Origin of the sequence: Streptococcus cristatus (assembly GCF_008369405.1) — a bacterium.
Taxonomy (GTDB): Bacteria; Bacillota; Bacilli; order Lactobacillales; family Streptococcaceae; genus Streptococcus; species Streptococcus cristatus_G.
Genome location: NZ_VSJJ01000007.1, coordinates 57,672 through 115,342 on the forward strand (window position 1 = coordinate 57,672; position 57,671 = coordinate 115,342).

54 protein-coding genes, 2 pseudogenes and 1 riboswitch (2 of these 57 cut by a window edge) are annotated in these 57,671 nt (G+C 43.7%); of the genes and pseudogenes, 13 read left to right on the plus strand and 43 right to left on the minus strand.

From position 1 onward, the window contains the following. From FXF62_RS07125 to yycF, 18 genes and pseudogenes are all read right to left on the minus strand, one after another. On the minus strand, positions 1-529 hold the 5' portion of the coding sequence (locus FXF62_RS07125) for a branched-chain amino acid ABC transporter permease (RefSeq protein ID WP_149518218.1). The gene continues 425 nt to the left of window position 1, outside the view; only the first 529 of its 954 coding nucleotides appear in the window; its start codon is at positions 527-529; its stop codon lies beyond the left edge, outside the window. A gap of 3 nt (positions 530-532) precedes the next feature. Continuing rightward, on the minus strand, positions 533-1,402 hold the full coding sequence (locus FXF62_RS07130; protein WP_095666451.1) for a branched-chain amino acid ABC transporter permease: 870 nt from the start codon (positions 1,400-1,402) through the stop codon (positions 533-535). A 151-nt stretch (positions 1,403-1,553) separates the two neighbouring features. Beyond that, positions 1,554-2,714 (minus strand): ABC transporter substrate-binding protein, encoded by a 1,161-nt coding sequence (locus FXF62_RS07135; protein ID WP_149518219.1) that lies wholly within the window; start codon positions 2,712-2,714, stop codon positions 1,554-1,556. A gap of 99 nt (positions 2,715-2,813) precedes the next feature. After that, positions 2,814-3,083, minus strand: coding sequence for a DUF2129 domain-containing protein (locus tag FXF62_RS07140; RefSeq protein ID WP_149518220.1), 270 nt, complete (start codon positions 3,081-3,083; stop codon positions 2,814-2,816). Positions 3,084-3,170: 87 nt separating this feature from the next. Beyond that, complete coding sequence (locus FXF62_RS07145; protein WP_015605185.1) at positions 3,171-3,761, minus strand: ATP-dependent Clp protease proteolytic subunit; 591 nt, start codon at positions 3,759-3,761, stop codon at positions 3,171-3,173. 170 nt (positions 3,762-3,931) lie between these two features. Then, positions 3,932-4,561, minus strand: coding sequence for a uracil phosphoribosyltransferase (upp, locus tag FXF62_RS07150; protein ID WP_015605186.1), 630 nt, complete (start codon positions 4,559-4,561; stop codon positions 3,932-3,934). 156 nt (positions 4,562-4,717) lie between these two features. After that, positions 4,718-6,229: a signal recognition particle-docking protein FtsY gene (gene ftsY, locus FXF62_RS07160; RefSeq protein ID WP_149518221.1), complete on the minus strand. Its 1,512-nt coding sequence runs from the start codon at positions 6,227-6,229 to the stop codon at positions 4,718-4,720. A gap of 2 nt (positions 6,230-6,231) precedes the next feature. Then, entirely contained in the window at positions 6,232-7,050 is an 819-nt protein-coding gene (locus FXF62_RS07165; RefSeq protein WP_149518222.1) for a Cof-type HAD-IIB family hydrolase, read from the minus strand. Next, positions 7,050-7,841, minus strand: coding sequence for a Cof-type HAD-IIB family hydrolase (locus FXF62_RS07170; protein WP_015605189.1), 792 nt, complete (start codon positions 7,839-7,841; stop codon positions 7,050-7,052). Before FXF62_RS07170 ends, FXF62_RS07165 begins: the two co-directional genes overlap by 1 nt. A 332-nt stretch (positions 7,842-8,173) precedes the next feature. Continuing rightward, positions 8,174-8,401, minus strand: a pseudogene (locus FXF62_RS07175) (nucleoside deaminase); the annotation flags it as partial. Positions 8,402-8,405: 4 nt separating this feature from the next. After that, positions 8,406-9,701, minus strand: coding sequence for a hypothetical protein (locus FXF62_RS07180; protein WP_015605191.1), 1,296 nt, complete (start codon positions 9,699-9,701; stop codon positions 8,406-8,408). Further along, positions 9,688-10,372, minus strand: a pseudogene (locus FXF62_RS07185) (AI-2E family transporter); the annotation flags it as partial. The gene FXF62_RS07180 and the pseudogene FXF62_RS07185, both read right to left, overlap by 14 nt. A gap of 366 nt (positions 10,373-10,738) precedes the next feature. Beyond that, positions 10,739-14,275, minus strand: a complete 3,537-nt coding sequence (smc, locus tag FXF62_RS07190) for a chromosome segregation protein SMC (protein WP_149518223.1) — start codon at positions 14,273-14,275, stop codon at positions 10,739-10,741. Then, positions 14,275-14,964, minus strand: a complete 690-nt coding sequence (rnc, locus tag FXF62_RS07195) for a ribonuclease III (protein WP_149518224.1) — start codon at positions 14,962-14,964, stop codon at positions 14,275-14,277. Before rnc ends, smc begins: the two co-directional genes overlap by 1 nt. 148 nt (positions 14,965-15,112) lie before the next feature. Continuing rightward, a complete protein-coding gene (locus FXF62_RS07200; protein ID WP_149518225.1) occupies positions 15,113-15,469 on the minus strand; it encodes a YbaN family protein in 357 nt (118 codons plus the stop codon). A gap of 313 nt (positions 15,470-15,782) precedes the next feature. Further along, positions 15,783-16,583 carry an MBL fold metallo-hydrolase gene (locus FXF62_RS07210; RefSeq protein WP_149518226.1) on the minus strand — a complete coding sequence of 267 codons (801 nt, stop codon included), beginning with the start codon at positions 16,581-16,583 and terminating at the stop codon, positions 15,783-15,785. Next, positions 16,576-17,940: a cell wall metabolism sensor histidine kinase VicK gene (vicK, locus tag FXF62_RS07215; protein ID WP_149518227.1), complete on the minus strand. Its 1,365-nt coding sequence runs from the start codon at positions 17,938-17,940 to the stop codon at positions 16,576-16,578. The genes FXF62_RS07210 and vicK overlap by 8 nt, the downstream gene beginning before the upstream one ends. After that, the gene (yycF, locus tag FXF62_RS07220) at positions 17,933-18,634 is read right to left on the minus strand and encodes a response regulator YycF (RefSeq protein WP_149518228.1); all 702 of its coding nucleotides are present in this window, start codon (positions 18,632-18,634) and stop codon (positions 17,933-17,935) included. The genes vicK and yycF overlap by 8 nt, the downstream gene beginning before the upstream one ends. A gap of 262 nt (positions 18,635-18,896) precedes the next feature. Between yycF and FXF62_RS07230 the strand changes: the two genes are divergently transcribed. From FXF62_RS07230 to FXF62_RS07250, 5 genes are all read left to right on the plus strand, one after another. Beyond that, positions 18,897-19,979 (plus strand): M24 family metallopeptidase, encoded by a 1,083-nt coding sequence (locus FXF62_RS07230; RefSeq protein WP_149518230.1) that lies wholly within the window; start codon positions 18,897-18,899, stop codon positions 19,977-19,979. A gap of 422 nt (positions 19,980-20,401) precedes the next feature. Next, positions 20,402-21,448 carry a FecCD family ABC transporter permease gene (locus tag FXF62_RS07235; RefSeq protein ID WP_149518231.1) on the plus strand — a complete coding sequence of 349 codons (1,047 nt, stop codon included), beginning with the start codon at positions 20,402-20,404 and terminating at the stop codon, positions 21,446-21,448. A 1-nt stretch (position 21,449) separates the two neighbouring features. Beyond that, positions 21,450-22,205, plus strand: a complete 756-nt coding sequence (locus tag FXF62_RS07240) for an ABC transporter ATP-binding protein (protein ID WP_149518232.1) — start codon at positions 21,450-21,452, stop codon at positions 22,203-22,205. Positions 22,206-22,223: 18 nt separating this feature from the next. Continuing rightward, entirely contained in the window at positions 22,224-23,288 is a 1,065-nt protein-coding gene (locus FXF62_RS07245; RefSeq protein ID WP_149518233.1) for an ABC transporter substrate-binding protein, read from the plus strand. Continuing rightward, a complete protein-coding gene (locus tag FXF62_RS07250; RefSeq protein WP_149518234.1) occupies positions 23,269-23,961 on the plus strand; it encodes an alpha/beta hydrolase-fold protein in 693 nt (230 codons plus the stop codon). The genes FXF62_RS07245 and FXF62_RS07250 overlap by 20 nt, the downstream gene beginning before the upstream one ends. Before the next feature lie 108 nt (positions 23,962-24,069). Here the strand turns inward: FXF62_RS07250 and FXF62_RS07255 are convergent, their stop codons facing one another. The 6 genes from FXF62_RS07255 to FXF62_RS07280 form a co-directional block, all read right to left on the minus strand. After that, positions 24,070-24,573, minus strand: a complete 504-nt coding sequence (locus FXF62_RS07255; RefSeq protein WP_149518235.1) for a methylated-DNA--[protein]-cysteine S-methyltransferase — start codon at positions 24,571-24,573, stop codon at positions 24,070-24,072. 35 nt (positions 24,574-24,608) lie between these two features. Continuing rightward, entirely contained in the window at positions 24,609-25,466 is an 858-nt protein-coding gene (locus tag FXF62_RS07260) for a VOC family protein (RefSeq protein ID WP_149518236.1), read from the minus strand. Positions 25,467-25,692: 226 nt separating this feature from the next. Then, positions 25,693-26,145 carry an Rrf2 family transcriptional regulator gene (locus FXF62_RS07265; RefSeq protein WP_149518237.1) on the minus strand — a complete coding sequence of 151 codons (453 nt, stop codon included), beginning with the start codon at positions 26,143-26,145 and terminating at the stop codon, positions 25,693-25,695. A gap of 56 nt (positions 26,146-26,201) precedes the next feature. Beyond that, a complete protein-coding gene (locus tag FXF62_RS07270; protein WP_149518238.1) occupies positions 26,202-27,050 on the minus strand; it encodes a metallophosphoesterase family protein in 849 nt (282 codons plus the stop codon). 94 nt (positions 27,051-27,144) lie between these two features. Continuing rightward, a complete protein-coding gene (locus tag FXF62_RS07275) occupies positions 27,145-29,868 on the minus strand; it encodes an FtsX-like permease family protein (protein ID WP_149518239.1) in 2,724 nt (907 codons plus the stop codon). Between the two features lies 1 nt (position 29,869). Then, positions 29,870-30,571 (minus strand): ABC transporter ATP-binding protein, encoded by a 702-nt coding sequence (locus FXF62_RS07280; protein ID WP_149518240.1) that lies wholly within the window; start codon positions 30,569-30,571, stop codon positions 29,870-29,872. A gap of 139 nt (positions 30,572-30,710) precedes the next feature. Here FXF62_RS07280 and FXF62_RS07285 point away from each other — a divergent pair, with 139 nt between their 5' ends. Further along, positions 30,711-31,274 (plus strand): TetR/AcrR family transcriptional regulator, encoded by a 564-nt coding sequence (locus tag FXF62_RS07285; RefSeq protein WP_149518241.1) that lies wholly within the window; start codon positions 30,711-30,713, stop codon positions 31,272-31,274. A 130-nt stretch (positions 31,275-31,404) separates the two neighbouring features. On the opposite strand, the gene FXF62_RS07290 is transcribed toward FXF62_RS07285, so the two are convergent. After that, positions 31,405-32,334: a peptidase U32 family protein gene (locus FXF62_RS07290; protein ID WP_149518242.1), complete on the minus strand. Its 930-nt coding sequence runs from the start codon at positions 32,332-32,334 to the stop codon at positions 31,405-31,407. 129 nt (positions 32,335-32,463) lie between these two features. On the opposite strand from FXF62_RS07290, the gene FXF62_RS07295 reads away from it, so the two are divergent. After that, a complete protein-coding gene (locus FXF62_RS07295) occupies positions 32,464-32,751 on the plus strand; it encodes a DUF3270 family protein (protein WP_149518243.1) in 288 nt (95 codons plus the stop codon). Between the two features lie 51 nt (positions 32,752-32,802). Here the strand turns inward: FXF62_RS07295 and FXF62_RS07300 are convergent, their stop codons facing one another. The 9 genes from FXF62_RS07300 to FXF62_RS07340 all read right to left on the minus strand — a co-directional run bounded on the left by FXF62_RS07300 (position 32,803) and on the right by FXF62_RS07340 (position 40,063). Further along, positions 32,803-33,645, minus strand: a complete 843-nt coding sequence (locus FXF62_RS07300; protein WP_149518244.1) for a C39 family peptidase — start codon at positions 33,643-33,645, stop codon at positions 32,803-32,805. 200 nt (positions 33,646-33,845) lie between these two features. Continuing rightward, positions 33,846-34,277, minus strand: coding sequence for a YtxH domain-containing protein (locus FXF62_RS07305; RefSeq protein ID WP_005589465.1), 432 nt, complete (start codon positions 34,275-34,277; stop codon positions 33,846-33,848). 15 nt (positions 34,278-34,292) lie between these two features. After that, a complete protein-coding gene (locus FXF62_RS07310) occupies positions 34,293-34,688 on the minus strand; it encodes a DUF948 domain-containing protein (protein ID WP_149518245.1) in 396 nt (131 codons plus the stop codon). A 12-nt stretch (positions 34,689-34,700) separates the two neighbouring features. Next, positions 34,701-35,480, minus strand: a complete 780-nt coding sequence (gene lgt / locus FXF62_RS07315; RefSeq protein WP_111694506.1) for a prolipoprotein diacylglyceryl transferase — start codon at positions 35,478-35,480, stop codon at positions 34,701-34,703. Further along, positions 35,473-36,408, minus strand: a complete 936-nt coding sequence (hprK, locus tag FXF62_RS07320) for an HPr(Ser) kinase/phosphatase (RefSeq protein ID WP_015605214.1) — start codon at positions 36,406-36,408, stop codon at positions 35,473-35,475. The genes lgt and hprK overlap by 8 nt, the downstream gene beginning before the upstream one ends. A gap of 143 nt (positions 36,409-36,551) precedes the next feature. Further along, positions 36,552-37,040, minus strand: coding sequence for an NUDIX hydrolase (locus FXF62_RS07325; RefSeq protein ID WP_149518246.1), 489 nt, complete (start codon positions 37,038-37,040; stop codon positions 36,552-36,554). Between the two features lie 78 nt (positions 37,041-37,118). Continuing rightward, on the minus strand, positions 37,119-37,391 hold the full coding sequence (locus FXF62_RS07330) for a PspC domain-containing protein (RefSeq protein WP_149518247.1): 273 nt from the start codon (positions 37,389-37,391) through the stop codon (positions 37,119-37,121). 103 nt (positions 37,392-37,494) lie between these two features. Further along, the gene (locus tag FXF62_RS07335; protein WP_149518248.1) at positions 37,495-37,944 is read right to left on the minus strand and encodes a SprT family protein; all 450 of its coding nucleotides are present in this window, start codon (positions 37,942-37,944) and stop codon (positions 37,495-37,497) included. Next, the gene (locus FXF62_RS07340; protein WP_149518249.1) at positions 37,931-40,063 is read right to left on the minus strand and encodes a Tex family protein; all 2,133 of its coding nucleotides are present in this window, start codon (positions 40,061-40,063) and stop codon (positions 37,931-37,933) included. The genes FXF62_RS07335 and FXF62_RS07340 overlap by 14 nt, the downstream gene beginning before the upstream one ends. A 171-nt stretch (positions 40,064-40,234) precedes the next feature. Here FXF62_RS07340 and FXF62_RS07345 point away from each other — a divergent pair, with 171 nt between their 5' ends. The 5 genes from FXF62_RS07345 to zwf all read left to right on the plus strand — a co-directional run bounded on the left by FXF62_RS07345 (position 40,235) and on the right by zwf (position 45,244). Next, positions 40,235-40,372 (plus strand): SPJ_0845 family protein, encoded by a 138-nt coding sequence (locus tag FXF62_RS07345; RefSeq protein ID WP_125373709.1) that lies wholly within the window; start codon positions 40,235-40,237, stop codon positions 40,370-40,372. Continuing rightward, positions 40,369-41,274: a permease gene (locus FXF62_RS07350; protein ID WP_149518250.1), complete on the plus strand. Its 906-nt coding sequence runs from the start codon at positions 40,369-40,371 to the stop codon at positions 41,272-41,274. The genes FXF62_RS07345 and FXF62_RS07350 overlap by 4 nt, the downstream gene beginning before the upstream one ends. After that, positions 41,271-42,086, plus strand: a complete 816-nt coding sequence (locus FXF62_RS07355) for a TIGR03943 family putative permease subunit (RefSeq protein WP_149518251.1) — start codon at positions 41,271-41,273, stop codon at positions 42,084-42,086. The genes FXF62_RS07350 and FXF62_RS07355 overlap by 4 nt, the downstream gene beginning before the upstream one ends. A 207-nt stretch (positions 42,087-42,293) precedes the next feature. Then, positions 42,294-43,658, plus strand: a complete 1,365-nt coding sequence (locus tag FXF62_RS07360; protein WP_149518252.1) for an MFS transporter — start codon at positions 42,294-42,296, stop codon at positions 43,656-43,658. A gap of 122 nt (positions 43,659-43,780) precedes the next feature. Beyond that, on the plus strand, positions 43,781-45,244 hold the full coding sequence (zwf, locus tag FXF62_RS07365; RefSeq protein ID WP_149518253.1) for a glucose-6-phosphate dehydrogenase: 1,464 nt from the start codon (positions 43,781-43,783) through the stop codon (positions 45,242-45,244). 68 nt (positions 45,245-45,312) lie between these two features. On the opposite strand, the gene mgtA is transcribed toward zwf, so the two are convergent. The 5 genes from mgtA to FXF62_RS07390 form a co-directional block, all read right to left on the minus strand. After that, positions 45,313-47,973 (minus strand): magnesium-translocating P-type ATPase, encoded by a 2,661-nt coding sequence (gene mgtA, locus FXF62_RS07370; protein ID WP_149518254.1) that lies wholly within the window; start codon positions 47,971-47,973, stop codon positions 45,313-45,315. Between the two features lie 157 nt (positions 47,974-48,130). Next, positions 48,131-48,742 carry a glutathione S-transferase family protein gene (locus tag FXF62_RS07375; RefSeq protein ID WP_149518273.1) on the minus strand — a complete coding sequence of 204 codons (612 nt, stop codon included), beginning with the start codon at positions 48,740-48,742 and terminating at the stop codon, positions 48,131-48,133. Positions 48,743-48,892: 150 nt separating this feature from the next. Continuing rightward, positions 48,893-49,048: riboswitch (M-box (ykoK) riboswitch) on the minus strand. A 52-nt stretch (positions 49,049-49,100) separates the two neighbouring features. Further along, positions 49,101-50,267, minus strand: a complete 1,167-nt coding sequence (locus FXF62_RS07380) for a MalY/PatB family protein (protein WP_149518255.1) — start codon at positions 50,265-50,267, stop codon at positions 49,101-49,103. Between the two features lies 1 nt (position 50,268). Further along, positions 50,269-51,363, minus strand: coding sequence for a cystathionine gamma-synthase (locus FXF62_RS07385; RefSeq protein ID WP_149518256.1), 1,095 nt, complete (start codon positions 51,361-51,363; stop codon positions 50,269-50,271). Between the two features lie 150 nt (positions 51,364-51,513). Next, positions 51,514-53,142 carry a putative polysaccharide biosynthesis protein gene (locus FXF62_RS07390; protein ID WP_149518257.1) on the minus strand — a complete coding sequence of 543 codons (1,629 nt, stop codon included), beginning with the start codon at positions 53,140-53,142 and terminating at the stop codon, positions 51,514-51,516. Between the two features lie 86 nt (positions 53,143-53,228). Here FXF62_RS07390 and FXF62_RS07395 point away from each other — a divergent pair, with 86 nt between their 5' ends. Further along, positions 53,229-54,674 (plus strand): UDP-N-acetylmuramoyl-L-alanyl-D-glutamate--L-lysine ligase, encoded by a 1,446-nt coding sequence (locus FXF62_RS07395; protein WP_149518258.1) that lies wholly within the window; start codon positions 53,229-53,231, stop codon positions 54,672-54,674. Positions 54,675-54,697: 23 nt separating this feature from the next. On the opposite strand, the gene FXF62_RS07400 is transcribed toward FXF62_RS07395, so the two are convergent. From FXF62_RS07400 to FXF62_RS07415, 4 genes are all read right to left on the minus strand, one after another. Further along, the gene (locus tag FXF62_RS07400; RefSeq protein WP_149518259.1) at positions 54,698-55,447 is read right to left on the minus strand and encodes a CPBP family intramembrane glutamic endopeptidase; all 750 of its coding nucleotides are present in this window, start codon (positions 55,445-55,447) and stop codon (positions 54,698-54,700) included. Positions 55,448-55,543: 96 nt separating this feature from the next. Further along, the gene (locus FXF62_RS07405; protein WP_149518260.1) at positions 55,544-56,197 is read right to left on the minus strand and encodes a DUF1803 domain-containing protein; all 654 of its coding nucleotides are present in this window, start codon (positions 56,195-56,197) and stop codon (positions 55,544-55,546) included. After that, entirely contained in the window at positions 56,190-56,702 is a 513-nt protein-coding gene (locus FXF62_RS07410) for a YiiX/YebB-like N1pC/P60 family cysteine hydrolase (RefSeq protein WP_149518261.1), read from the minus strand. The genes FXF62_RS07405 and FXF62_RS07410 overlap by 8 nt, the downstream gene beginning before the upstream one ends. Positions 56,703-56,788: 86 nt before the next feature. Beyond that, positions 56,789-57,671: the 3' portion of a manganese-dependent inorganic pyrophosphatase gene (locus tag FXF62_RS07415; RefSeq protein WP_149518262.1), read on the minus strand. Its footprint extends 53 nt past the window's final position; 883 of the gene's 936 nt are visible here — the last part of the coding sequence; the start codon falls outside the window, past its right edge; the stop codon is at positions 56,789-56,791.

The following is a 57,671-nucleotide window of genomic DNA, read 5'->3' on the forward strand; positions in this document are numbered from 1 at the left end:
TGCGGAGGAAGTTGAGAGCCAAAATAGTTGTAATTACGACAAAGATATAAACCAACGGCCAAGAGGTAAAGTTAGGAATGGATAGGATACCTGCCGCACCATTAGTCAGATCTCCTCCATTGACAATCAGAATCCGGATAATTTCAGAAACACCCAGCGTCGCAATTGCCAAATAGTCTCCCTTTAAGCGCAGGGTCGGAATACCAACAAGCAGAGCTACTGCACCTGCAATCACAGCGCCAACCAACATAGCAATAAAGAAAGTAGCATAGTTTGGAGATTTAGAGCCCATAATAGCTACTGCATAGGCACCAATCGCCATAAAGCCAGCATGCCCAAGAGAGAATTGCCCAGAAAAACCAACGATAAGATTGAGGCCAACGGCCAAGATAATATTAATCCCAATCTGCTCAAAGATTTGCAGATAGAAAGGATTGAGAATGCCTGTGCTAGCAAGCACTGTCATCAAAAGGTAGCCAAAGAGGATCAGAGCAAGCCATAACGCATTTACTTTTAAATTATTTTTCATACATTACACCTTCTCTTTCACATTTTTACCTAGAATACCAGCTGGGCGAACCAATAGAATGATAATTAAGATCGCATACACAATCGCATCACGGAAATCTGACAGTCCAACTGCTGTTGCAAAAGTTTCCAAGAGACCGATTACAAATCCACCCAAAGCTGCCCCTGGGATGATACCGATTCCGCCCAAAACTGCCGCAACGAAAGACTTGATACCTGGTGTCATTCCCATCAGTGGCTCAAGTGAGTTGTAGTAAAGGGCAATCAGCACTCCTGCTGCTCCTGCCAAGGCTGAACCCAAGGCAAAAGTAAAGCTGATCGTACGATTGACATTAATCCCCATCAGCTGGGCAGCATCGCTATCCACGGAAACAGCCCGCATAGCTTTACCCATTTTGGTTTTTTGCACGATAAACTGCAATCCAACCATGAGTAAAATAGAAATTCCCAAAATCATTAGTTGGATATTGGAAATCGAAACTGGTCCAATCGTATAACGTACCGTTTCAATCACCTGAGGGAAGGAACGAGTATTGGCACCTACAAAAAAGACCATCCCGTATTCCAAAAGGAAAGAAACCCCAATCGCCGTAATCAAGGCTGCAATCCGTGTCGAATTGCGCAGCGGACGATAGGCTAAGAATTCAATCACTACACCGAGGATTGCTGTACCAACCATAGATAAAATAAGGGCCACAAAGAAGTTTAGGTGAAGGGTGTTAATCAGGTAATATCCCATGAAAGCACCGATCATATAAATGTCTCCATGCGCGAAATTGATCAGTTTGATAATCCCGTAAACCATGGTATAACCCAAGGCCAGAAGCGCATAGACACTCCCCAAAATCAATCCATTGGCTAGCTGCTGAAGAATTTGTTCGAGCATTCCACACCACTCTTTCTAATATAAAATAAGAGCAGAAACAACAATCTCAGACGAAGCCTTGTCTTGCCGTCTCTACTCAAACATCATAAGCAAGTAATAAACAAGCCAAAGACTGGGAATGCTCCCAGCCTCAGACCCTTTATTCAGGTTTAACTGTCTCAACAGTATCTACTTTACCATCTTTCAAACCGATCATCAAGGCTGTCTTCACAGGGTTGTGATCTTTATCAATGGTAATAGATCCAGTAACTCCTTCAAAGTCTTTTAACTTAGCAAGGTTATCTTTAATTTCTACAGATGTTTTTGCACCCTTAGATGCTTCTGCTGCCATGTAAACTGCGTCATATGAGAGCGCTGCAAACATAGATGGTTCTTCATTGTATTTAGCCTTGTAAGCTGCAACGAATTTCTTCGCTTTATCTGTCATGTCACCTGAAGTTGAGAAACCAGATACATAATAAACATTAGTTGCTGCTGCTGGAGTTGCTTGTTCTACAAACTTAGCATCGCTAAATCCGTCTGGTCCAACAATTGTTTGAGTGATACCCAAACCGCGCGCTTGGTTCACCAATTTACCAGCTTCTGTGTAGTAACCTAGTACAACCAGTGAATCAAATTCTTTGCTCTTGATCTTTGTCAAAGCAGCTTGGAAATCTGAGTCACCAGAGGCAAAGGTTTCTGTCGTAACGATTTCACCCTTGTATTCTTTCTTGAAGGCTTCGGCCATTCCTTTAGCGTAGTCGCTTGAGTTGTCATAATAGAGTACAACTTTCTTAGCTTTCAAGTTTTCTGTTACATATTTAGAGATGACTTTACCTTGGTAACTATCAGTAAAGGTTGCACGATACAGATAGTCTTGGTTTTTTGTCAAATCATCCTGTGTAGCACTTGGTGTTACCAAAGGCACACCAGCTTTACCAGCATTGGCAATTGCAGCCGCAACTCCACCTGAAGTCGCAGGACCGATGATTGTATTCACCTTATCTTGAGTCGCCAAGCTTGTAGAAATAGTAGCTGCTTCTGCTGTTTCTGATTTATTGTCTTTATCAGTAACTTCGATCTTCTTGCCGTCTACACCGCCAGCTGCGTTGATTTCATCAACAGCAAGCTGAGCACCGTGTTGTTCTGCAGTACCGTAAGCTGCTACAGCACCAGTTTCTTCAAAGTTGAAACCGAGCTTAAGTGTTTTACCGATTTCTGTTCCAGTAGCGGATGAATTGTTTGTCGAAACCTCTCCACAGGCTGCTAGAAGCGCAGCACTAGCAAAAGCTACGAGTGAAAGTGTAAATTTTTTCTTCATGAATAATCTCCTCTATTTTGTTATTTGCTTTGTTTGCAAATGATATAGTAAGAATATACCGAATTATCTGACAATTGTCAACCCAAAGAACTCATTTTTTTAAATAATAGCGTTTTCTTGATTTCTAAACAAGCTTCCAACAAAATTTGTATCAAGATTTTGAATCTCACAAAGCTGGATTTTTTTGACATAAGACTCTTTAGACAAGCTTTCTTTTAGGGACTCCGCTTGCTCTTTAGCTACATAAAGCTGCAAATAACGGTGCTTCTTAGAATGATAAATAATATCTCCAACATGGGCCAGCTTCTTTGCATCTCGATTATAGTATAGATGAATAATTAAGCCCATTCGTTCTTCTTTTTTAAACATGACAATCCTCTCTGGTCATTTGTACTCTATTGATTATATCAAAAAAAGCCCACAAATGGGGCATTTTTTCGTAGTTATAATTGAAGACTAGCTAAGATTATTATTAGCCATGATTTCATCAATGAAACCATACTCAAGGGTTTCTTGGGCACTCATCCAGTAATCACGTTCGGCATCTGCGTGAATTTGCTCAACCGATTTACCAGAATTGTCGGCAAGAATTTGCTCCAAGGTCTTACGAGTCTTAAGCAAATGCTCTGCTGCAATGGCCATATCTGTTTGCTGAGTACCGCCACCAGTACCACCCATTGGCTGGTGAATCATATACTCTGCATTTGGAAGCATGAAACGTTTGCCCTTAGCACCGCTAGAAGCAATGATGGTTCCCATGCTGGCTGCCATTCCCATGACGATCGTCTGCACATCAGACTTGATGAAGTTCATGGTGTCTACAATCGCCAATCCCGCTGAGACAGAGCCACCAGGAGTATTGACATAAAGATAGATGTCCTTGGTGCTGTCTTGTGCATCTAGGAAAAGCAACTGCGCGATAACAGAATTAGCCATATTGTCCTCAACAGGACCTGTCAGCATGATAATACGGTCTTTTAAAAGACGTGAGTAAATGTCATAAGAACGCTCACCACGGCTGGTTTGTTCAATAACTACAGGAATCATGAATATTTTCTCCTTCATTCGATCTATTCATTATTATAGCCTTTTGGTCAAAAAAGGTCAAATATTTGCTTTACCTGTCGGATGACAGAGAACAAAGCTGTGATTATCTTTGGTTTGGAAAGCAAAAATCCACGGGATTGGCTGGACTTTCCTATTACAGACTAGAATTTCTATTTTGTACCAAAGAGGCGGTCACCAGCATCTCCGAGACCTGGAACGATGTAGCCGTGTTCATTGAGGTGATCGTCGAGGGCAGCCGTGAAAATATCTACATCAGGATGAGCATCTTGCAAGGCTTTAACACCTTCTGGAGCAGACACCAAGCAGACAAATGTAATATTGCTTGCGCCACGTTTCTTCAGAGAATCCACAGCCAAAATAGCAGATCCACCCGTAGCCAACATTGGATCAACAACAAAGATTTGACGTTGGTCAATGTCTTCTGGCAATTTTACCAAATATTCAACTGGCTTCAAAGTTTCTTCATCACGGTACATTCCGATGTGGCCAACTTTAGCAGCAGGAACCAAGCTCAGGAGACCATCCACCATACCGATACCAGCCCGTAGGATTGGGACGATAGCCAACTTCTTCCCTGCAATCTGCTTTTGAACTGTTTTCGTAATTGGTGTTTCAATTTCTACATCTTCAAGTGGTAAATCGCGCAAAACTTCGTATCCCATCAGCATTGCGATTTCATCTACTAATTCACGAAAAGCTTTAGTAGAGGTATCTGTACGACGCAAGATAGACAATTTATGCTGAATGAGCGGATGAGCGATAACTTCAAGTTTTCCCATGATTGGATTTCCTTCTTTCAATTTATTCTTCTTATTATATCAAAAAAGAAGAAAAAAGGCTTGCAACAAGCAAACCTTTTCATCCATTTTAATTACTTTTTGATAGAAGAGTCTGATTTCAATTTAGGATTTATCAAATCACTATCAAGTAGACTATTACACCAAACCTTCTAGGAGGCCTCTCATAAAGTTCTCAGAATTAAACTCACCGATATCGTCAATTTTCTCGCCAAAACCAATCAGCTTCACTGGAATATCCAGTTCCTGACGAATGGCCAGAACAACACCACCACGCGCAGTTCCATCAATCTTTGTCAAGACAATACCTGTCACAGGCGTAATTTTTGAAAATTCCTTGGCTTGAACCAGCGCATTTTGACCAGTAGAGGCATCCAAAGCTAGGAAGGTTTCGTGTGGCGCCGCTGGATCTACCCGCTTGATAATGCGACCGATTTTTTCCAGCTCTGCCATTAGATTATCCTTATTTTGCAAGCGACCAGCTGTATCAATCATGAGAATATCAACATTTTCAGCTTTGGCTCTTTCCAAACCGTCAAACACGACACTGGCTGGATCGCTCTTTTCTGGACCAGTCACGACAGGCACATCGACTCGGCGGCCCCACTCAGCCAGCTGGGCAACGGCTCCAGCTCGGAAGGTGTCTGCTGCCACCAGCATAACTTTTTTACCTTCCTGTTTGTATTTATAGGCCAATTTTCCGATTGAGGTTGTCTTCCCTACTCCATTTACACCGACGAAGAGCATGACGGTCAAGTCCTTTTGCAGATTGATTTTTTCATTGAAACGGCCGTCTTTCTCATAGATATCGACCAATTTTTCAATGATTAGCTGGCGCAAGGCGTCTGGTTTCTTAGCATTTTCTAGACGAGCTTCATAGCGCAAGTCCTCAGTTAGATTGGAAGCTACCTGTACACCGACATCACTGGTAATTAGCAATTCTTCCAAGTCTTCAAAGAAATCTTCGTCAACTGAGCGGAAATTAGCAAAGAAGGCATTGAGACGAGCACCAAAGCCAGTCCGCGTCTTTTTGAGGCTGCGGTCATACTTGTCTTGGACGCTCTCTTCTTGGTATTCAGTAGAACTCTCAGCTGTTTCTGCTTGAGTCAGTTCTTCCGTCGCCTCTTCTCCATACTCAGCCAAGTCTGCTTGCGAAGGAGTGTTGTCTTCCTGCTTACTAGATAGATCTTGCTCTGGTTCGTGGCTGATTTGCTCTCTAGCGGCAGCCAAACGCTCCTGCAATTCTTGGTAATAATCTCTGCTTTCAGTCACTGCTTCTGATTCGCTACTGCTTTCCAAAGCTTGATTTTCTGAAGTCGCTGACTGCTCTTCTGCCTCAGTCAAAACTTGCTCAGAACTTTCCTTGTCTTCAAGCACTGGTTCAGATAAGTCTGCTTGCCGACTAGTCGGGGCAAACTCCTGCTCAGAAATTACTGAAACTGCAGGCTCTGTATTCTCTTCTGACACAGACTCTACTACTGGAGTTTCCGCTGTTTCTTCATTAGAAACAGCAAGGGGCTGGGGTTCTGCCTCAGATGGAACTTCAGTCTCTGTATTCTGATAACTCTCTTCTGCCTGCTCCTCTAACTGAGGCTTTTCTTCCTGTTCTTCTTCCTGTTTTCGTCCAAAAAGACGGTCAAATAATCCCATCTTTAATCCTCCTTCAATACATATTTTCGAATTGCCCAAGCGACTGCATCTTCATCATTGGTCATCGGAGTGACAACTTCTGCGACCTCTTTGACTTCTGGCACGGCATTTTGCATGGCAACTCCCAGACCAGCCCAAGCAATCATTGATAAATCATTGGCTTCATCGCCGCAGGCCATAACTTGGCTTCTATCAATTCCCAAGTGGGCAATCAGTTTCTCCAAACCAGTCGCCTTGTGGACATTTTTCGGTGACCATTCCAGCAGCATTTCTCGTGATTTGAAAATCTCATACTTGTCAAAAAGGCCGGGCGAAATGTGAAGAATGGCTGCATCCAAGGGTTCCTGAGCAAAGGCTGTGACGCACTTATTGTAGGTAATCTGGCTAGAAAGGTCTTCAAAAGCAATGGATTCAAAGTTCAGAGCTGGATTAAACTCCGCATAGAGCGATGCTTGGTCTGATTGAATCTGATAAACCAAGCCACCGTCGATTGCATCCAGAGGTAGACCTAATTTCTCAGTCTCTTCAAAAATCCTAGCTACATCATCGTAGGCAAAAACTGTTTTATCCAAAATTTCGCCCGTATTGCGCTGAACTAGACCACCATTAAAGGTAATGGTGTATTCATCTGCCTGACCATCAGTGCCCAGCTCATGCAGGAAAAATTCCATAGCCTTAAGCGGACGGCCTGTGGTCAATACAACTTTGACACCCTGCTGCTGAGCCGCTTTGAGCGCTGCCAGATTCCCTTGAGAAATCTTTTTATCCGTAGTCAAAAGCGTCCCGTCCAAGTCCAAAGCGATCAATTTAATATCAGCCATTATAAGCCCTCCATGTAGGTCATAACAGATTGGGCCGCATGGTGGCCAATCACTTCTTTCGCAACTGCCAAAATTTCCGGCCGTGCATTTTCTGGTGCAATCGGGTGCCCCACCACCTGCATCATATGCAGGTCATTGAGGTTATCGCCAAAAGCCATGACCTGGTCCATTTCTAGGCCTAGCTTCTTAGCTAGCTCGACAAGAGCCACGCCTTTATCCACATAGTCCAGCACGATATCAATCGACTTATAGCCTGTTGTCATCGCCTTGACACCTGCGACATTTTCATTGACCCAGGCTTCGCCGTCGGCCACTGTTTCTTCGCTGAAATTGGTCGTGAATTTAAAAATCTCGTCTGTAATCTCACTAAAATCAGCAACTTTTTGGATATTTTCATTATAATTAGCGCTGAAAGAGAGATAAGTCGGATCTACTGTCTCTAGCACATAACAGCCTTTTTTCCCTGTCAGAAGCAACTCATTGATATTGACAAAAGGCGACTCCTTAAGCTTGTCAAATACCTTTAGATAAAATTCTCTTGGCATGGTTGCTTCGTATAGATCTTTTCCTTGAAACTCTACTAGGCTACCATTTTCTGCGATAAAGATAATATCATCCCGAACTTCATGAAAGAGCTTCTCAAGAGAGAGAATCCCTCGACCACTGGCAACAGCAAAGTAGATGCCCTTTTCTCTAAACTGAGCTAGCAGGTGCTTGAGCCGCTCCATATCAAACTGACCCTTGTCATCTAAAAAAGTCCCGTCCATATCTGTGGCAATGAGTCTTATCATACAATTATCTCCTTTTTTGAATTAGGGGTGTGCAAAGAGCATTTAGGGTATGCATCTTTTAAGGATTTAGGCAACCCCCATCATTTCTCATCTCTGTTAATCCTTTATATTATATCATAAAACTAACACTTCATTCCACAGATGAAAAACAGTCAGATCATATTTCTATGACCTGACCGTTTTTGATATTGTTTATACTATATCTATTTACTTTTTTATTTTATAAAATAACATCACATAAACTTTTTATATATTTAGTTATCCTAAATTCAATTTATGTTTTGCTATTTGGCAAATACGTTCTGGCGAAGCGTGGTCTACAAACTGACTTAGCAGTCTTCGAGTCGCCAGCTTCCAAGGTGTTGGTTTGCCTGGCGAATGGCTTTGATTTCGGCGTGCAGCGTGGCGTCTTGTTCCTTTTCACGTAAGTTATGACCACGCCCAATAATTTCACCATTCAAGACCACGACAGCCCCGATTGGCACTTCCGCTTGGTCATAGGCTTTCTGCGCTTCCTTCAACGCTTCCCTCATAAAGAATTCTTTTTCATGAAGTTCCATGTTCTTACTGATAGACGCGCTTCGTCACGACTAGACTATGCGGTCTCTCAAACTCCTTATCTAAGTAATCTTGGTACGTTCCTGGTGAAATAAATCCTCGGGCGCTTAAAATATCGGTGCCTGCTGTCCCGACAATCGTATCGGCTAGCAATACACAGTTGGTACTCATCACAAAATACGTCTTGAATTTTGAAGAGGTAAATTTATACAAGAGTGCATCTGCTTCTTGTTTGAGCTTGTAGGCATACATTGGTTCTTCTTTGTCGATTCCAGGATGCTTAGGTTTCACCATTTTCGGTGGATCCCAAGGCACTGTCAGCGACATCAATTTGGCGATTTCCTTATCGATGGCCGCGAGTTGTTCTGGAGACAAGGCAAGACCATATCCCAGTAGGGTCTTATGATTTTCGCGTTTACAAAATTCGATGTATTTTTCACGGTCGGCACTGAAAAGTACCCCGTCCCCCATCGTTCCAAAGAGGCGCTCCGAATTCGTATCGTAGTTTCCGAATGAAATAATGCGGCCCTTATAACACAGGTCGACATGCCCGATGGCTCCAAACCCGTCTTTTGTGACATGAATAAACATCTCTAAGTTTGGTTCTGCATTTTCTTTGGCACGGTCGTAAATTTCTGAAGCCGTTTCGCCTTCTCCAAGTTCCAACGCATCATTAATTTTTTGTAAGGTTACTCGAGGAATCAGTGCAGCAAATACAAGCGGCATCCCACGACGCAAGCGTCTGCGAAGGACTTTCTTTCCAACTTCGGCCTCGAAGAACCAGCCGTCCCGAATATTGCTAATCCCATACCCGATAAAATAGAGCGAAAGGAAGAACATTTGCAAATTGCCGTCGCCCCCAAGAGAAATTAAAGTGGCTACCCCGACAACTGAAAGCCAAATGGTATCAAAGAGCAAGCGAAATCGCGGGCGAATATCATCTTTGACATAAATATAGTATGTCACACCACTAATTCCCGCCTTCATCACTTCATTGAGTCCCATCAAGATGCTTACAATCGCAATCGGCAATGACAGGAAGAATTGATTTCCTGCTAAAAATCCGTAAAGGGAAAATTTCCCTATATTCAGCCATAACGGGTCTTTAGATGCCGCTTTACTAAACCAACGGAATAAGAAATTCCATAGTTCACGGGCCCATAAGAATGTTAAAAACAGACGTAACATCAATTCTGGGAAGCTTGGTCCGAATATAAGGAGCAATATCCCAGCAACAAGGAACGCAATCCCTTCAAAGAGGAGCTTTTTCCCCGTAATCCCTAAGTCGCTAATTTTCTTCATCAATAATACCTCCTACAGCTACCACTGGAGCAGCTTGTTCATGTTTCTCCATCCATTCTTTCACGAGACGGTAAATCACGGCAAAGATTGGTGTGAAGAAAATCATTCCTACTAAACCAAAGAGATTTCCACCGATTAACGTAGTAGCAAGGGTTAGAGCCGTTGGCAACCCTACGGAACTGCCGACAACCCTAGGATAGACGACATTGCCTTCCACTGTTTGAACGACCATAAAGACGACAACCGAAATGAGTGCTTGAATTGGGCTTTCTGTAAAGATGAAGAGCATTACGATTCCGCACGCCATAAACGGCCCGATATTCGGAATGAACGAGAATACTCCGGCCAGCACCCCAACAAGTCCTGCATATGGCAACCCTACAAGAGAGTATGCGGCAAAAATCATAACCCCAACAATTCCCGCCTCGATGATTTGACTCATCAAGAAACGGTCATACGTATCCACGATGACTTCCCCGACATAAGAATGTGCTCAATTTTGTCTTTTAGCAACACCACATTGAGAATGCGAAGCGTTAAACGTGCGAGTATTTCCTTACTTACGAGAATATTAATCATGAAGAAAATCCCCATAATCACAGAGAACACATTTGAGAAGAGCCTATAATATTCGTTGTAAATCCGCCAAGGAATGTAATGACAGACGATATACGCTTTTGTATTATCTATAACCTAGTTTATTTCCATCAACATACCTGTGCCTTCAAATTATTTTTTATTTATTATCCTCATTATACCAAGAATTCTCACAATTTACTATAACTCCTACTTTCTATTGACGAAAGAAATGTTATTATGCAGTTATACTGCCTCAAGATGATTGACTTTCGAAACATGCAATTTAACGTTTAACAAATCAAGGGTGTCTCCATAGAATCAAAGTATTTCTGATACCCATTTCCTTCTATCTATAGACAGTAAAAAGCCTTGAAACAACTTATTCAAAGGCTTTCTTAGTATTCTATTGTATCAATTACCTTATTCCGATTTCTGTTGCTACTAATTTTATACTCATACTATAAACTTTCTAAATCTTTTAACTTGACCGACACAATCTTGGAAACTCCTGACTCCTGCATGGTTACTCCATAGATGGAGTCTGCTGCAGACATGGTTCCCTTGCGGTGGGTCACAACGATAAACTGGCTTTCTTTGTCAAAGCGGTTGAGATAATCTCCAAAGCGCTTAACATTGGCCTCATCCAGAGCTGCCTCAACTTCATCCAAGATGACAAAAGGAATTGTCTTAACTCGGATGATGGAGAAGAGAAGGGCCAAGGCTGACAGAGCTTTTTCCCCACCGCTCATGAGATTGAGGGATTGGATTTTCTTGCCTGGAGGCTGAACTGAAATCTCTACCCCAGCTGTCAGCAGGTCGCCTTCTGTCAAGATGAGGTCAGCTGAACCGCCGCCAAACATCTGGCTAAAGGTCAGCTTGAAGCTTTCTCGAATGGCTTCAAAGGTTGTTTGGAAACGTTCCTTGACTTCGTCATTCATCTCTTCAATGGTTTCCAAGAGGAGATTTTTAGCCGAGAGGACATCGTCCCGCTGACTATTGAGGAAATTCAGTCGGTTGCTGACTTCTTCAAACTGCTCTACTGCTTCTAGATTGACCGGCCCTAAAGCACGAATAGCCTTTTCTAAGTCTTTGACTTGAACTTCTGCAGCTGCAAGATTTTCCAAAGAGCGCGCTTTTTGATCAGCCTCTTCAAAGCTGATCTGGTAATTATCCGTCAGATTGGTCAGCAGACGTCGTAAAGCATCTGAAAATTTCTCTTTTTCAGCCTCTGCCTTGGCCTGACGACGAATCAGACTTTCGTTTTGCTGACGGGCTTGGTCTAAATGCCCTAGAATGTCCTCAGACTGCCCCTCTAAGTCGTCCAGCTCAAATTTGAGTCGGATGAGGCTCTGATCCAAGTCTGTCTTTTTCTCTTGGGCAGTCTTAAGCTGCTCTTCCAAGACGGAAATATCCACCTTCTGGCTGACTGCTTCTTCCTTTTGCTCTATCAAAAGCTGCAAAGTAGCAACTTCCTTGTCCAAGGCAGCCTTCTCCTCTAGCAAACGCGACAAATCATTCTTCTCAAAGCGCTGGCTAGAAGTCAGCTCTGTGTTCTTCAATTTCAGTTCTGACAAGTTAGCCGATAGCTGATCGAAACGATCCTGAACAGCGTTTTTATTCGACTTGACTTGCTCGATTTCAGCAGTAATGGCTGTTTTTGCAGCCTCGATAGCCGACAGCCGCTCTTCCATTTTTTTCTTTTCAGCCAGGTCTGCTGCTTCAGTCTGGCTAGCCAAATCTTGCTCCTGCAGTTGCTCCAGCTGACTGAGTTCCGCAACCCGCTCTGCAATCTGTTCGTAGGCCAACTTGACTCTTTGCTCCGTCAAACGGGCTTGCTCACCCTCAGACTTGATGGCTTCCAAGGCTTGTTTGGCCTCTGATAATTGAGACTGCAAACTTTCGACTTGCTGCTCCTGAGCTTTCAGCTTCTGAGACTGCTGCTCCATTTCTCCAAGCAGGCTGTCCAGTTCAGGCTTGATAAAGATTGTGTTATTATTGCGATTAGCTCCTCCGGCATAAGAACCGCCTGTGCGCAGTTCCGTACCGTCCATCGTTACGATTCTTACTTGATAACGTACCTGACGGGCAGCTGCACGCGCATGCTCAATTGTATCAAAAATAGCGGTTGTTCCCAGCAGATTTTGGAAAATATTCTCCAAACTTGGCTCATATGTCACCAGCTCTGAAGCGATACCGAGGAAGCCCGGACTGGCCTCAATTCTGGATTGATTTTGCTCGGGAAGTTGACGAGCTTTGATAGTCGTCAGAGGTAGGAAGGTAGCCCGACCAGCTCGATTTTTCTTGAGAAAATCAATGGCTCTAGTCGCTGCCCCCTCGTCCTCAACGATGATATGCTGGCTGCTTGCCCCTAGCGCAATTTCCAAAGCAGTCTGGTACTGAGGATCGAAGCTCAATTTCTCGCTGACCGCTCCGACAATACCACCCAGACGATCAGCCTCCTGCAGAACGCTTTTTACACCTGCATAAAAATTGCTGTGATTTTTGAGGATGGCTTCTAAACTGGCTGCACGGGCTTTTTTATTTTTCAAATCATCCAGCAGGGCAAACATGCTGGTCTGCTCATCTTGATAAGCAGTCGCCAACTTCTCGACCTGCCCCTGCTGCTTCTGGTACTGATCTAGCAAGGCTCTGAGAGCAGCCTGTGCCTCTTCTAATTCCGCCTGTCGAGCCGCTTCTTCTTCCCTACCAGCTTTTAAATCAGCCTGCAGTTTGTTAAACTCAGCCTGTTTGCTGGCAGCTTGGCTCCGCTCATTCTCCAGTCGATTTTCTAGCGAGGTCAAGTCATTGGACAAATCCGCTTCTTCTTGCATGAGCTTGACGTAACGATCCCGCAGATTTTCAATCAGCTGGTCTGGATCATCTGAAAAGTCCGCCAATTCTGCTTCCAACTGGCTCATGACCTCTTGATTTTCAGTCAACTGGACCGCTAAAGCAGCTAGATGAGCTTCCTTGGAGGCAATATCAGCTGTCAACTGCTGGCTTTTTTCTCTCAACCCAGCCAAACGTTCTTCATTTTCTAAACGGCTGCTAGCTGCCTGACTAGATTCCAACTTAGCTAGGTCTATCTGGCGTTCCAAATCACTGATCAAACGAGTCAGTTCCAAAAGACTGGCCTGATCGTCAGACAGTTTTTGATTCACTTCCTGACGTTTGATCTTAATCTCTTGGTTTTCACGCTCCAACTCATCCCGTTTCGTATAATAGGCTGCTAGCTCCTGCTTGATGCTCTCCAAATCAGCCTCTGCCGCCGTCAAATCAGTTTTATTCGCCTTGATTTGAGCCACCAAGACATCCAGATAGAGCTCCTGACGTTCTTGATCCAGTTCTAAAAATCTCTTGGCCGTCTCAGCCTGCTTTTCCAGTGGCTTGACTTGACTATCCAGCTCGTAGATAATGTCTTCCAAGCGATCAAGATTGTCTTGAGTCTGTGCCAGCTTGCTTTCTGTTTCCTTGCGACGGGTCTTATATTTGAGCACTCCAGCAGCTTCTTCAAAGATTGCCCGACGCTCCTCCGGTTTGCTGTTAAAGATTTCCTCTACCTTCCCTTGGGAAATGATAGAAAAAGAATCCCGTCCTAGCCCTGTATCCATGAAAAGGTCATGGACATCCCGCAGCCGAACTTTTTTACCGTCAATCTTGTACTCGCTATCACCACTGCGATAGATATGACGCTCGACGCGGATTTCCTTGCCTGCCTGCTTGATAAACTGGTCCTGATTATCCAAAACCACAACGACCGAAGCATAGTTGAGGGGCTTGCGGTTCTCCGTCCCTGCAAAGATGACATCGGGCATCTTGCCGCCCCGCAAACTCTTAACACTCGACTCACCCAGAGCCCAGCGCAGGCTTTCCGTAATGTTGGACTTGCCTGAGCCATTGGGACCGACCACAGCAGTCACACCCTGGTCAAAAACCACCTTAGTCTTATCTGCAAATGACTTGAAGCCCTGAATTTCAATTTCCTTTAAAAACATTAGTGACTTTCCTTTTCAAATGCATCCTTGGCAGCTTCCTGCTCAGCCAGTTTCTTAGAACGACCTTGTCCCTGACCCGCTTTCTGACCATTGATCAACACAGCCACAGCAAAGTTTTTAGCATGGGCAGGCCCTGTCTCATCTGTGACCTGATAGACAATCTCCACATCGCCATTAACCTGCAGGAGTTCCTGCAACTTGGTCTTATAGTCTGTCACCTGCTCAAAGTCACCCGCTTCCACCTTGGGAATCATAACTTGATAAATAAAGTCCTTGACAGTCTCCACATCCTTATCCAGAAGGAGGGCACCCAAAAAGGCCTCAAATAAGTCACCCAGAATGGTATCCCGATTGCGACCTCCTGACTTCTCCTCACCGCGACCCAGCTTGATAAACTGATCAAACCGACAGTCCCGTGCAAAGCCAGCCAAACTCTCCTCCCGAACAATCATGGAGCGTAGTTTTGATAAATCTCCTTCTGGCTTTTTGGGGTATTTTTTATATAAATACTCAGAAATAATCAGCTGCAGAACAGCGTCTCCTAAAAATTCCAGGCGTTCATTGTGTGAAATTTTTAAGAGGCGGTGCTCATTGGCATAGCTGGTGTGAGTAAAAGCGGTCTCTAGCAGACTACTGCCTTCAAACACCAGCCCAAACTGCTCCAGCAGTGCATCTTTTAAATGTTCCATAGTTTCTTTTTCATGCTAGGCCAAGGCAGAGCATGAGTCCCATCCATCCTTTCTAAAATGATGTTCTTTGTGAACTATCTACCATTATACCAAAAAACAAGTGCGTTGGCACTTGTTTACTTGTCTTCTTAGCCTAATTCCCAGCCTATTATTTATCTGGGATGACCTTGAAAAGGTAATAAGTAATAAAAATTGTCAGGGCGAATAAGAAAATTTTCACCCAAATAATAGGCGCGAAGCTAATGGAAATTCCCATCAAGATATAGATGGACACGATAATCTTTTTCTTACGCTCTTTGGCAATCGAGCCAGTCTCCCGAAAATCTGCGACATAGATTTGATACATTTTGGTGTGATAAAGCCAATTCTCAATCCGCTTGGAGCTGCGTGAAAAGCAAGCAATAGACAAAAGCAAAAATGGGGTCGTCGGCAAGATAGGCAAAAACATTCCTATCACTCCTAAGGCCAAAGATAGGCAGGCAATCACAAAATAAATCAGGCGCATTTAGTTCCCTCACATACATTTTCATAGTCGTTCTTCATTTCAATCCTTTAGCTTCCTTTCTCGTATAAAAAACATAAAACTAGTTTCCCATAAAAAGCAATCCTTGTCAATCCTAAAAAAGAGGTTGGGACAAAAGTCCTAGCCTCTCAATTGTCTTTGGATTGTCGAGCAAGACGCAGTGGTTGAGTGGGCTCTACTACGCTGATTTCATCAGCTTTTACAGCCCTACTCAACTGTGCGGAGGTGGGACGACGAAATCGAATTCTAACGAATTACCGATTTCTGTCCCACTCTCTTTCTGAGCGACTGATGATTAGATAGTTACCAAAGGCGTTGCGGTGTCAGGAGAAGTATCGAAAACCTGAAAATCATGACCTACTGGCAGGTCAGCTTGAGCCAGTTGATTGACCATGGTCATATGAGCCAGCTCCTTGATATTATTTTCCTTACTCAAATGCCCCAAATAGATGCGCTTAGTGCGATTGCCAAGGGTGCGAATCATGGTCTCTGCGCCATCTTCATTAGATAAATGCCCCAAATCAGACAGGATCCGCTGTTTCAGACTCCACGGATAGGCACCGCTCCGGAGAATCTCGATATCATGGTTGCTCTCAATCAAATAAGCATCCGCATTCTCAATCACTCCAGCCATGCGATCACTGACATAGCCCGTGTCTGTCAGCATGACAAAGCTCTTGTCATCCTTCATAAAGCGATAAAACTGCGGACAGGCTGCATCGTGGCTGACTCCAAAGCTCTCCACATCCAAGTCGCCAAAAGTCTTGGTTTTACCTAACTCAAAGATATGCTTCTGACTGGCATCCAGCTTGCCCAAGTCCTTTTCCATCGCTCGCCAAGTTGCTTCGTTTGCATAAATATCTAGATTGTATTTACGCGCCAAAACCCCTACACCATGGATGTGATCCTTGTGCTCATGGGTAACTAAAATAGCATCTAAATCCTCTGGTTTGCGATCAATTTCACTTAAAAGGCTCGTAATTTTTTTCCCTGATAGACCAGCATCAACAAGCAAGCGTTTTTGGGCTGTTTCCAGATAAAAGCAATTGCCGCTCGAGCCTGATGCCAGAATACTATATTGAAATCCCTTAGTCATGTTCACTTTCTACATTCTCTTCATTTTCCCAGTCATCTACACGGACAGCATCGTTATCATATGGAAGGACAATGGTAAAGGTAGAGCCTTTGCCATACTCACTCTTAGCCCAGATAAAGCCATGATGCTGCTTGATAATTTCTTTAGCAATAGCTAGACCCAAGCCCGTTCCTCCCTGAGCTCGACTACGGGCCTTGTCCACCCGATAGAAACGATCAAAAATCTTTGGCAGATCCTGCTTGGGAATGCCCAGACCTTCATCTGAAATCGAGAGAATCAACTGAACATCTGTTGTTCTCACAGAAACTGTAATCGTCCCACCATCAGGCGAATACTTGATGGCATTGTTCATGATATTATCAATCACCTGGGTCATCTTATCCGTGTCAATCTCTACCCAAATCGGCGTAATTGAATAATCCCTGATAATCTCATATTTTTTGGTCTCATCCTGATTTTTTATCTTATCAAAACGGTTGAGGATATAGGTGATAAAGGCCGTAAAATTGGTCAGCTCGACATCCAGATGGCTGGTATCATTATCAATCCGCGACAGGCTGAGCAAGTCCGTCACCATCCGCATCATCCGATTGGTCTCAGTCAGCGAGACCTTGACAAAGTCTGGTGCAACAGGCTCTGACAGAGCTCCATCATCCAAGGCTTCCAGATAAGATTTTACACTGGTCAGAGGCGTCCGCAATTCATGACTGACATTGGAAACGAAAAGTCGGCGCTCCCGCTCTTCCTTGTCCTGCTCCGTCGTATCATGCAGAACCGCTACCAGACCAGATATAAAACCTGACTCCCGTCTAATCAAGGCAAACCGAACCCGCAGGCTTACGTATTCGCCGTTTTCGTCTTGAGAATCAATGGTCAATTCTGGAACATTGGTAATCAATTCGCGCAAATCGTACTCATCAGCAATATCCAGCAAATCTAAAATACTAGTATTAAGCACATCATCACGTTTGACCCCCAGCTGCTTGGTCGCCATGTCATTGATAGTGATAATCTGTCCTCGACGGTTGGTCGCAAGTACGCCATCCGTCATATAAGACAGGATACTGGATAGACGCTTGGTTTCTTGCTCCAAATTTTCATGCGTCAGGCGAATGACTTCAGAAAGATCATTGATAGAATTGGTCATGTCCGTGATTTCAGGACTTCCCTGCATATCTAAAACTTCTGAATAATCTCCTGCAATCAAGCCTTTAATCTTTTGATTTAACTGGACCAGCTTTCGAGTATCCCGTCGATTTTCCAGCAGCAAGAGGGCTACAACGATGATAAAACCGACAACGATCAGTGAAAAGACAAAGTCAGGAGACAGAACAAACTCTTTTATTTTTTCAATCATTATTTCTTATGTAATAACCGACACCGCGGCGAGTCAAGATGTACTCTGGACGGCTTGGAGTATCTTCGATTTTTTCACGCAGACGACGAATGGTCACATCAACAGTCCGCACATCTCCGAAGTAATCATAGCCCCAGACCGTTTCCAGTAAGTGTTCACGTGTCATGACTTGACCGACATGGGTCGCCAAATGGTGCAAGAGTTCAAATTCACGATGGGTTAATTCTAATTCTTTGCCGTGTTTTTTCACCACAAAGGCATCTGGAAGAATCTGCAAATCCCCAATAAACAATTCCTTTGGACTGCTCTCATCCACATGACTATCTGGGATGAGTTCAGAACGGCGCAGCAAGGCCTTGACCCGAGCCAGCAATTCACGATTTGAAAAGGGCTTGGTCACATAGTCATCAGCACCGATTTCCAGACCGATTACCTTATCGAACTCGCTATCTTTGGCCGAAAGCACAATGATTGGCACATTGCTGGTCTTACGAATAGTCCGAGCAACATCAAGTCCATCCACTTCTGGCAACATCAAGTCTAGAATCAAGATGTCTGGTTGCTCCGCTTCAAACATTTCCAAGGCTTCTTTACCATCAAAGGCAGTCAGCACTTCATAACCTTCTTTGGTCATATTAAACTTTATAATGTCCGAGATTGGTTTCTCGTCATCTACAACTAATATTTTTTTCATTTTTTACCTTCATATCTATACGATTTTTAAGCTTAGACATCTATTATTTTTGTATTTGTCCTATTGCTCCATAAGCACTATTATATCAAATTTTCCTTAAAAAATACTATTTTCGCACACTATATTCCAAGATTCTTGTAAAAATTTCACCCTAACTTTCTTTCTCTCAAAAATTTCAGCCAAGGATAAGGAATCCTCGCTAAAAGTCTTGATTTTTTTCACTTTTTCTGCAAAAATAGAGGCATAGAAAGAAGGTTGAACTATGACAAAAATCAATCAAATCATCACTTATCTTGAAAATGAAAAACAGGATGTAGCTGTTATCTCCGATCCTGTAACCATCCATTACCTAACAGGCTTTTACAGCGATCCACATGAACGCCAGATGTTCCTATTTGTCTACACTGACCATGAGCCACTTCTTTTCGTACCAGCACTAGAGGTTGAGCGTGCTTCCTCTACCGTAGATTTTCAGGTTGTGGGCTATGTCGATTCTGAAAATCCTTGGGAAAAAATCAAAGCTTCCCTACCACCTCAAACCTTCAAACAAGTAGCGGTCGAGTTTGACAATCTGATTTTAACCAAGTATCACGGCCTGCGTACTGTTTTTGATGGGGCTGAATTTGTCAATCTGACTCCTTACATCAACCGCTCGCGCTTGATCAAGTCAGCCGACGAAATCCAGAAAATGCTGGTAGCTGGCCAATATGCCGACAAGGCTGTCAATATTGGTTTTGACAATATTTCACTGGACAATACCGAAACAGATATCATCGCTCAAATCGACTTTGCTATTAAGCGAGAAGGCTATGAGATGAGTTTTGAAACTATGGTTCTGACAGGCAATAATGCAGCTAATCCGCACGGCATTCCTGGAGCCAATAAAATCGAAAACAATGCCCTTCTCCTCTTTGACTTGGGCTGCATGGTCAATGGTTATGCCAGCGATATGACACGGACCGTCGCTGTCGGCCAGCCAGACCAGTTCAAAAAAGATATCTATTATCTGACTCTGGAAGCCCAGCAAGCAGCGCTTGACTTTATCAAACCAGGCGTCACAGCTCATGAAGTAGACCGAGCTGCCCGCGAGGTCATCGAAAAAGCTGGCTATGGTGAGTATTTCAACCACCGCCTTGGACACGGCATCGGTATGGATGTCCACGAATTCCCATCTATCATGGAAGGCAATGACATGGTCATCGAGGAAGGCATGTGCTTCTCTGTCGAGCCCGGCATTTACATTCCTGGCAAGGTCGGCGTCCGCATCGAGGACTGCGGCTATGTTACCAATAATGGCTTTGAACTTTTCACCGAAACCAGCAAAGAGTTGTTGTATTTTGAATAGAAATTTTAAGCCTATATTAATGTTGAATGATTATTGGGCATGGCTAAAATCCTCTGGTTATTTGAACCATAATTGTTGAATATCGTTATAGCTATCTTAGTCCTTACGCATTTATAATTTCAAAAAAAACGATAGAAAACTTTCTGTCGTTTTTCTTGTTTTCTGGTAATTAGACTAAGTTATTTAACCTTGCTCACTTTTCCTGAAATAATATAGGATCTCAGAGACTCTCCAAAGAACTCAATTGCTCAGTTCTAACCAGATCTTACACCAGCAAGATGTTTTCATCGCTGAGAAGAGAAAGCGTCACAAATCCTTATCATATCAAAGTTTTTATCCCTTCTTGCCCTTCTGATTTAAAAATGTTGCAACTCTCATTAAATTATCTAAAAATTCTAATTTTAAACACTAAGGAGGTCTGGATGCTCTTCAAAAGGTCAGAAGATCACGGATTTTCTCGCTATGTCTGCCTGCTCTTGCTTCTCATCATTTTTCTGGCTTGTTCCCTCTTTTTTGCTGTCTCCTTGGGATCAGTCACTATTGACATACAAGATACTTACCAGATTATTTTCAGCAAGCTCGGAGTTTCCCTTGGCACAGGCAAACTATCCCCGTCTACAATCGCGATTGTTTGGAACATGCGGGTTCCAAGAGTGCTATTAGGAATCCTAGCTGGTGCTGGGCTGTCTGTCTGTGGCAGCGTCATGCAATCTACTGTCAATAATCCCATCGCAGAGCCTTATATCCTGGGAATTTCAGCAGGTGCAACCTTCGGAGCCACACTGAGCATCATCTTAGGACTCAAATCCATTACTGGCGCAGGCGCCTTTATAGGAGCTATTCTGGCATCGGCAGTGGTCCTTTTTATCGCATCCATGCAGGGAAAAATGACGACAAGCAGTCTGATTTTATCAGGAACAGTTGTAAATGCCCTTTTTATCGCCTTTTCCAACTTTATCATTTCTGTCGGTACCAACGCTGACAGCCTTATGACAATCAAGTTCTGGACTATGGGCTCACTGGCTGGAACTTCTTGGTCAGACCTTGCCTTGCCGGCTCTTGTTGTTGGTCTCTCCTTTTTGTTTTTCTGCTCCCAGTATCGTATTTTCAATACTATGATGATGGGGGACGAAGCAGCTTTGACACTGGGGGTACCTCTGCATTTTTACTGGTTCCTTTATATCACAGTTGTCGCAATAATGACTGCGGTCCTGGTTGCCTGCTGTGGTATTATCGGCTTTGTCGGACTAATCACTCCGCACATTGCTCGTAGATTAGTCGGTACCAATTACAAAAGGCTCTTTCCTATCGCTACTCTGCTCGGCTCTCTTTTTCTTGTCTGGGCAGATGTTTTGGCTCGAATTTTGGTTAAAAATGCCGAGCTGCCGATTGGGATCTTCACCGCTTTAGTCGGCGCCCCCTTCTTTATCTACATTGTAGCCAAAAGCCGAAAGGAGGTAAGCAACTGATATGGATCTAACTTGCCAAAATATCCACTATTCTGTCGGCCAAAAAGAAATCTTAAAAGGAATTTCGCTCAAGGTCGAGGGAAATCAGTTTCACACCATTTTAGGGCCCAACGGAAGCGGCAAAACTAGTCTGCTCAAAACCATCTACCGCCAAATCAAACCCGACATCGGGGACATTTATCTAAACGGAAGGCCACTTGAACAGGTCAGCATAAAAAAAGCTGCCCAGAAAATAACCGTTGTAACTCAGTTTAACCATCTTCAGTTTGACTGCACTGTCCAAGAAATCGTCATGCTGGGCAGGACGCCCCATCTGTCCCTTTTTCAAAAAGAGAGCGATAAAGACTACGCCCTTGTTCGTCATGCCTTGAGTCAGGTAGACATGCTGGAAAAGAGAGATCGAACCTATTTATCCCTGTCTGGTGGTGAGAAGCAAAGAGTCCTGCTGGCACGCGCTTTGGCTCAACAGCCAAGCCTACTGCTCCTAGACGAGCCGACCAATCATCTGGATATCAAATACCAGCTGGATATGCTGCGTATCGTGAAAGATCTGAAGATTAATGTTTTGGCTGTTTTACACGATATCCAACTGGCTTGTCGGTATTCAGACTATTTGTACCTCATGAAGGGAGGTGAGATCACATACCAAGGCGCTCCAAAGGAGGCCATCACCCATGATTCACTACAAGCCGTTTACGGTATTCAGAGCAAAGTGATCTGGAGTAAGGATCAACAGGCCATGATTCAATATCTATAAGAGTCTGTTTGCAACTTTATCTATACAAGCTTCAAGCCCAAGAAAGGAAGGCAATATGAAAAAACACTCAGTATCTTACTCGTTGCAACTGCTACACTGACATTAGCAGCCTGCAATTCTTCATCTAAGGAAAGTACAAAAGAAAGCTCAACTTCACAATCTTCCTCCAAAACAGAAAACGCGAAAAAGAGCACAGTAGAGACAAAATATCCAGTGACAATCAAAACTTACGATGCCGAAGGCAAGGAGATTGATCAGGTCTTTGAAAAGGCACCGGAAAAGGTCATCACCAACAACCTTTCAACGACTGAAATCTTGATTGAACTAGGATTGAAAGACAAGATCGCCGGTATGCTCAATCCAGATAACGACGTCACAGATAAATACAAGGCTGATATTGCTTCCATTCCGCAAGTCGGCGATAAAAAAACCGTATCACAGGAAACTGTGCTATCTTATGAGCCCGATGCTCTTCTTGGCCGAAACATGATGTTTTCCGAGAAGTCTCTGGGGACAGTCAGTGCCTGGAATGAAAACAAAATCCCTGTCTATACACAGAAGGCTTCCCTGTCCAATACTAAGCAAGACCTAGGCAATATCGTTGAAGATGTCAAGAATATAGGAACCATTTTTAATGTCCAAGACAAGGCCAATCAGTATGATGACCAGCTGCAGGCAAGAATTGACACTGTCAAGAAAGCCAATAAGGTTAGCCAAGGCGAAAAGAAAAAAGCGCTCATCATGTGTGCCTATAACGATGAGACTTTCGGTGCTTATAAATCTGCCCTGCAGGAGAGCCTGCTTAACCAGCTCGGCTATACCAATGTAGCGACCGGAACCTCTGACTTGACCTTGGAAAATCTGGTCTCTATGGATCCAGAAATCATCATCTATGTAACAAGCGACCGCAACAAGTCCATGGATGAGCAAGCAGTTGATCTAATGAAAACCAATCCAGTTCTGGAAGATGTCCCAGCGGTCAAAAATCAGAAAATCATGACCATCTCCTATGATGAGTTCATGGATTATGGTCCTGCTGTAATCGACTCACTCGAGAAAATCAATGACTTTATCAATAAATAAGACCTTTGTCTGGGAAGGTATCACTGTCAATATTGCCCTGCCCCAAGATTATGACGGATTACGACCTTGTCCAGCAATCTTGCTAAATGATGGACAGATAAACTACCTAAGCAAGCTTTCTCCATCGGTAATCTTAATCGGACTGATATCGAACAACAGGCTGGACGATTATACACCGTGGAAAGCCAATGCTCTAAAGCCTGGAAATCCTGATTTTGGCGGCAAAGCAGATCGCTACCATCAGAAACTATTCAACGGTATATTAGCAGAAATCAGACGGCACTACCTACTGGATGATAAGAGAATTGCCTATGGTGGCTACTCTCTCGGTGGACTAGTGGCTGTTTACAGTCTCTATAGCAACTGCAAGATCCCCTGCGTCTTTTCTATCTGCGGTTCCTTTTGGTACCCTGGTTTTACCGACTATTGCCGGACCCAGAACTTGAAAAACAAGGGCTGTCTGGTTTATTTGCAGAATGGAAAGAAAGAAGGCACGAATCACTCAAACCGACTTTCCAAAGCTCCTTTTTATGCTGCAGAAATTCATCGCTTGATTCAGACAGAAATCCTTACCACCTACTCCGTCTTTGACCCTTACGGGCATCATGAAGCCCTCAAAGAGCACTATGCTGCCTTTGCCGACTGGCTGACCACACAATGGCATATCGACTAATGAAAAACCCCTTTGTCACTTACAACAGCTGACAAAGGTTTTTTTAGTTCATTAATGCAAGCAAAAGACTCTCACCAGTACAATGGTGAAAGTCTTGAGTAAAAAGATTTATTCCGTTTTCTCCCCAGCTTCCAACTCCAGTAGAAAAGCTTTTTTATCAAGGCCACCGGCATAGCCAGTCAGCTTGCCGTTGCTTCCGACAATCCGATGACAGGGAATCAGAAGGGAAATGGGATTATGACCAATGGCGCCACCAACTGCTCTAGCAGAGCCAATTTTTCCATACTCAGCCTGCAATTCCCGCAAAATATCTGAATAAGTAGCCGTTTGTCCATAGGGAATCTTCAGCAGCACTGTCAGAACCTTGCTTCTAAACTCAGTAACTTGAGGTACCAATGGAATTTCATCTGTTGCGGGATTTTCTCCCTTAAAATAAGCATCCAGCCAAGCAGCAACATGCTGGCTAACTTCTGTCTCCTCCTGATGCGCTTGCTCCAGATTATAACCTGCCCCAAAATATTTCTGGCCCTCCAACCAAAGTCCCAACAAGGCATTTGCGTCCGTCAAGATAAGAATCCGGCCAATCGGCGATGTATAATAATTCTTGTACATATTTTTTCTTTCTTTTTACTTCTTGATATGTCTTATTATACCACTCTTGTCTTAACTTTAGCCACAATCCCATCTGGGTCTGTGACTTCTAGCTCTTGGGAGCTAATCCATCGGACTGGCGCCTGCAAGTCCAGAGCATTTTCATAAATAGCTACTAGATCTTCTTTTCCTTCTACTTGCGCTTCAAAATAGGCTAGTCCCATTTGCTTAGGTTGGCGATGATTCAAGTGAGAACCTCCCCATTCATTAACTGCTAAATGGTGATGGTAGTTTCCTGATGCCAGCCAGCTAGCAGAAGGTACAGAAAATTTATCCTCCAAGCCTAGAAGCTTTTGGTAAAAATGACTGGCAGCTCTGCTATTTTTCACAGATAGATGGACATGGCCCATACGAGTGCCTTCTGCAATACTAAACGGTTGGATTTTCTGACCTAGTTCATAGATTTCTTGAGCCGCGAGCGCTTCCGTCACTCCGATAATGCGGCCGTCTTCCCGAATATCCCAATCAGTCTGAGGCTTGTCCCGATAAAGCTCAATGCCATTGCCTTCTGGATCCTCCAGATAAATGGCTTCACTATAACCGTGGTCCGCCCCTCCAACCATAGAAACTTTATTTTCTGATAAGTGCTTCAGGATATCCGCCAAGGCTTGACGGCTTGGAAGCAAAAGCGCCAGATGATAAAGACCATAAGCCGACTTGACTGACTGCCGGTCACTGGTCGCTAAGAGTCTCACCAGCGCTTGTCCGTCCCTGCCCAAAGCCACCTGTCCGTCCTGCTCTTCCAAAAGTTCCAGCCCTAAAACACGCTGATAAAAATCCTTTTGTCTTGCTAGGTCGGCTACATAAAGTGCCACCTCTCCTAGATAAATCTTACTTTCATATTCAAAAGTCATATACTTTCTCCTCTCTTTAATTTTAAATGTCAGCAGTTTTCCTGCTCAATCTTTTTTTATTTTCTCAAAACAGAGATAGGTCCCTTGATGCGGATGCCTGCCTTTCCATTTGCTCCGAAAGATTATTTTAAATTGTAATTATTTTTGTTACATCTATTAGTATAGCAGGTTTTAATGTAATGTCAACAATTACATCTTGAAAAATTCTTAACAAAAAACAATCTGCTCACTGGGAAACAGATTGTTCTTTAATTTCTTTTTCGGTCGCTGCGACGACCTCGTCAAGGCTGGTCTGAGCCAATTCAGCTTCCATAGCTGCCTGAATAGCCGCCAAGCGGTCATCTAAGACATTGTGAATGTTCTTGCCGATAGGACAGTCTGGATTGGGCTTGTCATGAAAGCTAAAAAGCTGGCCGCTCTTGCCCAGACACTCAACTGCGCTATAGACGTCCAACAGGCTAATATCTTTCAAATCTTTGGTAATCTCTGCTCCTCCAGTCCCACGAGCAACAGTAATCATCCCGGCATTCTTGAGCTGGGACAGGGTCTTGCGGATAATGACCGGGTTGACTCCGACACTGCCAGCAAGGATATCACTTGTCAATTTTTGTTTTTTCCCCTCCAAAGCCAGTACAATGAGCATATGGGTGGCAATGGTAAAACGGCTAGAAATCTGCATTTTTTCTCCTCCCTCATCATTTTCTCTCACTATTATATCTCAAAAATGGTGTAACTTCAAGAGTTACGACTGGACTTTAAGAAAGCTGCAATCTCATCTGCATAGCCTTCCCGCTCACTGATTTCCCGTAGCAGGTCGTGATTATGGGTATGGTGGATACCATTGACCAAACTTTCCTGATAAATCTCATAGTAAGGCAAGTGGAGCTCCCGAGCCAATCTCAGCTCCTGCTCCACGTCATAGGCCACGCGCCGCAGGTCGACATCAGCCAGACCAGTCTCATCTATCTCTAAAATGGCATACTGGGCTCGCAAGTCCTGACGCAAAGCTGAATCTAGAAAGAACGGCTGACCAATAGAGCCAGGATTGATAATCAGCTGACCCTTAGTCCCATAACGAAGAAACTGCTGGTGAATATGACCATAAACAGCGATAGCACAGTCATTTCCTTCAAAAAGGCGGTCGAAATCGCTCTGCTCGCCAATATGAATCAGCTCCCGCCCCCAATTCTTATCTGGTAGATGGTGGCTAACCGTAATCTTCAAGCCTTCTACTTCTATCAAGACCTGTAGAGGAAGTTCCTGCATGCGGTCAATCTCTTCAGGACCGACTTCCTCTAGGACAAAATGGCAGAGCCGGGTCAGGTAGAGATGGCTGGGACGTGTCAAGTCTAGCTTTTGGTGCAGGGCATACCAGAGACTGTCCTCCCAATTCCCCCTGACCTGGAGGCTGATGTGCAGCTGCTCCATCCTGTCTAGGATATTTCTGCGACCGGTTCCTGGCAGGAGCAAATCCCCCAAAAACCAATAATCTGTCACCTGCTGGCTTTCCGCATCCGCCAGTACTGCTTCCAAGGCTGTGCTATTCCCATGCACATCGGATAATAAGGCAATTTTTCGTATCATCGTATGTCTTTCTCTTTCTTTACAAGGAATATTATATCAAAGTTCAAAAAAACTTCCACCCATCAAGTGAGTGAAAGCTTTAAAATATCTTTTATCAATCAACCGATTTGAGTGCTTCCAGCATATCCACCCTTCTGAGGCGGTAGTTGACAAAGAAGCCAAGTAAGGTCAGGATAAGAGTCACTGCTGTTAGAGGAAACAGATAGACGGAGAGACTTACTTGAGTATTTAAGCTAATAATGCTAGGCGCAACCTTCTCAATCAAAAAACGATGCAAGAAGAAACCGCCCAGAAGCCCAACTGCCATCCCAATTACTGACAGAATAATGGTCTCTCGATAGATATAGAGAGTCACTTCCTTATTATGGAAGCCCAGAACCTTGATAGTGGACAGCTCGCGAATCCGCTCAGCGACATTGATATTAGTCAGATTGTAGAGAATGACAACTGCTAGAAGAACGGAGATCACCACCAAAATAAGCATCGTATTATTAAGAGAATCAGCTAGAACGTTGAACTGCTTCACCATGCTAGCATTTTGTGAAACACTCTTGACAGACTTGAGGCTCATAAATTCATTGGCCTTGTCGACAATATTTTTACTAGAAGAATCCTTGAGCCGCACTAGATAAGTATTTTTATCGGGCTTTTTCCCGTAAATTTTCTGGTAGTCCGTCGCCTTCATAAAGGCAAAATGGCCAAAATGATTCTCATTGACTGCTGCAAGCTTGACAGACTTGCCACCCAACTCTATACTGCCACCGGGGCTAACTCCAGCTATGCGGGCCAATTTATCCGAAACCACTGCACCGTACTTGAGAGTCAGCTTTTGCTGGTTGTTGGGACTTTCCAGAGAAATAAAAGGTTCAAAATTTTCTTTGTCCGTGACCATCAAAGTGATTGTTTCTGTCTCTTTTCTTCCTTTGTATTTCTCTGACAAGGTTTCACTGTGGATTTCCTGATAGGCAGCAATCGAGTCATCCGACAGCATCTTTTTCAGCTTGTCCTGCTCAGCCTGATTCTCTCCAGGATTGACAGCGACAATCAAGTCGTATCGCAGAATCTCCTCAAACTGACGTTTTGGAATACCACCAATAGAAGATTGGAGTCCTAGGCCGGCAAAGAGCAGGGAAACAGAGCCCGCCACACCAAAGATAGTCATAAACATCCGCTGTTTATAGCGAAAGATATTGCGAACAGTGACCTTCTGAGTAAAGCTAAGGCGCCGCCAAATAAAGGACAGTCTTTCCAAGAAAATCTTGGAGCCCTTGACTGGTGGCTTGGGCAAAAGCAAGTGAGCTGCTTCTTCTGTCAGCTCTCGTCTTGCCACCAAATAGGCAGGGAGAACGCTAGAAAGAAGGGAAAGCCCAAGGGCCAGTAAACTATAGGAAATATAAAAATATGCATGAGGGGCAGAGAGCACCATCCCTCTGGTAATAATAGAAGAAATCACTCCCGACAAGAAATAATGTCCCAGCAGAATCCCTATGAAGGTACCTAGACTCCCCGCCACCAAACCGTAAAGAGTAAACTTGCGAATGATATCATGGCTATGATAGCCTAGAGCCTTAAAGACACCTGCATTTGTTCGCTCCTCATCGACAAAGCGCGTCATAGTGGTAAAGGTCACCATAGCTGCCACCAGATAGAGCACCACCGGGAAGATATTGCCAATCGACGCAATACTATTCATGGAGTTTGTATACATATGATAGCCATTACCACCTGGCAGCGACTTGCGGTCATAGCTATGATAGGCCGGCTCTTTCAAACGATTCAGGTCTGCCTTAGCATCAGCTAGCTTGTCCTTGCTAGCTGATAAGTCTTTCTCTGCCTGTGCGAGCTCTGCTTTTTTCTGATTGAACTGGAACTCAGCTTCCTGAATCTGCTGCTGGCTCTGGCTGAGCTGGGCAGGAGGGAGGATAGAAGCGGCTTGGGCTGCTGCTAGCTGGCTTTTTTTCTGGTCTAGCTGACTCTGAGCTTGTTCTAATTGTTTTTTACCTTGGGTCAGTTCGCTCTCAGCCTGAGCAATCTTATCTTGGCCCTTCTGAATGGTGCTTTTGGCATCTACCTCTAATCGCTTAAAGCGAGCCGCTCCGTTATCTTCCAGACTCTTGTCCAAAGCAGTCTGGTGCTGCTCCAAACGCTCCTGATAGCTTGTAGAGAAAGGAGGCAGCTTTTCTAAATCATGATAGCGCAGGCGGGCAATACTGTAAACATCTGTATCAAAGACCTTGGGGCTGACTACAGCATAGGCTGATAAAGCCCCGCTACCACTAGTCGCATTGCCCAGATTTCTATCAGACCAGAGCTCTGCCGAGTTGACAAAACCCACAATCTTATAAGTCTTGTTTTTCAGAACTGACGGCCTGCCTGCCTTCTCGATCAGATCAATCTCCTGACCAAGCTTATATTTCTTAGACCAAAAACTAGCTAGGGCAATTTCTTGCTCATTTTTAGGAAGACGGCCTGAGGTCACTTGAAAGTTTGAAATATCCTTAGTATCTGAGAATACTCGGAGAGCCTCCTCGTCTATGGTGACATCTGTCAGATAGCCAAACTCGACATCAGCTCCCTTAATAGCTTCCAGCTCTTTCTGATCCTCCTTATCCAAACCATAGTCCGCCATAACAGCCAGGTCCATGGTTCGCTGTTCTTTCAAGTAATCTGTTGCTGTTCTGCGCATATTGGGTGGAGCGACCTTAAGTCCCACGAGAGCTAAAGACCCCAGCATCATGAGGATTAAAATAGATAGGAAACGTCCTTTAGAGCTAGTGAAGGAGCGCAGAATATCTTTCCAATAAATCTTTCTCTTCATATCAATACTCCAATGCACTTATGTCCTGAGGCGATTCATTCACCGTAACACTTTTGACTTTCGCATCGTGCATACGGATGACCCGATCAGCAATGGGAGCTAAGGCTGCATTGTGGGTCACAATAATCACTGTAGCTTCTTGATTGCGGGACATATCCTGCAGGATTTGTAGCACTTGCTTGCCGGTATTGTAGTCCAGAGCTCCTGTCGGTTCATCACAGAGCAAAATCTTGGGATTCTTGGCCACAGCCCGAGCGATGGACACCCGTTGTTGCTCCCCGCCTGATAGCTGGGCCGGAAAATTATTGAGGCGTTTTTCCAGTCCCACTGCGGTCAGAGCCGCTACTGGATCTTGAGCGTCCTTGACGATTTCAGAAGCCAATTCAACATTTTCCTTAGCCGTCAGGTTGGGCACCAAATTGTAAAACTGAAAGACGAAGCCTACATCATTGCGACGATAGTCCGTCAGCTGGTGGGAATTGTAGTCAGCAATATTCTGGCCGTCTATCAGGATATCTCCCTCATCATTGGTATCCATACCTCCGAGGATATTGAGCACCGTAGACTTACCAGCACCAGAAGCACCCAGGATAATGACCAGTTCCCCCTTTTCAATCTCAAAAGAAATATCGTTGTTAGCGACAATTTCTGCCTCACCTACCTGATAACGTTTAAAGCTATGCTTCATTTCAATATAAGCCATATCGTTTCTCTCCTTTTCAAACCCCATCTCCTTAAATCGACAAGGTGTTGATTCTAAATCACAGATATTATATAATGAGCTTAGACAAAAAGCAATAATCAAAAATCAACAAAGTGTTGATTTAAAAAAAGGAAGAAAAATGGTCCAGAAACGAAAAACTAGTACTAAGGAAGACATCAAAGAAGCCTTGATTCAGCTACTATCAGAGGAAAGGTTTGATAATATCTCCATCAGCAAACTCTGCAAACGGGCAGGGATTAATCGCGGCACCTTCTACCTCCACTACCAAGATAAATATCAGATGGTTGAAAGTCTAAAAAGCGACATCATTTCCCAACTTTATAGTTATAGTCTTTTTGAAGAAGAAGGCGAATATTCCAAACGGTTCATGATAGCCAAATTTCATATACTGCGTGCTAATGAACGTCTGATCAATGCCCTGACTAGAAGCCATTATATTGACTTTCGCGGAGCTATTCGGGAATTCATAACCAGTATCATTCTGAGCGACAAGCAAAAAGCTGCTACCCAGCGTTTTTTAGAGGAGAACTTTCATATCCCTCAGAAATACGCCTTGGAAATCTTCCTATCCAGTGTTGAGGGGATTATTTCTCTTTGGATAGCCGGCGGAGCTCAGGAAGAGCCTGAAGAAATTACTCAAATGATCCTAGCTACCTACAATTATGATTATTGGAAATCATGACCAGCACTCCATTTTTATAGATGAAAACTCAAAAAGGCGCAGATTCATCTGTGCCTTTTCTTAAAACGTTTCTGGTGAGCAAATAGTTTTTTGGTGATGCCCACTTAGATAAAGGCAGCAAAATCCTGTCCTATTTCACCATATCTGGATCGTAATCATAAAATCCTGTATCGAGGAAACGATTCTTCGGATGCAATTTGTGAAGTAGCTCATCTAGCAAGAAAGCTTGGTCATGGCTAAATTCACCTTTTTCAATCAGATCTCTTGCCTGAACAAAGAGCTTAGCAATCTCAACAAAATTCTGACCAGGAGTATAGAGACCTTCCAATTTCCAATGAGTAAAGCCGTGGTCAACCAATTCTGTCAACTTGGTCATCAAGTCCAAGTCATTATTGGCAAAAATATGAGTCCCATGCTTGTCCTCAAAGATCGAATAATGGCTCTGAGGATCGCTCGGTTCCGCAAGAAAGAGATCCCTCTCTCTTGATTTTTCATCATCAATGTGTGTAAAGTTATAATAATTTTGCAAAAGTGGACGTTTAGAGTGGTGGATAACGCTCGCACCATAAACTAGGACTTCCGCTGGAATTTCAAGGATTTCTGGCATTTTAAAGAGTTCTGCCGATGGAATTTCCCGCGCCAAAACAGCTTCCGACACCCCAGCATTCTTGCCCCAAAAATTAATCTGACGGCTGCTAGTAACCATGGTTGAAGCATCATAAATCGTTTTCAACTTATAGCCATCCCGCTGCAAGACGTAGAATACACCTGCATCCCCAACGGTGATATAGTCTACCTCAATCTCCTGAAGAAAATCCAAATAAGGCTTGATCTGGTCCATCATATCCTGATGCATCAAAGCATTGACGGCAACGGTCATTTCTTTTCCTGCCTGATGAACCATCCGAGATATACGATTTAATTCGTCGTAAGTGAAGTTATGCGGTAAACGAAGGCCGTATTTTTCCTCTCCGACATAAATACGATCTACTCCTGCTTCCAATAAGGCTTGAACTTGTTCTATACTTTCAGCTGTTACTGTAATAATTATCTTTTTCATATCATTATTATACCAAAAAAATAGGATTTATGATTTCTTAATTCGATTTTATTCGTTTTGTAACTATCTTGTAATATATCTAATCATAGAAACATGATAGAATGATAAGGTATTACTAGGAGAGAGACAATGGCTGTAAGAGATTTTAAACAGTTTGAATCAGTGCCACTGCATGATTCGACAGAACAAACTAAGGAAATATCCTATCAAGAATACCTGCCCCAAGCAGAATCAGCATCACAATTACGTGAGCTATTTTTCTTTATAAATATCGCTTTATTCTGTATTTTGACAGTCTTTTTTAGCTTTATGTTTTTGTCTGCAAAAATGAGCACCTTTCTATCTTTCTCACTTGCTATTGTCCTAAGTCTTATGATTATTCAAGGGTATCGCACTGTTCGGAGAAAAAGACATTGATTTTCTACGAATTAAATCAAACGAGATCAAAAGATCTCGTTTTTCTTTTCTTTACCAAGCGTAATTTGGCTCCTGACAAGCACACATAGCTGCCAACAATTCTTCTGGAGTTACCTTTTTCAGCCCTCCATAGACTGGATCCTGAACGGTGTAGGACGGATCAATGTAATAAACTGCAAGGACATCACTGCCGTCTGCTGATAATTCATAGCCCGTACCCACAACATTGTGTTCACCCTTGTGACCTGGGTAGATGGAGGCATTATCAATCGTATAGTAGAGCGGATAGCCATCATCAATATTCTTGCGCAGGCGCTCCTTAAAGAGCCGCATATCTTCAGAATTCGAGCCGCTACTAGTCACTGTAGCAAGATGATAGCCCGCTTGGCCTGCCGGCACTTCCGCATAACCAAATAAATATTGATTTAAGACACGGATTGCATTGACATTATGGGTACCGAAAGTCTCATCGGTCCCCATCGCTCGTGCCAATTCTTCCTGACTAGCCTGAACGCCCCTGTAAGCTAGAATCATACTGACAGAGGTCGGTGCGCAAGTATTCCAAGCTCGCTGGATCTGCTTGGGAACTTCCAGCCGTTTTCTGATTGGAGCAGGCGCTTCTTTGCTAGAAGGCTGTGTCTCCTCTTCTCTGACCTTTTCAGTTGTCTGACTGGAGCTTTCTGACTCCGCCGAAGCAGAACTCTGACTAGGGCTGGATTTATTTGCACTAGATTGACTACTGCTAGCTGTTTTCGAGCGGGCTTGACTCGTGCTCGAAGCCTTAGAAAAAGAGTCAGAGCTTCCAGACTTAGGGGACTCTGAAGCTTTCTGTCGAGAACAAGCCAGTAAGCAGCAGCCCAGACCTAGCAAGGCAAATACTTTTAAATGTTTCATACCAACACCCCCTTTTACATATATGATAGCGCTTTCACCGTAAAATGTCAAGACGCTGAGGATAGAACTAGAGAGTAATAAGTATCACTTCCTAGCTCCACACGACTACTCATCAGATACTGCAGGAAATGTCTACTTCGAATAAAAACGAGGCTAGAACTCTTTTGTCCCAGCCTCAGACTTGTGTATTTAGTTTGAACTTACTTATCTTCTAAATCAATGATGATTTCTTCTGAAGGGGCTTTTTCTCCTTCTTCCACCACGATATCAGAAATTTCTTCTTCAAGAATTTCCTCTTCTTTTTCAAACTTTTCTTTGATTTCTTGGAATTTATCCTGCGAATAGTCTACTACTGACTTGGTTGTATCCTTGACAGACTCCAATACTGTTTCAGCTGTAATTTCGCCATTTTCAACCTTTTCCTTGGTTTGGTTGATGGCCTTGACAGCCTGATCTGAAAAATCCTTTACTGATTGGACAACTGCTTCGTGAGTCTTATCTGGATCTTCACGATAGTCTACAACAAAGTCTTGAACTTTTTCAGTAATTTCTTTACCTTTTTTGCTAGTTAGAAAGTACGCTGCAGCTGCACCAGACACAGCACCTAATAAAAGTGATGAAATTTTTCCCATAATAAACCTACTTTCTTATTTTTTAAATAATTTGCCAACAAAACGAAGGGCCGTTAGACCTGCTGTTGTTTTGGCTGTCGTGCTTCCTGCTGCGACTGCCTTTTTTCCTAAAACACGCGCCTGATCATTTAAATCAGAGACTGATTCGGATAGGTCTGCCACCGCATTGAAAAGCGGATCAATCGTTGCTACTTTGTGGTTGATATCATCTGTCAACACATTGACTTTGGCAATCAAATCATTGGTTTGATGCAGGGTAACATTGACATCAGAAGTCAACACTTTGATCGTATTTTCTGTCTCATCCAGCATTTTTGCAGCCTTATCACCGAGAGTTTTGACGGTGATGGTCATATAGATTAGAAAAACAACCAAAGCGACAGCAACTAAAGTATAAGCAATTTCAAGCATAGTATTCTCCTCTCACTCTTGATAATAGGGGGCTTGTTTTTTTCTTTGGTAAATCATAATGCCGATGCCTAGTAAAATCAGAGCTGCAGACAGCCACTGAGATACACGCACACCCAAGAACATGAGACTATCAGTCCGCATACCCTCGATAATCATTCGGCCAAATCCGTACCAAATCAGGTAAAAGGCTGCCAATTCTCCCTGACGGAAGAATTTAGGCCGGCGTCGTAAAATCATCAGTAGGGCAAAGCCAAGTAAATTCCAAAGGGATTCGTATAAGAAGGTTGGCTGGCGATAAGCGCCATCTATGTACATATTGTTGCGGATAAAGGACGGCAGATAATTAAGATTTTTGACCACTGCTCCATAGGCTTCTTGGTTAAAGAAATTACCCCAACGACCGATACTCTGGGCAATCAAGACGCTAGGCGCTGCAATATCCAAGAAATCAACAGGATTGATTAGCCTTCTCTGTGAAAAGAAATAGAGGACAAGCGCACCGGTAATCAAACCACCATAAATAGCTAAACCACCATTCCAAATCTGAAAAATCTCAATCAGAGAATGCTTGCCATAATAAGACCATTCAAAAATCACATAGTAGAGTCGCGCTCCAAGGATAGCCAAGGGAAAGGCAATCAGAATGAAATCAAGAATATCATCTGGAATCATCTTTTTGCGTGGCGCTTCCTTCATGGCCAAGTAAACGGCTAAAATCAAGCCAGTAACAATGCAGATTGCATACCAACGAATACTAAAGGGGCCGACTGTAAAAGCTACTGGATCAAGCATCTTTCACCTCATTCTGACTAATCAGATTAGTCAGTCGTTCTTCAAAAATCTTAGTGGCATCAAAGCCCATTTCCTTAGCCCGATAGTTCATGGCTGCGGCTTCAATCACTACAGAGATGTTGCGTCCTGTCTTAACTGGGATGCGAATCCGAGGAATTCTGACGCCAGAAACTTCCAGTTCTTCTGCATTATTACCCAGACGGTCAAAGGTCTTATTAGTATCATAATTTTCCAGATAGACGGCAATCTGTACCTGTGAAGAATCCTTAACCGCACTAGCTCCGTAAAGGCTCATCACATCGATAATGCCGACACCGCGAATTTCTAAGAGATGGCGAAGAATCTCAGCAGGCTCTCCCCAGAGGGTCATTTCATCCTTGGCAAAGATATCAACCCGGTCATCCGCCACCAAACGATGGCCACGCTTGACTAACTCAAGGCCAGTTTCACTTTTACCGATACCACTGTCCCCTTGAATCAGCACTCCCATCCCGTAGATGTCCATCAATACGCCATGAACACTAGTTCTGACCGCCAAACGTGAATCAAGGAAACTAGAAATTTCCCCTGATAGACGGCTGGTTGATGTGCGGCTGGTGAGAATCGCGATTTGCTTTTCTTCAGCTGCTCGCCGCATTTCTTCAGGAATCTCCAAATTGCGCGCCACAATGACAACTGGCGTTTCTGGCTGAAACATTTTCAGAAGGACCTGATGACGGTTGTGGGACGTCATCTTCATCAGATAAGACCACTCCTTCATCCCAATCAGCTGAATCCGTTCTGGCGTATAGTAGTCAAAATAACCGGTCATTTCAAGGCCCGGCCGCGAAATATCCGATGTCGAAATCTCCTTTTCTAAGAGGTCATCACTGCCGTAAACGATGCGTAAACGGACTTTTTCAATCAAATCTTTGACCTTTACAGACATTCCCTGCTCCCTTCAAATTTATCTTTCTCTATTATAGCAAATTTTTACCCTAAAAGAGTTTTTAAGATTGGAAATTAAGCAGGATTTTTCCCTAGATGCTTGTAAAAATATCTGCCAGCCATCAAAAAGGCCAGTCAAAATAACTAGCTAATCCATTTTTTAAGAACTCTTTTTTGATTTTGAAAGCAAGGATGGCTCTCGAGAAAGGCTGGTATCTCACTTAGAGGCAGCCAGAGATGAGCATCGGTTTCGCCTACCTGATAGCGAACTTGGCTCTTGTCCCCAGATACCACCGCTTCATAGAAGTCAAAGTGGCACTGGTCTTCGACAGAGCACACCTGCTCCAACAGTCTGATACTGTCGGGAATCAGGCCTGTTTCTTCTTCTAGTTCCCGCAGGGCGGCTGTCTGACTATCCTCTCCTGCCAATACACTCCCTCCCGCGCCAAACTCATAGTAGCCGGGATATAAAGGCTTGCTGGCAGAACGGCGCATAACTAGAATATCTCCATCTTCATGGCGAACCAAGACATTGACACAAAGATGAAACTGACCTTTAGGAACAGGCTCTCCTCTGACTAAAAGATAAGGCAGTATATTTCGATTGAAGTCATAAGCATTCCAAACTTCCATTGCAACTCCTTTGGGCAATATAGCCATTAAACCACAGAAAAGTCAGTCCACTAAATGAACTGACTTTTAAATCAACATTTACCAAAACCAACCATCATTGTCGTTGATAGGTTCAGCTTCTTTTATCTTGCGAGGGCCGGTCCCGTACATTTCTTCTTCTAGATCTTCCTTATAGGGCATAACCATGGTCAGCAAGACATAAATCAAAATCCCCAAACCAAAATTCACAACTGTAAAGATGATAAACAGGAAACGCAGCAAGCCAAGATCAAAGTTAAATTTGTCGGCCAGTCCGGACAAGACTCCTGAAATCACTCGGTTTCTTCTCAATTTATAAAACTTAGTTTTCATGATGATTGACCTCAACTATCATTCTTTCTTTTATTTTATCATAGCGAAAGGACAAAAAAATCAGCCTGAAGGCTGATTCTGCATATGTTAGTATTTAATTAGGTCAATCTCCGTTCAATTTCTCTTTTAGAAATGCCAATCTGCCTCTACAGCGACCGCAACGGTATTTCTGAAGATTTACTCTACGTCTGCGACGGATAAGCACTCCGCAACTCAAGCATTCGTAGATGAGAAAGGCTTGCGAGTTGGACAATGAAGGAGCGTAACGCAGACCATCCACCTGCTTGAGTAATTCTTTAAAATCCCTATCTCCATGGCGGTAACCTCTACCCTGATAATAGAGGTGATAGTGAACCAACTCATGGCGGACAATTTTTCGAAAGGTCTCCAGCCCAAAAGTTTCATAGATTTTTGGGTTAAAATCCAGATGGCCATCTTTGGGAAAGAAGCGTCCTCCAGTCGTACGAAGCCGATTATTCCAAAAAGCTTGGTGGTGGAATTCCCAGCCAAAATCTTCCAGCGAAACTTGCTTAACGTAGTTAGTTAGATTCATTTGGCGCTATCAGAGAGAGGTTGACCTTCTCCCGCTCCACATCCAGCTTATCCACCCAAACAGTGACCAGATCACCGACTGACAGGACTTGACTTGGATGCTTAACAAAGTTTTTACTGATCTTAGAAATATGAATAAGACCGTCTTCGTGGATACCGATATCCACAAAGGCTCCGAAATCGACGACATTGCGGACAACGCCTTCCAGTTTTTGACCAATACGTAGGTCCTTGATATCTAAGATATCCTGCCGTAGCACTGGCGCGTCAAAGGAATCTCGCAAATCCCGACCAGGCTTAAGCAAATCAGCAATAATATCTTTGAGGGTTTCTTCTCCCAAGCCTAGCTCTGCAGCCAAACTAGCAGTCTGCACTGCTTTTAATTTGGCTTGGGCTACTTCATCCAAACTGCTGATTTCCAGACGCTTAAAGAGCTCATCCACTGCCTTATAAGACTCTGGATGAACGCCTGTATTGTCTAGCAAGTTATCACTTTCGGGAATACGCAGGAAGCCGGCTGCCTGTTCAAAAGCCTTTGCGCCCAGACGCGGCACTTTCTTGATGGCCTCACGAGACCGAATCAAGCCTTCCGTTTCTCTGTACTTGACAATATTTTCTGAGATAGTTTTATTAAGACCAGCTACGTGAGACAGAAGGGCCGGACTGGCGGTGTTGATATTGACCCCGACTTGGTTAACCACGGTATCCACGACAAAGTCCAGACTTTCAGACAGCTTTTTCTGGCTGACATCATGCTGGTACTGACCAACTCCGATGGACTTAGGATCAATCTTAACCAGCTCTGCCAAAGGATCTTGCAAACGGCGAGCAATGGAAATAGCTGAGCGCTTTTCAACCGTCAAATCTGGAAACTCATGACGAGCCAGTTCACTAGCAGAGTAGACAGATGCTCCGCTCTCATTGACGATGACATAGCTGACATTTGGATGAGATTTCAACACTTCTGCTACAAAGGCTTCGCTTTCTCGGCTGGCCGTTCCGTTTCCGATGGCAATAATTTCCACGCCAAACTGCTCAATCAGATCTGATAACTCTTTCTTAGAAGCTTCAATCTGAGCTGGCTTTGCTGGCGCTACTGGATAGATAACATGAGTCGTCAGCATCTTGCCTGTCGCATCCACAACAGCCAGCTTAGCCCCTGTCCGAAAGGCTGGGTCAAAGCCCAGTACTACGCGACCTTTGAGAGGGGCGATCAGGAGGAGATGACGGAGATTCTCTGAGAAGAGCTGAATCGCTCCATCCTCAGCAGCCTCAGTCAGCTCGGTCCGAATACGGCGCTCCATGGCTGGAATGATTTTCTTTTTAACCGCTTGCTGAATAGCTTCAAGAATATAGGCATTTTTCACCTTGAAGCGTACTTCAAAGAAACGCAGAATTTTCTCAATATTGTGCTCAAAACCAACCTTGAGAATACCTAGCTTCTCACCACGGTTAAGAGCCAATGTCCGGTAGCCTTGCATGGTCGCTACTTTTTCAGAAAAATCATAATAAATCTGGAAGACCTGCTTTTCATCCAAATCACCATCTTTGAGACTAGATACGATAGAAGAATTGGTCTGAATCTCATGGTAGGTCCAAGCCCGCAGCTTGGTATCTTCAGAAATCGCCTCAGTCAGAATATCCACAGCCCCAGCAAGAGCAGCCTCTGCTGTCGGAAAGGCTTCACTGGTAAGTTTCCCAGCTTCTTCCTGCAGATTAGGCACATCCTGTAGGATTAAGCGAGCCAAAGGAAAGAGACCAGCTTCACGCGCAATAGTAGCCTTGGTACGACGCTTCTCCTTGTAAGGCAGATAAAGCTCTTCCACATCTGCCAGCTTTTCAGCAGCTTCAATCTCAGAGCGCAGAGCATCCGTTAGTTTTCCCTGCTCCTCAATCTTAGCTAAGACCGTCGCTTTACGCTCCGCCAAAGCAGTCATGCTCTTATCTAAGTCAATGATCGCCTTAATCTCGACCTCATCTAGATTTCCTGTCATTTCCTTACGGTAACGAGCAATAAAAGGAATTGTATTTCCTTCAGCAGTCAGATCTAGGACCTGTGATACTTGGCTTTCTTTAAGGCCCAATTTCTGGGCTATTTTTTCAATATTTAAATTTTCCATAACGCTTCTATTATATCATAATATGAAGCTGAACAATCTATAAAGACTAGTTTAATCCATCTTTTTCTTTCTTGGATAAATCCGCTGTCTCAGCTCCATCGTGGCTGAAAATATCATTTTTTTTCTTTTGGTAGTATAATAGAATTATTATTTTAGAAATGAGGTACTTTTATGGCTGTTAAATTTACTAAAACAGACGATTTAGACAAGATGTTCGAGGAATTTGCCACTCTACCCAAGCTTGAAAAAGTCGAATTTCCAGATGACAAAAAGAAAAAAGAAGCAGAAGACAAGGCTAAAAAAGCATGAGTTTCTTTTCTAACCTTCCTTCCAGTGTCTTACAGGCTGGAGCTATTTTTCTCTCCATTATCATCGAGGCATTGCCATTTGTTTTGATTGGAAGTATCATTTCTGGCTTTATCGAGGTGTATGTCACGCCGGACAAGGTTTATCGTTTTCTGCCCAAGAACAAATGGGCTCGGATTTTCTTTGGAAGTTTAATCGGTGTTGTCTTCCCTTCTTGCGAGTGCGGAATTGTTCCCATTATAAACCGATTTCTGGAAAAGAAAGTTCCCAGTTACACGGCTGTGCCTTTTCTGGTAACGGCCCCAGTCATCAACCCTATCGTGCTCTTTGCGACCTACTCAGCCTTTGGAAATTCCTTCCGAATGGCTCTGCTGCGTGCTTTAGGTTCTATGGTCGTGGCTATTCTTTTAGGGATTTTTCTGGGCTTCTTTGCAGACAGCAATATTCAAAAAGAAAATCGCAAAGCGGTTCATGAGCATGATTTTTCTCATCTCAGCAAAGGACAAAAGCTTTTTCAGGTCTTTGTGCAGGCCATTGACGAATTTTTCGATACCGGTCGCTATCTGGTCTTTGGCTGTCTCTTCGCCAGCATAGTACAAGTCTATGTCCCAACCAGAATCCTGACCTCTATCAGCTCGACACCAGCTGTTGCCATTCTTCTCCTCATGCTGCTGTCCTTCCTGCTCTCACTGTGCAGCGAAGCTGATGCTTTCATCGGAAGCTCCTTGATCGCTAGCTTCGGCTTAGCGCCAGTCTTAGCTTTCTTGGTCATTGGGCCTATGCTGGATGTCAAGAATCTGCTGATGATGAAAAACTACTTTAAGACACGCTTTATCTGGCAATTTATCAGTCTGGTTACCCTCGTCGTCTTTCTTTACTCTTGGCTTGTGGGGGTGGTGCTATGATTCGATTTCTAATCTTAGTCGGCTACTTTGAGATTACTATGTATCTGCAGCTGACGGGCAAGCTCAACCAATACATCAATCTTCACTATTCCTATCTGGCATACTTGTCTATGATTCTGTCCTTTATCTTGGCAGTCGTGCAGCTGATCATCTGGATGAAGAAGATGGAGGTTCACAGTCATTTAAGTACTCTCTGGGCCAAGCTAGGCAGCGTGCTGCTCCTTGTCATTCCGCTCTTTGTAGGAATTTTCTTTCCAACTGTAACCTTGGATTCGACAACAGTTTCTGCTAAAGGTTTTCATTTCCCGCTGGCTGAGGGAACTTCTGCAGCCGTCCAGCAGGACGAAGGCACAACCAGCCAATACCTAAAGCCTGATACCAGCACCTACTTTACCAAAGGGGCTTACGAAAAAGAAATGCGGGCAGCTGCCAAGAAATATGTCAAGCAAGATACCATTCAGGTCACAACCGAAAATTACATGGAGGTCATGGAGGTCATCTATGATTATCCCGACGAGTTTGTAGGCAAAACGCTGGAGTTTACTGGCTTCGTCTACAATGACCCCAGCGACCAAAAGAGCCAATTTCTCTTTCGCTTTGGTATTATCCATTGTATCGCTGACTCAGGTGTCTATGGACTCTTGACGACTGGAAATACCCAGCATTTTGAGAATAATACCTGGATTCATGCCAAGGGGAAACTTGCCATGCACTACCATAAAAGTCTGGGACAAAGCCTGCCAACTCTAGAAGTTGAAAGCTTTGATAAGGTAGAAAAACCGGACAACCCTTACGTTTATAGAGTATTTTAGAGTCAAACACCTGTGAAAATCCATTTTCATGGGTGTTTCTTTTATATGCAAGCCTTGCAATTCATTCTTTCCCTTTTACTAAGTTGTTATGACCAACTTTTATAAATTACAAGATCCTTGATTAAAGTTGCTATTTAACTTTTTTCTCTCCTCTCTTAGAAAATCATGCTACAATAATACTATCTCATTTGAAAAGGAGTTGTTTTTATGAATCAAGAAAAAGTAAAGAAACGAGATTTGCTTTCTATTCTGGCTGTGGCCTTAGTCACCTTTGCTGGAATTCTTTCAGAGACCAGTATGAATGTGACCTTTCCCCACCTCAGCAAAGTATTTGGTCTGAGCCTAGGAGTGCTGCAATGGATTACGACTGGCTATCTGCTGGCCGTCGCCATCACCATAACTTTAGGCGCAACTCTAGCCCACAATTGGACGGAGCGTCGCATCCTCTTTACCTCGCTTGCCATCTTTACCCTTGGTAATCTGATTGCTATGATTACCCCAGACTTTACTTTCCTTATGCTGGGACGGATCCTTCAAGGGGGAGCGACTGGGATTGCCATTCCACTTATGTTTAATCTCATCGTGGAGCGGATTCCTCGGCAGAAAATCGGATTTTATATGGGGTTGAGTGGCCTAGTTATCAGTCTGGCACCAGCCATCGGCCCGACCTACGGAGGCTTCATGATTGGCTCCTTCGACTGGCACATGATCTACAGCTTTATCATGCCAGTTCCCATCCTCTCTTTTTTGCTAGCTTATGTTAACTTGGAAAATTCAGCAGGAAAAAGCAATCGTCCCTTTGATGTACTAGGCTTTCTCTCGCTTGCAACGGCTCTTTCCTTTTCTCTGATGACCATCTCCAGTTTGGAAGGTGGCGATAGTGTCAATTGGCTCTATCTAGCTATTTTCCTCCTTTCCTTTGCCTTTTTTATCTGGCGGAGTCTGACTGTTCAAGATCCATTTCTAGACATCCGTATCTTGAAAGAACCAACGATTTTCTTTGGAATTCTACCTTTTCTGATCTTTCAATTTTCCAACCTATCCAGCAATTTTCTCATTCCCAACTTTCTCGTGCTGGTCAAGAATGTCTCAACCGCTCAAGCTGGATTTTCCCTCCTTCCAGGAACTATGATCGGGGCTTTCATGTCTCCTTTTCTGGGAAAATTATACGATAACAAAGGCCCTAAACTATCTCTCTTTGGCGGTAATAGCCTAGTCTTTCTCGTCATGATTGTCTATAGCTTCTTTACAAACTGGCTCAATCTCCCACTAATCTTAGGTTTTTATATCCTCTTTACTCTGGGCCGAAACATGGCCTTCAACAATACCATGGCCCTTTCCGCCTCACAAGCTAGCAAAGGAAAAATAGCAGATGTAACTGCCCTCTTTCAACTAGCTCAGACCTTCGCAGGCGCCTTGGGAACAGCAATTGCAGCCGTCCTGCTCAATCAAGCCCCCGACACCACAACTGGTGTCCACAATGTCTTCAGCCTGCTTTTAGTCCTAGTGGGTGGCAACTTTATTTTCTACTATTTCCTCTTTCGCGCTATCAAGAAGAAAAGCCAATCCTAAACTCGTATCCCGACTTTCCCTCGGGGTATTTTCTTTCCACCAAATCCGAATTTTTCAAATACAATTTTTCTGAAAATTGTGATAAAATAGAAACAATCACATTTAGATAGGTAATAGATATCATGTCTTCAAAAGTTATTATTACAATTTTCGGTGCCAGCGGAGACTTGGCTCAAAGAAAGCTTTATCCTTCTCTCTTTCGACTTTATAAATCTGGCAATCTTTCGAAACATTTTGCCGTAATCGGAACTGCCCGCAGACCTTGGAGCAAGGAATATTTCGAGTCGGTCGTTGTCGAGTCTATCTCAGACCTAGCTGACAGTGCCGAGCAGGCTCAAGAGTTCGCCAGCCACTTTTATTATCAAAGCCATGATGTGCAAGATACCGAGCATTATATCGAATTGCGCAAGCTGCAAAACAAGCTTAACGAGCAATACCAGGCAGAAAATAATAAACTCTTCTTCCTTTCTATGGCGCCGCAATTTTTCGGAACCATTGCTAAGCATCTCAAGTCTGAGCAAATCGTTGATGGAAAAGGATTTGAGCGCCTGATTGTCGAGAAACCTTTTGGGACAGATTTGGCAACTGCCAGCAAGCTCAACGAAGACCTACTGGCAACCTTTGACGAAGAACAGATTTTCCGTATTGACCACTATCTGGGCAAGGAAATGATTCAAAAGATTTTTGCCATCCGCTTTGCTAATCTGCTGTTTGAAAATGTCTGGAACCGCCAATACATTGATAATGTGCAGATTACCTTTGCTGAAAAGTTGGGAGTTGAAGAACGCGGTGGCTACTATGATCAATCCGGTGCCCTCCGTGATATGGTGCAAAACCACACCTTGCAACTTCTCTCTCTACTGGCCATGGACAAGCCAAAAAGCTTTACCAAAGACGATATCCGAGCAGAAAAGGCCAAGGTATTTGAGCGCCTCGTTCAGCCAAGCGAGGAAGATTTGAAACGTTTCTTCATTCGCGGCCAGTACAAGTCTGGCAAAATTAACGGCCGAAAATACATTTCTTACCGTAGCGAACCAAATGTCAATCCTGAGTCTACTACTGAAACCTTTGCCTCTGGTGCTTTCTTCATTGATAGCGACCGCTTCCGTGATGTTCCTTTCTTCTTCCGAACTGGGAAGCGTCTCACCAAAAAAGGCACCCATGTCAATATCGTCTTCAAGCAAATGGACTCTATCTTTGGTGAACCTCTCAAACCAAATGTCCTAACCATCTATATCCAACCAACTGAGGGGATTTCACTCAGTCTCAATGGTAAGGAAGTTGGAGAACTCTTTAATCTAGCTCCGATCTCATTGGATTATCGGACAGATGCTACAGCTTCAGGAGCCTCTCCAGACCCTTATGAAAAACTGATTTTTGATGTCCTCAATAACGACTCAACTAATTTCAGTCATTGGGACGAAGTAAAAGCCAGCTGGCAGCTTATCGATCGTATCGAAGAACTTTGGAGTCAAAATCAAGTACCACTCCATGAATATCCTGTCGGATCTATGGGACCAGAAGCCTCCTTTGAGCTACTTGCCCAATTTGGAGCAAGCTGGCAATGGCAACCTGATAAAGAATAATACATGCAAAAAAGATTGGAACATTCTCCAATCTTTTTATACTTCTTAAACATCTGCTAGTCTTTCTACTATAGCCATTCCTTATAACGTTTGATATAGCAGCCTTTCACAAAGGTTACACTAACCATATAAAGCACGATAATCAAGAAAAGGAAAAGGAAATAGGTGCCATTGAGCGGGGCAGTCTTCAGAACTGACGCAAAGAGGCTGTATGGCAAGGAAGTAATAAAGAGCGCAGCTGCCATGGTCGTCACAATGACGGAAAGGGCGGGACGGCTTTGTACAAAAGGCAGTTTAGGTGAGCGCAGCATGTAGATGACCATGGTCTGGGTCCACATAGACTCAATAAACCAGCCTGTTTGGAAAAGAGTGATAAAAATTGCTGCCTGTTCAGTACCAGCTTGATAGCTGCCTCCTGTGATCATAGGCACAATAATAAAGTAAAGCACCAGATAAGTCAAAACATCAAAAACGGATGAGATAGGCCCGATCCAAGCCATAAAACGGGTAATAGAGCTAGCTGACCAAATATGAGGTTTCTTGAGAAATTCACTATCTACATTATCAAATGGCAGAGCGATACAAGACAAATCATAAACTAGATTGAGGACAATCAAATGAACTGGTGCCATAGGCAGAAAAGGCAGAAAAATGCTGGCAAAAAGAAGAGAAAAGATATTTCCAAAGTTGGAACTGACCGTCATCTTGATATACTTAGTCATATTGGCATAGACCTTGCGTCCCTCTACCAATCCTTTCTCCAGAACCATGAGATCCTTGTCCAGCAAAATGACATCTGCTGTTTCCTTGGCAATATCGACAGCTGTATCAACAGAAATACCAACATCTGCTACCTTCATAGAAGGCGCATCATTGATACCATCACCCATGTAGCCAACCTTGTGGCCATTGGCTTTGAGTTGAAGAATAATCCGGGCTTTTTGATCAGGAGAGAGCTTAGCAAAAACTGTCGTGTTCTCCACTGCCTGACTCAATTCCTCATCAGATAAGGCATCTACCTCCACACCTAGCAAGATATTGTCTACATCTAAGCCAACCTTTTCACAGACTGCCTGGGTTACCTTATCATTATCACCGGTCAAAATCTTAGTAGCAACGCCATACTCAGCCAAGGTTTCAATAGCTGGCGCTGCAGATGGCTTAGGTGGATCTAGAAAAGCTAGATAGCCCGTCAAGATCATATCGGACTCATCCTTCACTTCATACTCATAATCTTCTTCTAAGTCTGACTTGTAGCTAACACCAAGCACGCGCAACCCCTGCTCATTGAGTTGAGCCACTTCCGCAAGGATTTCCTGACGGATCTCCTCAGTCAGTTCTGTAATCCGATTCTTATATTCTACATAGCTAGAGATGGCCAGCATTTCCTCCAAGGCTCCCTTGGTCACCATGCTGATGACATCCTCATCATCCTTGACGATGACACTCATGCGGCGGCGTTCAAAGTCAAAAGGCAATTCATCAATTTTCTTAAAAGTTTGGTCTAGATCACGAACAATCTCATGCTTTTCTGCTTCTTTCTCCGTCCGGTTAATAATGGCCCGATCCATGAGATTTTTGAGACCGGTTTGATAATAAGAATTGAGAAAGGCACGACGGAGCACTGCCAAGTCCAAATCACCATGAATATCCAACGGGTATTCTAACACAATCTCGTCTTGGGTCAGTGTGCCCGTCTTATCCGTACAAAGGATATCAATAGCTCCTAGGTCTTGGATGGCATTCAGTTTTTTAATCACGACCTTTTCCTGAGCCATAATAATAGAACCTTTAGCCAAGCTCGCTGTGATAATCATGGGCAGCATTTCTGGGGTCAGGCCGACTCCAACGCTGAGGGCAAAGACACCTGCTTCCAACCAGTCGCCGTCTGTCAGGCCGTTGATGAAGAAGACAACTGGCACCATGACTAGCATCAGACGAATCAAGAGCCAGGAAATACTATTCATCTCGCGCTCAAAAGAGGTCGGCTCATCGTAGGTGTTCAGTGTCTGCTCAATGGCACCCATCATGGTCTCATCACCAACCACCAGGACCAGAGCCGTAGCTCTCCCAGAAATAACATTGGTTCCCATAAAGGCCAGCGACTCTGTTTCTAAAAGGCTATCGAAATTTTGCCCATCCGCCTTGTTCAGACAGAGCTTTTCTACTGCGTCACTTTCCCCTGTTAGGCCAGACTGTTGTACAAAGAAATCGCGGGAATCCAGCAGCAAGACATCTGCGGGAATCATGTCTCCAGCACTAAGCTTGATGATGTCTCCTACAACAAGCTCATCAATCGGAAGTTCCTGCTCTGCTCCTTCTCGAATTACCGTAGCTGTATTGACAATCAACCGAGATAGATTGCTAGCAGCACGGTCGCTCCGCAATTCCTGAATAAAACGAATGCCTCCGGAAATCAGCACCAGAACGACAGTGATGATGGAAGTCGTTGGGTCTTCCTCACCGGGCTTGGCCAGCCAGACATTTGTCACTAGGGACACCAGAGCAATCACCAGTAAGATGACTGTAAATGGGTTAATAATAGACTCGTAAATTTTCTTGAAAATAGAGTCTTCCTGCCCCTTCGTAATGATATTTTCACCATAGAGGTCACGATTTTCTTCGACTTGCTCTTCTGTCAAGCCACGAAAGGAAGTCTTGTAAAATGCCAAAGTTTCTTTTACAGGAAGCTGCAAAGCTGCAACTAATCTTTCTTTTACTGTTTTCATTGGTTTCTCCTTTATGTATGATTGATAATTTTCATACACAGGGACCAATCACTTTATAAGGACAGAACGACACAAATCAGCGATTGGCTGTGTATGTGCGGTTCCGGATGATCGTCAATTTGCATCGTGCTGCTCCTTTCTTAGTTTATAAAAGCAGTTAATAATTCCAAGATGCCTGCAAGACATCAAAAGTAGCATTCATCTTCTGGGTCCACTCTTGCAAGTCGGGAAAATTTTCTCTCAAAGAATATCCAATGACTTCTTCGCGTAAATTCCACCAATCTACAAGAGCAACTACTTGGATTGTTGCAATATTTAAAGAAAGTCCCTGCTCAGTAGCCAACTTCTCTAATAGGGCCAAACTCCGGACATTTCTCTCTTCAATTTGCTGATGTCTGTCTTTCCACCAATGTTCTTTTTCATGAAAAATTTTTTCCGCAACCATCGGCATTGTATTTTCCAAGATTCCTTCAGCAACGGACAGTATGTTTAAAACGTGCCACTTCTCTATCCCATTAGGAAAAAGCGGAGTTTCCTGACCTAGCTCGTCTAAATATTGGGAAATTAAATCACTACCATACAACCATTCTCCATTGGAAGCTTGAAAAGCAGGAATTCTACCTAAAGGATTATCTTGATTGTGCGGTGAATTTTTGTCGAAAGCCACCTGAACCTTCTGAATATCCACTTGCTCCTCTAAATGATGATGTAAAATTGTAGCATAGACTTTACGCGCAAAAGGACTGGTACTAGAATACCAAAATTTCATTACTATTCCTCCTTCTTTTTTCTTAAGAGGCAGGCAATCAACTATTTGCATTCTTGAAATATTTTCAGCAAAAAAAGAATACCCTGCCAATTCTGGACAGGGTTGTTTGCATGTCAGGTTATTCGCTTCATTGTTTTAAACACAGATAAAACAAGCATTCACCGTTCAAGCTTTAACTCCATAAGGCGATGAAATGAGCTTAGTCTTGACCTTTGCGATCAGGACTGTTGACCAACGAGTAGTGTCTCCACTGCTTTGCGGTAGTCATCCGTATCCTTATGGTAGCCTCACCTACCGATTGACACTATTACTATACTCCTCTTTAGAAAGATTGTCAATAAAGAGAGCTATTTTTATTTTATTTTGGCAAAACTTCCGCAATCCGTCGACAAATCTCTTTAATCATAGTCTTCGGCGCAGCTGTATTGAGACGAGCATGTCCTTTGCCTTCTTGGCCAAAATCACTTCCCCGATTCAGGACAACCTTAGCCTCTTCTCGGAGCAAATGGAAGAGCTGGTCATCTGTCAGGCCATAATCTGAAAAGTCCAGCCAAATCAGATAAGTCCCTTGAGGCTTCATGACCCGCAGGCGCGGCGCTTCCTTGGCAAAATAATCAACAACAAAATCAATATTTTCTTCCAAGACAGCCTTGAGCTCCGTTAACCAAGGCTTGCCATAACGATAGGCAGCTTCTGTCGCTAGAAAACCAAGACCCGAAATTTCATGCTGATTATTGGCCAGTTGGCGCTTTTGAAACTTTTGTCGCAGGCTAGGATTCTCAATCACTGCATAGGAATTTTTAGTTCCAGCAATATTAAAAGTTTTAGTCGCACTGGCTAAAATCAAGCTAAAGTCCTTAAAGTCAGGTGAAACAGTATTGAAAGACTGGTGTTTATGTCCAAACAGCGTCAAATCTTGGTGAATCTCATCTGAAACTACGAGAACGCCGTACTTTTGGCAGAGACGACCAATCTTCTCTAAAACGTCCTCTTCCCAAACTCGACCACCAGGATTATGCGGATTGCAAAGCACGTAAATCTTGACTTCATTGTCTACAATGTCCCGCTCCAGCTGCTCAAAGTCAATCTGAAAGAGACCGTCCTGTTCTATCAGAGAATTGGTGATAAGCCGACGATCATTGAGCTTGACACTGCGGGCAAAAGGCGGGTAAACAGGAGTATTGATCAGAACGGCATCGCCTTCCTTGGTAAAGGCTTGGATAGCCGTTGAAATAGCAGGAACAACCCCTTCTATAAATACCAAGGCTTCCTTGTCAAAGGTGTAGCCATGCTCATCCCGCTCCCAAGCTAGAACGGTATTGATCAGGTCTTCACTAGCATAGGTATAGCCATAGACTAACTGATCCGCATAATCATGGACGGCTTGCTGAATTTCAGGCAGGACTTCAAAATCCATATCTGCAATCCAGGCAGGCAGGACTTGACTGTCTTTCTCTGCCTCTTTCCATTTATAAGTATGCTGACCAATCCGATTGGGTGCTGTTTCAAAGTTATAATTTCCCATATTAGTCCTCCAAGGCCACACGTAAATCGTCTACCAAATCTCGACTATCCTCAATTCCAATTGACAAGCGCAGCAAATCATCAGTCAAGCCATAAGAATGACGCACCTCCACCGGAATGTCTGCATGAGTCTGGGTCGTCGGATAGGTAATCAAGCTCTCTACTCCTCCTAAACTTTCCGCAAAGGTAAAGACTTTCAGGCTATTTAAGAGATGAGGAATCTTGCCTTCGTCCACAACTTTAAAGGAAATCATACCACCCTTGCCTGGATAGAGGACCTCTTTGACCGCAGGAGATTTCTTCAAAAAATCAACCACTTCTTGTGCATTCTGAGTAGAGCGCTCCATACGGAGAGCCAGTGTCTTGAGACCACGCAAAAGCAGATAGCTGTCAAAAGGAGACAGGACTGGTCCAGTTGTATTGAGATTATAGAATAGCTTGTCATAAATAGCAGCATCATTAGTCATGATAGCTCCGGCCAAGACATCATTGTGCCCACCCAGATACTTGGTCGCAGAGTGCAGAACAATATCTGCTCCATCCTCCAGCGGTCTTTGATAAATGGGGCTGTAGAAGGTATTGTCCACAATGACAGCTGCTCCTCGCTCATGAGCCGCTTGAGAAATGCGGGCAATGTCAAACTCTACCATAAGAGGATTGGTCGGTGTCTCGATATAGACAATATCTATATCCTCTGTCAGATTATTGAGTAGTTCTTCTTCAGTATTGGCATATGTAAAGGCAAAGCGCCCTTCTGCTTCAGCTTGGGCAAACCAGCGGAAAGAGCCGCCATAGAGATCCCGAACAGCCAAAACCTTGCTGCCGACCGGAAAGGCACTAAAGGCCAGCACAATAGCCGACATACCAGAGCTAGTCGCTAGAGCATAGTCCGCACTTTCGATAGCAGCCAGAGTCTCTTCCAAGCTAACCCGTGTTGGATTCTTGGTCCGAGTATAGTCATAACCTGTTGACTGGCCAAACTCAGGGTGCTGGTAAGTCGTTGAAAAATGCAAGGGGGTTGTTAAAGCACCTGTTTTTGTGTCTGTTTTCACTCCCGCTTGAGCCAACAAGGTATTTAATTTCCGTTCTCTCTCCATTTAACCGTTCCTCTTTTTTAAAATATTCTACCTTTCTATTGTAACATCTTAAGAAAGTCTTGAGCTTTTTTCTTTTCAAGAGCTAGCTATAGTCTGAAACTATAGAGTAATAATTCATAAAAAAAGAGTCGCTGAACGACTCTTCGTTTCTTATTTCATTCTTAATCGTTGGCGTAAACTATCTGCCTTTTGTCCGATAAAACGGTCTATGAGCCGAACCTTGAGAGACAGTACGATATAGACGAGCATTCCGACTCCTCCAACGGCAGCGACATAGATAAAGCTGTACATCCGATTAGTTGGCTGGAAGATAAAGCTTAGTAGATACTCGACAAGCAGAACCAAGATAACCATGGCAATTGTGAGAATCATACTCAACAGCAGACGCTTCAAGAGGTTCTTAGGATTCAAACCAACAACCTTTCGGATTTCTCTAAACATGAAGAAGATTGGCAGTAAAAGGCCGACGGTCGTTGAAATCAAGGGACCATAAGCATGGAAGAGATTGATCATCGGCACCTGCAGACTAAGCTTGACAAGAACTCCATAAAAGAAGTAGAGAATGGCTTTCTTGTTTTGGAACAGAGCTTGAATCATCGGAGCCAGAACTGTATAGGTGCTGAGAATGATCGTCTGCAACATAGCGCAGATGAAGAGCCCCAGTGCTAGACTATCTGGCTTACCATAGAAAACTGTATAGAGCGGACTAGCCACCAGAACTGCTCCCACTGTTGACGGAAAGATAAAGAAGAGCAACATACTAAGATTATCTTGCACTAGGCGAGCAGCCGAGCGAAAGTCACCCTTGACATAATTCTCGGTCAAGAGAGGAATCCCGACACCACCGATAGAAGTTGCCACCGCAATTAAAATCATGCTGATTTTATTCGGATTAGCTGAGAAGTAGGCGAATTGTACTAAGAGCTCTGATTTCGTGTAGTCGCTAATCTGGGTCATGATATTGATAAAGGTCGCCTGGTCAATAATCTGGAAAAGCTGAATAGCTGAGCCTGTAATGATAAAAGGTATGGCTTCTCGTATAGTATCCCAGAGGAGAGAACGGCCACTAATTCCCGCAGACTTTTTAGGCTTTCTCAAGATAGAGCGTAGCATACCCGTTTTTGCTAGATAGAAAAGTAAGACGAGCATGCTAGCTAGCATCCCGACAAAAGCAGCAAAAGTAGACTGGGTCACAGCCTCAACATAGTCGCCTGAACCAATTTTCATAATGAAATAAGCTGTCAGCAGCATCCAGATCACCCGAATCACCTGCTCCGAAATCTGGCTGATGGCATACGGTTTCAAATTGTTAAACCCTTGGAAAAAGCCTCGGATGACACTCATGGACGGGAAAATTAGCACAGCCCAAGACAAGCTCTGCATGACTGGAATTAGATCCGATCCGCCACCAGATATGGAGGCGAAAGTCGGTGCCATCAAGTACATGATGCCTGCAAAGATCAGTCCCAATGCCAACATGAACTTGAGAAACTCTCGAATGAGAGCAAAGCTATGCTCTTTCTTGTCAATGGTATTGTACTTAGCAACCTGCTTGGCCACAGCCACTGGCACTCCTGCTGTGGAAACCAGCAGGAACCAAGCATAGATATTGTAACCCATTGTAAAGAGACCATTGGCCTCCGCCCCATGCTGTCCCATCCAGATGTACCAAGGAATGATATAGACAGCCCCGAGAAGGCGGCTGATAAAATTACTAGCAGTCAGCCAGGCAGTGCCCCTTAGCATCTGTTGCTGCTGACTCGTTGTTTCTTGGCTCATAGAAAACCTCTTCTATTTGTTCTTCTTTTATTATAAACTTTTCCTTGCCTCTTGTAAAACATAGCCTTTAGGTTTACAATAGAGATATGATAAAAATTGAAACTATACTAGATATTTTAAAAAAAGACCAGAATTTTCGTGAAATCATCGCTGATGGACGCTACCACTTCAACTATCAGGGCTTAACCTTTGACAAGATTAGCTATGATAGTCGTCAAGCTGATAGCAGAACCCTCTTTTTTGTCAAGGGCGAGCAGTTCAAGCGGGAATTTTTAGAAAAGGCTGTAGCAGCTGGGCTAGGGTTTTACCTGAGTGAGACTGATTTCGAAGTCGGAATTCCAGTGCTTCTGGTCAATGACATCAAACAAGCCATGAGCCTCATTGCTATGGAATTTTACGGTCATCCAGAGCAAAAACTCAAACTTTTGGCCTTCACTGGTACCAAGGGCAAGACCACATCGGCTTATTTCGCTTATAATATTTTAAAACAAAGCCACAGACCAGCCCTGATTTCTACTATGAATACCACCTTAGACGGTGAAACTTTCTTTAAATCAACCCTGACAACTCCTGAAAGTTTAGACCTCTTTGAGATGATGGCTCAAGCTGTAGCCAATGGTCGTACCCATCTTATCATGGAAGTCTCCAGCCAGGCCTATCTTAAAAAGCGGGTCTACGGCCTGACCTTTGATGTAGGTGTCTTCCTCAATATCAGCCCTGACCATATCGGACCGATTGAGCATCCTACTTTTGAAGACTACTTCTACCACAAACGGCTCTTGATGGACAATAGCCGAGCTGTTGTCGTCAATAGCAGCATGGACCATTTCCAAATCGTAAAAGAGCAAGTCGCTTCTATGGAACACGATTTCTATGGAGCAGACTCCGTCAACAATATTCAGCAATCGCAAGCCTTCTCCTTTGAAGCGCAAGGAAAGTTGGCTGGTTCCTACGATATCCAGCTGATTGGTCGCTTCAATCAAGAAAATGCTATCGCTACTGGCCTAGCCTGCCTAAGACTTGGAGCTTCTTTGAAAGATATTCAAGCTGGTATTGCCCAGACACGAGTGCCGGGGCGCATGGAGGTCTTGACTCAGTCAAACGGTGCCAAGGTCTTCGTGGACTATGCCCACAATGGCGACAGTTTGGCTAAGTTGTTGTCCGTCGTACAAGAGCATCAAAAAGGGCAGACCGTTCTTGTACTAGGAGCTACTGGCAATAAGGGAGAAAGTCGACGCAAGGACTTTGGTCTCCTACTCAACCAGCATCCTGAAATCAAAGTTATTTTGACCGCAGATGATCCAAATCGTGAAGATCCGATTGCTATCGCAAAAGAAATTGCTAGCTACATCTCCTTTGAGGTGGACATGATTGCTGACCGAGAGGAAGCGATCAAAAAAGCCCTCAGCCTGACCAGTGCTGAAGGCGATGCAGTCATCCTTGCTGGCAAGGGAGCAGATGCCTACCAAATCATCAATGACCAAAAGGTTCCCTATCCTGGTGACTACGCACTGGCAGAAAAATACATATAAAAAGGACTCGAAAGTCCTTTTTATTATCCATTCCACATCACTAAGACGTAGAGCAAGCTGCTACCCACCATATCCGCAAAGGCGTGTGCCAAAAAGAAAGGTAGTAAGTTTTTAACCTTGTATTTATAAAAGAAATAATAGAACAGACCGAAGACCACGCCAATCAGAAAAGCAGAGACTAGCCCCTGATAGGTATGGACAGAAAAGCGAACCAGCGTTGAAAATGCTAAAACCCACCATTTGCTCTCTTCTTTCACCGATGTGAGCAAGCCTAAGAAAAAGAATTCCTCATAGACACCATTGAAGAGAGAATAGAGAATGACGACAGGTCCCAGCGCAGCTAGTTTACGAAAAACTTCGACAAAGGTCCAGTCGATATGCTGCAAAATTTCTAAGTCGAAATAATTATAGGAACCGACTAAAGCTGCTATCAGATCAGAAGTCAGACCGACAACCGCAAAAATCAAGGGCGCCCAAAGAATAGACCAAGACAAGCGTAGTTTCAGCTGTTTAAAATCATAATGACGGATACCTAGATAGAGCAGAGCCAGCACCAGCAGGAAAACTTGCAATTTCAAATTACTCAGTAAAGCCAAACTTTCATCTTCAGGTCTGGGCACGATTGCTTGTCCTACAGAGCTGGACATAGTAAGCCAATTTATTGTTGAGGAATAAATAAATTGACCAAACATAATAGCGGCTAAAATCAGCATATCGAACCATCTAAGGTTCTCCAGTGGTTGCTCGGGATAGATTTTTTTCAACATTGTCATTCTAATTCCTTTCCCAAATTCTATATACTACTATAGCACAGAATATGGCAAAATAACAGGTGGGGCTGTCTAATTTTTCCCTCATTCTAAAAAATATCAGTCTAATTGGAACATTAGGCGTTCCTTGTCAAAGCTAGCCTGCAACTCATACTTACCAGCTTCATTCTGACGAATGTAACCTAGAATCACCAGACTATCGACAAAAATGTCTCGGCGCTTCTGCAGGAGCTCATCCTTTCGGACATACTTGAGGAGGAAAGTCGTCATATACTTAAGGGCATACTCTGGATTCACATCTCCCAAAATAGCATAAAGGGGCTTCTGGGCTTCAGACAGCGGATACTGTCGTTGCATTTTATAGAAATAATTAGACAAGGTCAGTTTATCTCTCTGAAAATCGGTCTTTTCCAGTAAAATAGCGGCGTTTGTCTGATTGGCAAGCTGAGTCTCAAAGCGCAAATTCAGTAATTCCTGATAAAACGGACTATCATCTCGGATAAAAACTTCCTGATCCAAAGATAGATTTTTTAGTTTCTCCAAAAGCGGGACTTGCTGATAATAGCGCTTATTCTCCCGCCGAATATAGCCCGCCTTGATACATTCCTCCATGAAGCGATCTAGATTGAGAAAGCTCGCAAACTCACGTTTGATTTCTCTTAAAATCACATCATCCTGCTGATCCAGATAATTGATTAGTTTTTCAAATAAGGGCTGTCGTGTCAGCCGAGTCGGATTGAGAATTTTAATCATGGAGCTCTCCTTTATAGATAAGCTTGGCTGATTGAGCCAACTGACTGGGATTGGTTCCAGGATGTCCTACAGGCACTGCTAAGCCCAATTCCTCATAGTAAGCCTGCCAAAACGCAGAAACCACATTTTCACCATCAGCAAACTGCATGGGAATGGTCTTAAAAATTGGCATAATCTGAGCAATATATTCCGAGCAGTAAAATCCCTCGCTCTCAGCATAAAAACTAACATTATAAGGCTTTCCAAGATGGGATTTGGCTTCTTTGAAGGCGGCAGAGGCATCTATCTCTGGATAAGCAAAGACATGATAGATGTCCTCTTCTTCCAAAAACTGGCTCAAGGGTTGATGGGTCACTCCCTTGTCCTGCGTCGCATGGTAAACCTCACCATCAAAAAAGATACCCACATGGCTATAGGAGCCCGTTGCTGTCCGAATTGCTGCTGCCATCTCAGATTGCCCGACTGTGAACAATAGATCACCATTTTGTAAATCTTGAATCTTCATTTCTCTCGTCTATCAAAAAAGGAGTCGAAACTCCTTTACATATGCGGAAAACCAGTGTTTCCTATTTTGAGCTGCCACTCAGGAAATTAAGCATTAAAGCTTTCAGTCAACTGAGGTACCACTTGTTTCTTACGTGAAACGGCACCAGCCAAGAAAGCATGGTTATTTTCAAGTTTGAAGTTGAAAGCTGCTTCTACCTTGTCCATGTTTGCGCCAATTACAAGGATTTCTGAGTTTGAGTTGATAATGTCTGTAATCATCAAAACAAAGTCAGAATAACCATTTGCTTCATTAGCTGCTTGCATTGCTGCTTCGATTTCTGCTTGGCGTTCTAAAACTTCAGAAATATCAACAGTGTTGACTTGGGCTACACGGACATTGTTTCCGTTGAGTTCAAAAGTCTTGGCATCAATGTCAATCAATTCTTCAGCAGACTTGCTGGCCAAGTTTGTACCAGCCTTCAGCATAGCGAGACCGTATGCTTCCAAGTTCACACCGGCTAACTCAGCCAACTCAGGAGCAATATCCTTATCACTTGGGTGTGTCGTTGGAGATTTCAAGAGAAGTGTATCTGAAATCAAACCAGATAACATCAAACCAGCAAGCTCTTTAGGAACAGCTACACCGTGTTCTTTAAACATACGGTAAACGATAGAAGACGCTGACCCAACAGGTTCCAAACGCATGTAAAGTGGGCTTGCAGTTTCAAAGTTAGCTACACGGTGGTGATCCACAACGCCATAAACTTCCACTTCAGCAATATCTGAAACAGATTGTTGGAATTCGTTGTGGTCAGTCAAGATAACTTGCTCTGCACCTTCCGCTTTAGCAGATGTGATCACGCGCGGCGCTTCTACTCCAAAATAGTTCAATACAAAGGCTGTTTCTTCATTTGGAGTCCCAAGAGCTACTGCTTCTGTATCCAAACCGTAAGCTGTTTTTGCAAGATAAGCAAAGGCTACAGATGAC

Excerpts from the sequence above, each read along its gene's own strand:
- FXF62_RS07135 (WP_149518219.1), bottom strand. The coding sequence starts at position 2,714 with ATGAAGAAAAAATTTACACTTTCACTCGTAGCTTTTGCTAGTGCTGCG.
- FXF62_RS07140 (WP_149518220.1), bottom strand. The coding sequence starts at position 3,083 with ATGTTTAAAAAAGAAGAACGAATGGGCTTAATTATTCATCTATACTAT.
- FXF62_RS07145 (WP_015605185.1), bottom strand. The coding sequence starts at position 3,761 with ATGATTCCTGTAGTTATTGAACAAACCAGCCGTGGTGAGCGTTCTTAT.
- upp (WP_015605186.1), bottom strand. The coding sequence starts at position 4,561 with ATGGGAAAACTTGAAGTTATCGCTCATCCGCTCATTCAGCATAAATTG.
- ftsY (WP_149518221.1), bottom strand. The coding sequence starts at position 6,229 with ATGGGATTATTTGACCGTCTTTTTGGACGAAAACAGGAAGAAGAACAG.
- FXF62_RS07165 (WP_149518222.1), bottom strand. The coding sequence starts at position 7,050 with ATGGCTGATATTAAATTGATCGCTTTGGACTTGGACGGGACGCTTTTG.
- FXF62_RS07170 (WP_015605189.1), bottom strand. The coding sequence starts at position 7,841 with ATGATAAGACTCATTGCCACAGATATGGACGGGACTTTTTTAGATGAC.
- FXF62_RS07180 (WP_015605191.1), bottom strand. The coding sequence starts at position 9,701 with ATGAAGAAAATTAGCGACTTAGGGATTACGGGGAAAAAGCTCCTCTTT.
- smc (WP_149518223.1), bottom strand. The coding sequence starts at position 14,275 with ATGTTTTTAAAGGAAATTGAAATTCAGGGCTTCAAGTCATTTGCAGAT.
- rnc (WP_149518224.1), bottom strand. The coding sequence starts at position 14,964 with ATGGAACATTTAAAAGATGCACTGCTGGAGCAGTTTGGGCTGGTGTTT.
- FXF62_RS07200 (WP_149518225.1), bottom strand. The coding sequence starts at position 15,469 with ATGCGCCTGATTTATTTTGTGATTGCCTGCCTATCTTTGGCCTTAGGA.
- FXF62_RS07210 (WP_149518226.1), bottom strand. The coding sequence starts at position 16,583 with ATGACTAAGGGATTTCAATATAGTATTCTGGCATCAGGCTCGAGCGGC.
- vicK (WP_149518227.1), bottom strand. The coding sequence starts at position 17,940 with ATGATTGAAAAAATAAAAGAGTTTGTTCTGTCTCCTGACTTTGTCTTT.
- yycF (WP_149518228.1), bottom strand. The coding sequence starts at position 18,634 with ATGAAAAAAATATTAGTTGTAGATGACGAGAAACCAATCTCGGACATT.
- FXF62_RS07230 (WP_149518230.1), top strand. The coding sequence starts at position 18,897 with ATGACAAAAATCAATCAAATCATCACTTATCTTGAAAATGAAAAACAG.
- FXF62_RS07235 (WP_149518231.1), top strand. The coding sequence starts at position 20,402 with ATGCTCTTCAAAAGGTCAGAAGATCACGGATTTTCTCGCTATGTCTGC.
- FXF62_RS07240 (WP_149518232.1), top strand. The coding sequence starts at position 21,450 with ATGGATCTAACTTGCCAAAATATCCACTATTCTGTCGGCCAAAAAGAA.
- FXF62_RS07250 (WP_149518234.1), top strand. The coding sequence starts at position 23,269 with ATGACTTTATCAATAAATAAGACCTTTGTCTGGGAAGGTATCACTGTC.
- FXF62_RS07255 (WP_149518235.1), bottom strand. The coding sequence starts at position 24,573 with ATGTACAAGAATTATTATACATCGCCGATTGGCCGGATTCTTATCTTG.
- FXF62_RS07260 (WP_149518236.1), bottom strand. The coding sequence starts at position 25,466 with ATGACTTTTGAATATGAAAGTAAGATTTATCTAGGAGAGGTGGCACTT.
- FXF62_RS07265 (WP_149518237.1), bottom strand. The coding sequence starts at position 26,145 with ATGCAGATTTCTAGCCGTTTTACCATTGCCACCCATATGCTCATTGTA.
- FXF62_RS07270 (WP_149518238.1), bottom strand. The coding sequence starts at position 27,050 with ATGATACGAAAAATTGCCTTATTATCCGATGTGCATGGGAATAGCACA.
- FXF62_RS07275 (WP_149518239.1), bottom strand. The coding sequence starts at position 29,868 with ATGAAGAGAAAGATTTATTGGAAAGATATTCTGCGCTCCTTCACTAGC.
- FXF62_RS07280 (WP_149518240.1), bottom strand. The coding sequence starts at position 30,571 with ATGGCTTATATTGAAATGAAGCATAGCTTTAAACGTTATCAGGTAGGT.
- FXF62_RS07285 (WP_149518241.1), top strand. The coding sequence starts at position 30,711 with ATGGTCCAGAAACGAAAAACTAGTACTAAGGAAGACATCAAAGAAGCC.
- FXF62_RS07290 (WP_149518242.1), bottom strand. The coding sequence starts at position 32,334 with ATGAAAAAGATAATTATTACAGTAACAGCTGAAAGTATAGAACAAGTT.
- FXF62_RS07295 (WP_149518243.1), top strand. The coding sequence starts at position 32,464 with ATGGCTGTAAGAGATTTTAAACAGTTTGAATCAGTGCCACTGCATGAT.
- FXF62_RS07300 (WP_149518244.1), bottom strand. The coding sequence starts at position 33,645 with ATGAAACATTTAAAAGTATTTGCCTTGCTAGGTCTGGGCTGCTGCTTA.
- FXF62_RS07305 (WP_005589465.1), bottom strand. The coding sequence starts at position 34,277 with ATGGGAAAAATTTCATCACTTTTATTAGGTGCTGTGTCTGGTGCAGCT.
- FXF62_RS07310 (WP_149518245.1), bottom strand. The coding sequence starts at position 34,688 with ATGCTTGAAATTGCTTATACTTTAGTTGCTGTCGCTTTGGTTGTTTTT.
- lgt (WP_111694506.1), bottom strand. The coding sequence starts at position 35,480 with ATGCTTGATCCAGTAGCTTTTACAGTCGGCCCCTTTAGTATTCGTTGG.
- hprK (WP_015605214.1), bottom strand. The coding sequence starts at position 36,408 with ATGTCTGTAAAGGTCAAAGATTTGATTGAAAAAGTCCGTTTACGCATC.
- FXF62_RS07325 (WP_149518246.1), bottom strand. The coding sequence starts at position 37,040 with ATGGAAGTTTGGAATGCTTATGACTTCAATCGAAATATACTGCCTTAT.
- FXF62_RS07330 (WP_149518247.1), bottom strand. The coding sequence starts at position 37,391 with ATGAAAACTAAGTTTTATAAATTGAGAAGAAACCGAGTGATTTCAGGA.
- FXF62_RS07335 (WP_149518248.1), bottom strand. The coding sequence starts at position 37,944 with ATGAATCTAACTAACTACGTTAAGCAAGTTTCGCTGGAAGATTTTGGC.
- FXF62_RS07340 (WP_149518249.1), bottom strand. The coding sequence starts at position 40,063 with ATGGAAAATTTAAATATTGAAAAAATAGCCCAGAAATTGGGCCTTAAA.
- FXF62_RS07345 (WP_125373709.1), top strand. The coding sequence starts at position 40,235 with ATGGCTGTTAAATTTACTAAAACAGACGATTTAGACAAGATGTTCGAG.
- FXF62_RS07350 (WP_149518250.1), top strand. The coding sequence starts at position 40,369 with ATGAGTTTCTTTTCTAACCTTCCTTCCAGTGTCTTACAGGCTGGAGCT.
- FXF62_RS07355 (WP_149518251.1), top strand. The coding sequence starts at position 41,271 with ATGATTCGATTTCTAATCTTAGTCGGCTACTTTGAGATTACTATGTAT.
- FXF62_RS07360 (WP_149518252.1), top strand. The coding sequence starts at position 42,294 with ATGAATCAAGAAAAAGTAAAGAAACGAGATTTGCTTTCTATTCTGGCT.
- zwf (WP_149518253.1), top strand. The coding sequence starts at position 43,781 with ATGTCTTCAAAAGTTATTATTACAATTTTCGGTGCCAGCGGAGACTTG.
- mgtA (WP_149518254.1), bottom strand. The coding sequence starts at position 47,973 with ATGAAAACAGTAAAAGAAAGATTAGTTGCAGCTTTGCAGCTTCCTGTA.
- FXF62_RS07375 (WP_149518273.1), bottom strand. The coding sequence starts at position 48,742 with ATGAAATTTTGGTATTCTAGTACCAGTCCTTTTGCGCGTAAAGTCTAT.
- FXF62_RS07380 (WP_149518255.1), bottom strand. The coding sequence starts at position 50,267 with ATGGGAAATTATAACTTTGAAACAGCACCCAATCGGATTGGTCAGCAT.
- FXF62_RS07385 (WP_149518256.1), bottom strand. The coding sequence starts at position 51,363 with ATGGAGAGAGAACGGAAATTAAATACCTTGTTGGCTCAAGCGGGAGTG.
- FXF62_RS07390 (WP_149518257.1), bottom strand. The coding sequence starts at position 53,142 with ATGAGCCAAGAAACAACGAGTCAGCAGCAACAGATGCTAAGGGGCACT.
- FXF62_RS07395 (WP_149518258.1), top strand. The coding sequence starts at position 53,229 with ATGATAAAAATTGAAACTATACTAGATATTTTAAAAAAAGACCAGAAT.
- FXF62_RS07400 (WP_149518259.1), bottom strand. The coding sequence starts at position 55,447 with ATGACAATGTTGAAAAAAATCTATCCCGAGCAACCACTGGAGAACCTT.
- FXF62_RS07405 (WP_149518260.1), bottom strand. The coding sequence starts at position 56,197 with ATGATTAAAATTCTCAATCCGACTCGGCTGACACGACAGCCCTTATTT.
- FXF62_RS07410 (WP_149518261.1), bottom strand. The coding sequence starts at position 56,702 with ATGAAGATTCAAGATTTACAAAATGGTGATCTATTGTTCACAGTCGGG.